This window comes from Microbacterium sp. (assembly GCF_047607225.1).
Classification (GTDB): domain Bacteria; phylum Actinomycetota; class Actinomycetes; order Actinomycetales; family Microbacteriaceae; genus Microbacterium.
The window spans coordinates 1-55,818 of record NZ_JASGDO010000024.1 but is presented as its reverse complement, the minus strand read 5'-3'; the positions used below and the strand labels follow the sequence as shown (position 1 = coordinate 55,818).

The 55,818-nt window shown below is 71.1% G+C and carries 57 protein-coding genes, 1 tRNA gene and 1 pseudogene (1 of these 59 only partly in view); 31 read left to right on the top strand and 28 right to left on the bottom strand.

The genetic code is table 11. From position 1 onward, the window contains the following. Positions 1–1,249, top strand: the 3' portion of a protein-coding gene (locus QM591_RS04165) for an amylosucrase (protein ID WP_415129907.1). Its footprint begins 677 nt before the window's first position; 1,249 of the gene's 1,926 nt are visible here — the last part of the coding sequence; its start codon lies off the left edge, out of view; the stop codon is at positions 1,247–1,249. A gap of 22 nt (positions 1,250–1,271) precedes the next feature. On the opposite strand, the gene QM591_RS04160 is transcribed toward QM591_RS04165, so the two are convergent. The 6 genes from QM591_RS04160 to QM591_RS04135 all read right to left on the bottom strand — a co-directional run bounded on the left by QM591_RS04160 (position 1,272) and on the right by QM591_RS04135 (position 4,635). After that, the gene (locus QM591_RS04160; protein WP_415129905.1) at positions 1,272–2,126 is read right to left on the bottom strand and encodes a sensor histidine kinase; all 855 of its coding nucleotides are present in this window, start codon (positions 2,124–2,126) and stop codon (positions 1,272–1,274) included. After that, positions 2,123–2,839 carry a response regulator transcription factor gene (locus tag QM591_RS04155; RefSeq protein WP_415129903.1) on the bottom strand — a complete coding sequence of 239 codons (717 nt, stop codon included), beginning with the start codon at positions 2,837–2,839 and terminating at the stop codon, positions 2,123–2,125. Before QM591_RS04155 ends, QM591_RS04160 begins: the two co-directional genes overlap by 4 nt. Beyond that, positions 2,836–3,114 carry a DUF4190 domain-containing protein gene (locus QM591_RS04150; RefSeq protein ID WP_415129901.1) on the bottom strand — a complete coding sequence of 93 codons (279 nt, stop codon included), beginning with the start codon at positions 3,112–3,114 and terminating at the stop codon, positions 2,836–2,838. The genes QM591_RS04155 and QM591_RS04150 overlap by 4 nt, the downstream gene beginning before the upstream one ends. 1 nt (position 3,115) lies before the next feature. Further along, on the bottom strand, positions 3,116–3,700 hold the full coding sequence (locus QM591_RS04145; protein ID WP_415129899.1) for a DUF3060 domain-containing protein: 585 nt from the start codon (positions 3,698–3,700) through the stop codon (positions 3,116–3,118). Between the two features lie 142 nt (positions 3,701–3,842). Then, positions 3,843–3,915 (bottom strand) — tRNA-Arg (locus tag QM591_RS04140). Between the two features lie 69 nt (positions 3,916–3,984). Then, positions 3,985–4,635, bottom strand: coding sequence for an asparagine synthase (locus QM591_RS04135; protein ID WP_415129897.1), 651 nt, complete (start codon positions 4,633–4,635; stop codon positions 3,985–3,987). Positions 4,636–4,769: 134 nt separating this feature from the next. Here QM591_RS04135 and QM591_RS04130 point away from each other — a divergent pair, with 134 nt between their 5' ends. From QM591_RS04130 to QM591_RS04115, 4 genes are all read left to right on the top strand, one after another. Further along, the gene (locus QM591_RS04130) at positions 4,770–5,606 is read left to right on the top strand and encodes an SDR family NAD(P)-dependent oxidoreductase (RefSeq protein ID WP_415129895.1); all 837 of its coding nucleotides are present in this window, start codon (positions 4,770–4,772) and stop codon (positions 5,604–5,606) included. Positions 5,607–5,683: 77 nt separating this feature from the next. After that, positions 5,684–6,289 carry a DUF4956 domain-containing protein gene (locus QM591_RS04125; protein ID WP_415129893.1) on the top strand — a complete coding sequence of 202 codons (606 nt, stop codon included), beginning with the start codon at positions 5,684–5,686 and terminating at the stop codon, positions 6,287–6,289. After that, the gene (locus tag QM591_RS04120) at positions 6,286–7,104 is read left to right on the top strand and encodes a polyphosphate polymerase domain-containing protein (RefSeq protein ID WP_415129891.1); all 819 of its coding nucleotides are present in this window, start codon (positions 6,286–6,288) and stop codon (positions 7,102–7,104) included. Before QM591_RS04125 ends, QM591_RS04120 begins: the two co-directional genes overlap by 4 nt. Positions 7,105–7,119: 15 nt before the next feature. Next, on the top strand, positions 7,120–8,952 hold the full coding sequence (locus QM591_RS04115) for a carbohydrate-binding domain-containing protein (protein WP_415129889.1): 1,833 nt from the start codon (positions 7,120–7,122) through the stop codon (positions 8,950–8,952). Between the two features lie 18 nt (positions 8,953–8,970). On the opposite strand, the gene QM591_RS04110 is transcribed toward QM591_RS04115, so the two are convergent. Then, positions 8,971–9,402: a YdeI/OmpD-associated family protein gene (locus tag QM591_RS04110; RefSeq protein ID WP_415129887.1), complete on the bottom strand. Its 432-nt coding sequence runs from the start codon at positions 9,400–9,402 to the stop codon at positions 8,971–8,973. A gap of 114 nt (positions 9,403–9,516) precedes the next feature. On the opposite strand from QM591_RS04110, the gene QM591_RS04105 reads away from it, so the two are divergent. The 3 genes from QM591_RS04105 (at position 9,517) to QM591_RS04095 (ending at position 10,849) form a co-directional block, all read left to right on the top strand. Beyond that, complete coding sequence (locus QM591_RS04105) at positions 9,517–9,717, top strand: hypothetical protein (protein WP_415129885.1); 201 nt, start codon at positions 9,517–9,519, stop codon at positions 9,715–9,717. 185 nt (positions 9,718–9,902) lie between these two features. Next, on the top strand, positions 9,903–10,313 hold the full coding sequence (locus tag QM591_RS04100) for a DUF4383 domain-containing protein (RefSeq protein WP_415129883.1): 411 nt from the start codon (positions 9,903–9,905) through the stop codon (positions 10,311–10,313). A 2-nt stretch (positions 10,314–10,315) separates the two neighbouring features. Beyond that, positions 10,316–10,849 carry a hypothetical protein gene (locus QM591_RS04095; protein WP_415129881.1) on the top strand — a complete coding sequence of 178 codons (534 nt, stop codon included), beginning with the start codon at positions 10,316–10,318 and terminating at the stop codon, positions 10,847–10,849. 33 nt (positions 10,850–10,882) lie between these two features. Here the strand turns inward: QM591_RS04095 and QM591_RS04090 are convergent, their stop codons facing one another. The 5 genes from QM591_RS04090 to QM591_RS04070 all read right to left on the bottom strand — a co-directional run bounded on the left by QM591_RS04090 (position 10,883) and on the right by QM591_RS04070 (position 16,894). Continuing rightward, entirely contained in the window at positions 10,883–11,833 is a 951-nt protein-coding gene (locus tag QM591_RS04090) for an aldose 1-epimerase family protein (RefSeq protein ID WP_415129879.1), read from the bottom strand. Positions 11,834–11,838: 5 nt separating this feature from the next. Beyond that, positions 11,839–13,341, bottom strand: a complete 1,503-nt coding sequence (gene araA / locus QM591_RS04085) for an L-arabinose isomerase (RefSeq protein WP_415129877.1) — start codon at positions 13,339–13,341, stop codon at positions 11,839–11,841. Between the two features lie 32 nt (positions 13,342–13,373). Continuing rightward, positions 13,374–14,969: a xylulokinase gene (locus tag QM591_RS04080; RefSeq protein ID WP_415129875.1), complete on the bottom strand. Its 1,596-nt coding sequence runs from the start codon at positions 14,967–14,969 to the stop codon at positions 13,374–13,376. Continuing rightward, a complete protein-coding gene (locus QM591_RS04075; RefSeq protein WP_415129873.1) occupies positions 14,966–15,709 on the bottom strand; it encodes an L-ribulose-5-phosphate 4-epimerase in 744 nt (247 codons plus the stop codon). The genes QM591_RS04080 and QM591_RS04075 overlap by 4 nt, the downstream gene beginning before the upstream one ends. A 168-nt stretch (positions 15,710–15,877) precedes the next feature. Continuing rightward, complete coding sequence (locus tag QM591_RS04070) at positions 15,878–16,894, bottom strand: LacI family DNA-binding transcriptional regulator (protein WP_415129871.1); 1,017 nt, start codon at positions 16,892–16,894, stop codon at positions 15,878–15,880. Between the two features lie 276 nt (positions 16,895–17,170). Here QM591_RS04070 and QM591_RS04065 point away from each other — a divergent pair, with 276 nt between their 5' ends. The 7 genes from QM591_RS04065 (at position 17,171) to QM591_RS04035 (ending at position 25,430) form a co-directional block, all read left to right on the top strand. Then, positions 17,171–18,157 (top strand): ABC transporter substrate-binding protein, encoded by a 987-nt coding sequence (locus tag QM591_RS04065; RefSeq protein WP_415129869.1) that lies wholly within the window; start codon positions 17,171–17,173, stop codon positions 18,155–18,157. A gap of 91 nt (positions 18,158–18,248) precedes the next feature. Next, entirely contained in the window at positions 18,249–19,847 is a 1,599-nt protein-coding gene (locus QM591_RS04060) for a sugar ABC transporter ATP-binding protein (protein WP_415129867.1), read from the top strand. Then, the gene (locus QM591_RS04055; RefSeq protein ID WP_067166758.1) at positions 19,844–20,875 is read left to right on the top strand and encodes an ABC transporter permease; all 1,032 of its coding nucleotides are present in this window, start codon (positions 19,844–19,846) and stop codon (positions 20,873–20,875) included. The genes QM591_RS04060 and QM591_RS04055 overlap by 4 nt, the downstream gene beginning before the upstream one ends. A 41-nt stretch (positions 20,876–20,916) precedes the next feature. Further along, a complete protein-coding gene (locus tag QM591_RS04050) occupies positions 20,917–21,903 on the top strand; it encodes an ABC transporter permease subunit (protein WP_415129921.1) in 987 nt (328 codons plus the stop codon). 53 nt (positions 21,904–21,956) lie between these two features. Beyond that, a complete protein-coding gene (locus QM591_RS04045; protein WP_415129864.1) occupies positions 21,957–23,534 on the top strand; it encodes a sugar ABC transporter ATP-binding protein in 1,578 nt (525 codons plus the stop codon). Then, on the top strand, positions 23,531–24,544 hold the full coding sequence (locus QM591_RS04040; protein WP_415129862.1) for a LacI family DNA-binding transcriptional regulator: 1,014 nt from the start codon (positions 23,531–23,533) through the stop codon (positions 24,542–24,544). Before QM591_RS04045 ends, QM591_RS04040 begins: the two co-directional genes overlap by 4 nt. Positions 24,545–24,584: 40 nt before the next feature. Beyond that, entirely contained in the window at positions 24,585–25,430 is an 846-nt protein-coding gene (locus QM591_RS04035; RefSeq protein ID WP_415129860.1) for an NAD-dependent epimerase/dehydratase family protein, read from the top strand. A gap of 59 nt (positions 25,431–25,489) precedes the next feature. Here the strand turns inward: QM591_RS04035 and QM591_RS04030 are convergent, their stop codons facing one another. Beyond that, on the bottom strand, positions 25,490–26,269 hold the full coding sequence (locus tag QM591_RS04030; RefSeq protein ID WP_415129858.1) for a substrate-binding domain-containing protein: 780 nt from the start codon (positions 26,267–26,269) through the stop codon (positions 25,490–25,492). A gap of 77 nt (positions 26,270–26,346) precedes the next feature. Here QM591_RS04030 and QM591_RS04025 point away from each other — a divergent pair. Then, positions 26,347–26,415, top strand: a pseudogene (locus QM591_RS04025) (hypothetical protein); the annotation flags it as partial. Positions 26,416–26,434: 19 nt separating this feature from the next. Here QM591_RS04025 and QM591_RS04020 read toward each other — a convergent pair. From QM591_RS04020 to QM591_RS03995, 6 genes are all read right to left on the bottom strand, one after another. Continuing rightward, on the bottom strand, positions 26,435–27,469 hold the full coding sequence (locus QM591_RS04020) for a zinc-binding dehydrogenase (RefSeq protein WP_415129856.1): 1,035 nt from the start codon (positions 27,467–27,469) through the stop codon (positions 26,435–26,437). A 78-nt stretch (positions 27,470–27,547) separates the two neighbouring features. Then, the gene (locus QM591_RS04015; RefSeq protein ID WP_415129854.1) at positions 27,548–28,390 is read right to left on the bottom strand and encodes a sulfurtransferase; all 843 of its coding nucleotides are present in this window, start codon (positions 28,388–28,390) and stop codon (positions 27,548–27,550) included. A 55-nt stretch (positions 28,391–28,445) separates the two neighbouring features. Further along, positions 28,446–31,280, bottom strand: coding sequence for an ABC transporter permease (locus QM591_RS04010; RefSeq protein WP_415129852.1), 2,835 nt, complete (start codon positions 31,278–31,280; stop codon positions 28,446–28,448). Next, the gene (locus QM591_RS04005) at positions 31,277–34,084 is read right to left on the bottom strand and encodes an FtsX-like permease family protein (RefSeq protein ID WP_415129850.1); all 2,808 of its coding nucleotides are present in this window, start codon (positions 34,082–34,084) and stop codon (positions 31,277–31,279) included. The genes QM591_RS04010 and QM591_RS04005 overlap by 4 nt, the downstream gene beginning before the upstream one ends. After that, positions 34,081–34,800: an ABC transporter ATP-binding protein gene (locus QM591_RS04000; RefSeq protein WP_415129848.1), complete on the bottom strand. Its 720-nt coding sequence runs from the start codon at positions 34,798–34,800 to the stop codon at positions 34,081–34,083. Before QM591_RS04000 ends, QM591_RS04005 begins: the two co-directional genes overlap by 4 nt. Next, the gene (locus tag QM591_RS03995; protein WP_415129846.1) at positions 34,797–35,408 is read right to left on the bottom strand and encodes a PadR family transcriptional regulator; all 612 of its coding nucleotides are present in this window, start codon (positions 35,406–35,408) and stop codon (positions 34,797–34,799) included. The genes QM591_RS04000 and QM591_RS03995 overlap by 4 nt, the downstream gene beginning before the upstream one ends. Positions 35,409–35,557: 149 nt before the next feature. Here QM591_RS03995 and QM591_RS03990 point away from each other — a divergent pair, with 149 nt between their 5' ends. Further along, positions 35,558–36,151, top strand: a complete 594-nt coding sequence (locus QM591_RS03990; RefSeq protein ID WP_415129844.1) for a DUF1992 domain-containing protein — start codon at positions 35,558–35,560, stop codon at positions 36,149–36,151. Positions 36,152–36,179: 28 nt separating this feature from the next. Here QM591_RS03990 and QM591_RS03985 read toward each other — a convergent pair whose 3' ends face one another. Together QM591_RS03985 and QM591_RS03980 are read right to left on the bottom strand one after the other, a co-directional pair. Then, the gene (locus tag QM591_RS03985; RefSeq protein ID WP_415129842.1) at positions 36,180–37,337 is read right to left on the bottom strand and encodes a cystathionine gamma-synthase; all 1,158 of its coding nucleotides are present in this window, start codon (positions 37,335–37,337) and stop codon (positions 36,180–36,182) included. Then, on the bottom strand, positions 37,334–38,392 hold the full coding sequence (locus tag QM591_RS03980) for a pyridoxal-phosphate dependent enzyme (protein ID WP_415129840.1): 1,059 nt from the start codon (positions 38,390–38,392) through the stop codon (positions 37,334–37,336). Before QM591_RS03980 ends, QM591_RS03985 begins: the two co-directional genes overlap by 4 nt. A gap of 209 nt (positions 38,393–38,601) precedes the next feature. Here QM591_RS03980 and QM591_RS03975 point away from each other — a divergent pair, with 209 nt between their 5' ends. Genes QM591_RS03975 through QM591_RS03965 form a run of 3 tightly spaced genes read left to right on the top strand, consistent with a single transcriptional unit; the run spans position 38,602 to position 40,403 of the window. Beyond that, positions 38,602–39,114, top strand: a complete 513-nt coding sequence (locus tag QM591_RS03975; protein WP_415129838.1) for a DUF4395 domain-containing protein — start codon at positions 38,602–38,604, stop codon at positions 39,112–39,114. Between the two features lie 7 nt (positions 39,115–39,121). Next, positions 39,122–39,628 carry an NADPH-dependent FMN reductase gene (locus QM591_RS03970; RefSeq protein WP_415129836.1) on the top strand — a complete coding sequence of 169 codons (507 nt, stop codon included), beginning with the start codon at positions 39,122–39,124 and terminating at the stop codon, positions 39,626–39,628. A 22-nt stretch (positions 39,629–39,650) separates the two neighbouring features. Beyond that, a complete protein-coding gene (locus tag QM591_RS03965; protein WP_415129834.1) occupies positions 39,651–40,403 on the top strand; it encodes a CMD domain protein in 753 nt (250 codons plus the stop codon). On the opposite strand, the gene QM591_RS03960 is transcribed toward QM591_RS03965, so the two are convergent. Then, a complete protein-coding gene (locus QM591_RS03960) occupies positions 40,331–41,185 on the bottom strand; it encodes a sulfurtransferase (RefSeq protein ID WP_415129832.1) in 855 nt (284 codons plus the stop codon). The genes QM591_RS03965 and QM591_RS03960 overlap by 73 nt on opposite strands. Positions 41,186–41,326: 141 nt before the next feature. Here QM591_RS03960 and QM591_RS03955 point away from each other — a divergent pair, with 141 nt between their 5' ends. Together QM591_RS03955 and QM591_RS03950 are read left to right on the top strand one after the other, a co-directional pair. Then, a complete protein-coding gene (locus QM591_RS03955; protein ID WP_415129830.1) occupies positions 41,327–41,896 on the top strand; it encodes a flavin reductase family protein in 570 nt (189 codons plus the stop codon). Between the two features lie 72 nt (positions 41,897–41,968). Continuing rightward, entirely contained in the window at positions 41,969–42,670 is a 702-nt protein-coding gene (locus QM591_RS03950) for a GTP pyrophosphokinase (RefSeq protein ID WP_415129828.1), read from the top strand. A 387-nt stretch (positions 42,671–43,057) separates the two neighbouring features. On the opposite strand, the gene QM591_RS03945 is transcribed toward QM591_RS03950, so the two are convergent. From QM591_RS03945 to QM591_RS03935, 3 genes are read right to left on the bottom strand one after another with little or no spacing between them, the layout of a single operon-like run. Further along, entirely contained in the window at positions 43,058–43,930 is an 873-nt protein-coding gene (locus QM591_RS03945) for an SDR family oxidoreductase (protein ID WP_415129826.1), read from the bottom strand. Beyond that, positions 43,927–44,886: a cation transporter gene (locus tag QM591_RS03940; RefSeq protein ID WP_415129919.1), complete on the bottom strand. Its 960-nt coding sequence runs from the start codon at positions 44,884–44,886 to the stop codon at positions 43,927–43,929. Before QM591_RS03940 ends, QM591_RS03945 begins: the two co-directional genes overlap by 4 nt. A gap of 17 nt (positions 44,887–44,903) precedes the next feature. Further along, entirely contained in the window at positions 44,904–45,374 is a 471-nt protein-coding gene (locus tag QM591_RS03935) for a hypothetical protein (RefSeq protein ID WP_415129824.1), read from the bottom strand. Between the two features lie 154 nt (positions 45,375–45,528). Here QM591_RS03935 and QM591_RS03930 point away from each other — a divergent pair, with 154 nt between their 5' ends. After that, positions 45,529–45,891: a hypothetical protein gene (locus tag QM591_RS03930; protein ID WP_415129822.1), complete on the top strand. Its 363-nt coding sequence runs from the start codon at positions 45,529–45,531 to the stop codon at positions 45,889–45,891. 33 nt (positions 45,892–45,924) lie between these two features. Here the strand turns inward: QM591_RS03930 and QM591_RS03925 are convergent, their stop codons facing one another. Both QM591_RS03925 and QM591_RS03920 read right to left on the bottom strand, forming a co-directional pair. After that, positions 45,925–46,245, bottom strand: coding sequence for an ATP-dependent DNA ligase (locus QM591_RS03925; RefSeq protein ID WP_415129820.1), 321 nt, complete (start codon positions 46,243–46,245; stop codon positions 45,925–45,927). A 157-nt stretch (positions 46,246–46,402) separates the two neighbouring features. After that, a complete protein-coding gene (locus QM591_RS03920; RefSeq protein WP_415129818.1) occupies positions 46,403–46,678 on the bottom strand; it encodes a hypothetical protein in 276 nt (91 codons plus the stop codon). A 226-nt stretch (positions 46,679–46,904) separates the two neighbouring features. Between QM591_RS03920 and QM591_RS03915 the strand changes: the two genes are divergently transcribed. The 8 genes from QM591_RS03915 (at position 46,905) to QM591_RS03880 (ending at position 54,996) form a co-directional block, all read left to right on the top strand. Further along, on the top strand, positions 46,905–47,063 hold the full coding sequence (locus tag QM591_RS03915) for a hypothetical protein (RefSeq protein WP_082829292.1): 159 nt from the start codon (positions 46,905–46,907) through the stop codon (positions 47,061–47,063). Between the two features lie 214 nt (positions 47,064–47,277). Then, entirely contained in the window at positions 47,278–48,459 is a 1,182-nt protein-coding gene (locus QM591_RS03910; protein WP_415129815.1) for an ABC transporter ATP-binding protein, read from the top strand. A 55-nt stretch (positions 48,460–48,514) separates the two neighbouring features. Beyond that, positions 48,515–49,705, top strand: coding sequence for an ABC transporter substrate-binding protein (locus QM591_RS03905; protein ID WP_415129813.1), 1,191 nt, complete (start codon positions 48,515–48,517; stop codon positions 49,703–49,705). Next, positions 49,698–50,615 (top strand): ABC transporter permease, encoded by a 918-nt coding sequence (locus QM591_RS03900; protein WP_415129811.1) that lies wholly within the window; start codon positions 49,698–49,700, stop codon positions 50,613–50,615. The genes QM591_RS03905 and QM591_RS03900 overlap by 8 nt, the downstream gene beginning before the upstream one ends. A 44-nt stretch (positions 50,616–50,659) precedes the next feature. Continuing rightward, the gene (locus QM591_RS03895; protein ID WP_415129917.1) at positions 50,660–51,520 is read left to right on the top strand and encodes an ABC transporter permease; all 861 of its coding nucleotides are present in this window, start codon (positions 50,660–50,662) and stop codon (positions 51,518–51,520) included. 8 nt (positions 51,521–51,528) lie between these two features. Next, on the top strand, positions 51,529–53,193 hold the full coding sequence (locus QM591_RS03890; protein WP_415129809.1) for an amidohydrolase: 1,665 nt from the start codon (positions 51,529–51,531) through the stop codon (positions 53,191–53,193). A 28-nt stretch (positions 53,194–53,221) separates the two neighbouring features. Beyond that, positions 53,222–54,658 (top strand): NAD(P)/FAD-dependent oxidoreductase, encoded by a 1,437-nt coding sequence (locus tag QM591_RS03885; RefSeq protein WP_415129807.1) that lies wholly within the window; start codon positions 53,222–53,224, stop codon positions 54,656–54,658. Then, positions 54,655–54,996, top strand: coding sequence for a cupin domain-containing protein (locus tag QM591_RS03880; RefSeq protein WP_415129805.1), 342 nt, complete (start codon positions 54,655–54,657; stop codon positions 54,994–54,996). The genes QM591_RS03885 and QM591_RS03880 overlap by 4 nt, the downstream gene beginning before the upstream one ends. A 169-nt stretch (positions 54,997–55,165) precedes the next feature. On the opposite strand, the gene QM591_RS03875 is transcribed toward QM591_RS03880, so the two are convergent. Beyond that, positions 55,166–55,818 (bottom strand): PucR family transcriptional regulator (locus tag QM591_RS03875; protein WP_415129803.1); only part of this gene is annotated, 653 nt, incomplete at its 5' end.

Sequence of the window (55,818 nt, the reverse complement as noted above, 5' to 3'; positions counted from 1 at the left end):
GCGGGAGATCTTCCCCGACGACCACCGCGGCTCGTTCGTGCAGCTCCCCTCCGTCGATGGAGCCCCGGGCCGCTGGATCTGGTCGACGTTCTACCACTTCCAGTGGGACCTCAATTACGCCAACCCGTGGGTGTTCCGCGCGATGGCCGGAGAGATGCTCTTCCTCGCCAATCTCGGTGTCGACGTGCTGCGGATGGACGCGGTCGCCTTCATCTGGAAGCGACTGGGCACCGCCTGCGAGTCGCTCCCCGAGGCGCACCTGCTCCTGCAGGCCTTCAACGCGGTGCTCGCCATGGGGGCGCCCGGCCTGATCTTCAAGTCCGAGGCGATCGTCCACCCCGACGAGGTGGTCAGCTATCTCTCGCCCGACGAGTGCCGCATCTCCTACAACCCGCTGCAGATGGCGCTCACGTGGGAGGCTCTGGCCACCCGTGACGCACGCCTGCTGCAGCAGGCGATCGACCGGCGCCACGGCCTCCCCGAAGGCACCGCGTGGGTCAACTACGTGCGCAGCCACGACGACATCGGCTGGACGTTCGCCGACGAGGACGCCGCCGAGCTCGGGATCGACGGCGCCTCCCACCGGCGCTTCCTCAACGACTTCTACGTGGGGCGCTTCGACGGGTCGTTCGCACGCGGCGTGCCGTTCCAGGAGAACCCGCAGACCGGTGACGCGAGAGTGTCGGGAACGACGGCATCGCTGGCGGGGATCGAGGCGGAGGATCCCGGCGGGGAGGATCGCGTCGTGCTCGCGCACGCCCTCGCGTTCGCGACCGGGGGCATCCCACTCCTCTACCTGGGCGACGAGGTCGCGCAACTGAACGACCCGACCTACGCCGACGACCCGGTCCGTCGCGGTGACAGCCGCTGGGTGCACCGGGGCCAGCGACCGCGCGACCGCTATGCGGCCAAGAACGACGACGCGACCGTGCCCGGGCGGGTCTTCCGTCGGATGACGAAGCTCATCTCCGTGCGGCAGTCCACGCCCGAGCTCGCCGGGAACGCCCTGCTCCCCTTCCACACGCCGCACCGGAGCGTCGTGGGATTCCAGCGTCCTGGGCCCGACGACACGACGCGCGTGCTGGTGCTGGCGAACGTGGGCGATACCGAGGTCGACATCGACGCCCTCACCCTGTCGGGCTTCGAGCGCGCCGCGCGCGACCTCGTGCACGACGCCGAGATCGACCTCGACGACGGGATCGCCCTTCCCGCGCACGGCTTCGTATGGCTCCGGGTCCGGCCCGTCTGAGGCGGTCCGCCGGAAGCGGCCGTCAGGCTCCCACGCGGATCGGCAGGCGCAGCCGCACGCTCGTGCCGCGCCCGTGCTGCGAACGCAGCGCGACATCACCGCCGTGCTTGTGCGCGACGATGCGGACGAGCGACAGGCCGAGGCCCGAGCCCTCGACCTTGCGCGCGTGTGCACCGCGCCAGAGCTCATCCCACACCTGAGCGAGCTCGTCGTCGGCGATCCCCCACCCGGTGTCGGCGACCTCGATCGTGACCGAGCCCGTCTCCTCCACGCCCCGCACCTCGATCCGCGCCCCCTCGTCGGAGTACTTGGCGGCGTTGACGAGCAGGTTGCGGATGGCGACGGCCAGCAGATCCGGATCCCCGGAGATCTCCGGGAGCGGCCACGGGGCGGTCGGGAGATCCACCGAGATCTCTCGTGCGACCCCGCGCGCCGACAGCTCGCGGCCGAGGGCATCGGCCTCCTCGCGGACGATCGCGGCGACGTCGACCTGCTCACGGTCCAGCTCGCGCGACTCGAGCGACGCGAGCGCGCGGAGCTCTCCGACCAGGAGCGCGAGCCGGTCGGCCTGCGCCGCCGCAACGGTGAGGTTCGGAGAGACCTCGTCGCCCTCCTCGGCGGCGAGGGCAGTGCGGATCGCGGTCACCGGGTTCTTCAGCTCGTGATCGAGACGGGAGAGGAACCGCCGATGCGCGTCGCGCTCGGCAGCCTCGGCCTCGCTCCGCCCCCGTGCGTGCGCGTCCTCGAGGCCTCGGCGCCACGCGCGGCGCCCGATCCACAGGGCGAAGACCACGAGGGCGACGAGGAGGACGGCCGCGACGGCGGCGGTGACCACGGGCACCCCGACGACGAACGTCCCTCCCAGCACGCCGCTCATCCGGCCCTCACCTCCCCCGCGAAACGGTAGCCGACGCCCGCGATCGTCTCGATCCAGCGGGGCCGTTGCGGGTCGTCGCCCAGCACGCGGCGCAGCTCGGCGACGCGGTGGTCGACGGCGCGCGTGGTCACAGCGAACTCGAACCCCCACAACGCCTGGAGCAGGTGCTCCCGCGTATGCACCTCGCCCGGGTGGGCCATGAGGTAGTCCAGGAGAGCGATCGCCTTCGGGGTCACCTCCCGCGGATCTCCGCCCACACGCACCCGCCGGCCGGCGCGATCCAGCTCGAGCCCGTCGGCGACGAGCGTCGGCGCGCTCACGAGGGGCCGGCCCCCGGTGGTACGCCGGAGCACGGCACGGATGCGCGAGACGAGCTCCGGCGGATCGAACGGCTTGCCGAGGTAGTCGTCCGCCCCGTCGTCGAGGGCCGCGACGCGCTCGAACGAGGCGTCGATCTTGGTGAGGAGGATGACCGGCGTCCACCGCTCCTCTCGGCGCAACCGACGGACGAGCTCACGACCGTCGAGCACCGGCATCATCACGTCGGACACCACGATGTCGATCGCCTCCCGTTCGAGCGTCTCGAGCGCCTGCGCCCCATCGGCGGCGACCGCGACGCGGAAGCCGCTGCGCTCCAGGTAGGGCGCAAGCGTCGAGGTGATGGCCTCCTCGTCGTCGACGAGGAGCACGCGCGGCGCGGGAGCGGGGGTCATTGCGTGACGCCCCACCAGACGGCGACACCGACGGTCAGGAAGAACACGACGCCGAGCGCGATCGTCGCATACCCGAGGACGAGACCGATGACGGCCAGCGCCGTTCCGTCCGCTCCCGTCTGGCGGATGCGTCCGAGCGCCACATGCCCGAGCACGACGGGGACGATTCCCAGGCCGCACAGGGCCGTGACGAGCGACGCGATCGCCAGGCCATCGGTGGGGCGGGGCTGCGGCGTGGGGGCGAAGCCGGGAGCAGAGGCGGGCAGCGTGTGCATGTCAGCGCTCCTCGGCCGGGAGGACCACGTTCATCGTTCCGGTGTCGGAGACGACGGGCGACCCGCTCTCCCAGAACACCTCGTTGCCGACCCCGGTGACCTCGACCGCCCCGGCCCCGGCGACGATGACGGTGGAGGCGTCGGCGCCCACCGTGAGCGTGCCGACCTGGCGAGCGAGGACGACGACGCCCGCGCCCTCGACCGTCACGATGTCGCAGTCGTCGGTGATCTCGAGCACCGTGGCGTCGGCGGTCACGTCGGCGCGTCCGTCGACGCAGCTGACGACGCCCGACACGCGCGACTGCCAGTGCGCACGCGTGGCGCGCTCCGCGGCGGCGGGGTCGGTCTCGGCACCGTCGCCGGCGTCGGTCTCGGCCGGATCCGTGCCGGCCGGATCCGTGCCGGACTGCGTGTCGACGGGGGCGGAGGCGGCTGGGGAGGGCTTCTCTCGGGCGGGCTCGAAGGAGACCGTGCACCCGGCGATGCCGAGCGAGACGGCGCCGAGGGCAGCGAGCGTCCAGATCGACCGGGCGAGGCCGGCGCGACGCGGCGACGAGGCGGGAGCGGTGGGCTGCGGAGTTCTCATGGCATCGACGGTAACGGGGCGGGCGGGGCCGGTGGTCGCGGCGGTGTCGCAGCCGTGTCGCAGATCTGCGACATCGCCGCAGCCGGAACGACGAGAGCCCCGCAGCATGCCGCGGGGCTCTCGTGACTGTCTCAACACAGTGCGCGCCCGAAGGGACTCGAACCCCTAACCTTCTGATCCGTAGTCAGATGCTCTATCCATTGAGCTACGGGCGCATGGTCTCCGCTCTCGCGAAGGCCAGCGTCCAGAATACCCCACACCGGGCGAGACGACGAATCGGCGAGCTACTCGAGCTCTGCGGGGTCGAACGACGGCGCCGGAGCCGCAGCATCCACGGGCGCCGGCTCCTCCCCCGCCTCGCGCAGCTCGCGCTGTTTCACCATGCTGCGGCGACGGGAGGTGAGCTTGGGGAGGTCGACGAGGCGCAAGGCCTGCATGCGTGCTGCCCGCATCCGCTCGTAGTCGGGATCGAGATCGGGACGAGCCGCCTCGATGCGTAGCGTGCGGTCGATGTTCTTGGCCACCTCTCCCCACGCGACGTCCCGCGCATCGAGGATGAGCTTGCGCAACTCCTCCTCGTCCTCGGCGCGTGCCCGTAACTCGTGGGCGACGTGAAGAGACTGCTTCTGGCGGCGACGGAGGTTGCGCACGTCTCGGCTGCGGTAGTCATGGGTGCCGTCGGAGTCGCTGTGTCGACCGCGCGCGTGCTTGCGCTCCCGCTCGGTGCGGGCGGCGTCCGCCTCCGCCTCGTCGGCCAGGGTGATGAGCGCCTCGCGCGCCTCGGGCAGGTAGCGCTCGACGTCGAAGTCCTCGCCGTCGGCGAGGATGTGCACGAGCATGCGGTTTTTCAGGCTCAGCCGCGTGGCCGCGGAGGCGATGTACAGTCCCTCGGCGACGACGTCGCGGGTGCGCACCCGCTTCCGCTTCTCAGCCACGATTCTCCCGCTATCGATCCTACGGAACCGGATCGAGGAGAATCGAGGCCGACGGCGGATCAAATCCGCCCGGACCCGGGTGAGGCGACAAACCGCCAGAGACGACGGAACGAAGAGAGGCGACGATGCCGAGAATGGACGTCCGCGGCGCGACGAGCGTCGTCACGGGTGCTGCGAGCGGAATGGGTGCCGAAGTCGCGCGCGAACTCGCCCGCCGCGGGGCCCGCGTCGCCCTCCTGGATCGGAACGAGGACGGGATCGCCGCGGTCGCGGCGACCCTCGCCGGCGCCGGGCACACGACGCATATCGTCGACGTCCGCGACGACGGAGCGGTCGACGACGCGGTGGGCGAGGTCATTCGGTACCACACACGGATCCAGACCCTCATCACGTGCGCCGGATCGTCCATGCTCGGCAGCCTCGATCAGCTCACGATGGAGGAGATGCGCTGGCTCATGGACGTGAACCTGTGGGGCACCGTGAACGTCACCCGTGCGCTCCTGCCCGCCCTCCGCCGCGAGCCCGCCGCGCACATCACGCATCTCGTCTCGATCTACGGTCTCGCCGCCCCCGCCGGCCGCATCCCCTACGCGATGAGCAAGTACGCGGTGCGCGGTTTCACCGAGGCGCTGCGGCACGAACTGGAAGGCAGCACCGTGACCGTGGGCGCCGTCTATCCGGCCGGGGTGAAGACCGGGATCATCCTGCACGGGCGCTACGCAGCGGCACTCGATCCCGCGATCGCTCAGCGAGCAGCGACCGCGCAGGCACGGATGTACCACACCGAGCCCGAGACGGCGGCGCGGCGGATCGTGGAGGCGACGCTCGCCCGCCGCGCACGCACGATGATCGGGCGGGAGGCGCGCCTGGTCGACGTCCTGACCCGGCTCGCACCCGTGCACTACTGGAGCGCGATGCGGCGCCCCCTCCGCGAGGCGATCGACACGACGACGCCGGTCGCGGATTCGTAAACGCGCCTGGTCAGCGTCATAGATGACACATAGCGACGACGGGCTTCATGGACTCCAGACACACGTCAGGAGCCCACATGAACCTCTTCACCGTCATCGCCATCGATCTCGCCGCCATCGCGATCCTCTCCTTCGGCGTCTACTACCCCCGACACCGGCGCCGCGATCTCGCCGTCGCCTTCGTCGGAGTGAACGTCGGAGTGCTCGCCGTCTCGATGGTGCTCGCCGACACGACGGTCGGCGCCGGCCTCGGCCTCGGTCTCTTCGGCGTCCTGTCGATCATCCGACTGCGCTCCCGCGAGATCGAGCAGAGCGAGATGGCCTACTACCTCGCGGCCCTGGCGCTCGGACTGGTCGCCGGACTGTCGACCAGCATCACCTGGACGACCGTCGGGCTGATGACGCTCGTCGTCGGCGTGCTCGCGATCGTCGACAGCCCCGCGTTGCTGCGTCGCTCTCGCGAACAGACCCTCGTGCTCGACCGCGCGTACCCCGATGAGGAGGAGGCTCGCCTGGCCGTGGAGTCCCTGCTGGGCGCGAGAGTGCATCGCCTCACCGTGCGCAATCTCGATCTCGTCTCCGACACCACGACGGTCGACGTGCGCTACACGGCCCGTCCCGCCGGCTCGCTCGCCTCGACGACCGCACCGCTCCCCGAGTCGACCGCGCAGGTGACCCGGTGAACGCCGCGTCGTCCCCGCACGTCGCGCCGCTGAGCAGACTCGACGACCTGCGCACCGTCGACCTCGACGCGCTCAACGCCGCCGCCGAGTTGCAGACTCGCGTCGACCGCAAGTACATCCTCCCCGCACGCGCCCTCCCGGCGGTGCTCACCGACCTCCCGGAGGAAAGCGAGGTGCTCGAGATCGGCGGGGAGCGCGCCCTGCGCTACGCCTCCCAGTACTTCGACACCCCCGACCTCGACAGCTACTTCGGCGCCGCACGCGGCCGTCGGCGGCGGTTCAAGGTGCGCGCGCGCACCTATCTCGACTCGGGCGGCTCCTTCCTCGAGGTGAAGACCCGCGGCGCGCGATCGGCGACCGTCAAGGATCGCGTGCCGGTGATCGGCGACGAGCTGGACTCGGACGCGGTCGCCTACGCGAGCGATCTGCTCTCCGGCGCGGGGATTCCCGGCGCCGACGAGCTCGCTCATCGCCTCGCCCCCGTCCTCCTCACCCGCTACCGTCGCGTGACGCTGCTGCTGCCCGCCTCCGCGACCGGCGACGCCTCGCGGGCCACGATCGACGTCGACCTCACCTGGATCGGCGCCGACAGGACACAGCTGCAGCTGCCGCGCTCGGTGATCGTGGAGACGAAGTCCGGCCAACGCGCCGGAGCGCTCGACCGCACCCTCTGGCGGCACGGGTACCGCCCCGCCTCCCTGTCGAAGTACGGCACGGGGATGGCGGCAGTGCATCCCTCCCTCCCCTCCCACAAATGGCGCCGCGTGCTCACGCGCCACTTCTCCGCCGCGACGGTCACCTCTCTCGTCGCGTGATCGAAAGGACCTCCGATGAACCCCTCTTCCCGCACTCCCCGCCGCCTCTGGCTGCTCGCCGCTCCGGCGCTCGCCCTCGGCCTCACCCTGGCTGGCTGCTCGGCCGTGGCGACGACCTCCTCACCGCCCTCCACGACGTCTTCCTCCACCACGTCCTCCTCGACCACCGAGACGACCTCAGCGGCGACCGGGACGACCGACGCGACGCAGACCGCCGCCGACGTCCTCGCCGCCGACCAGGAGACCCACGACAAGAGCGACGACGCGGAATGGGACGCCGGCGACGCGACCACCGTCGCCCTCTCGGGCACCTCCGCCACCGTCACGGGTGACGGCGCGGCCGTGGACGGGGCGACCGTGGTCATCTCCCAGCCGGGAACCTACGTCCTCTCGGGGTCGTACAGCGGCCAGGTGATCGTCGACAGCGATGCCGACGGCCAGGTGCGGCTCGTCCTGGACGGCGTCGACATCGACACGAAGGCCGGCGCCGCCATCGACGTGCGGGCCGCCGACGAGGCCGTGGTGATCCTCGCCGACGGGTCGGCGAACAGCCTGAGCGACGCGTCGAGCTATGCCGACGACGCCGATGCGAACGCCGCGTTGTACAGCTCCGCCGACCTCACCCTCACCGGGACCGGGTCCCTCGAGGTCACCGGCAACGGCAACGACGGCATCGCCTCCAGCGACGGCCTCGTCATCCAGTCCGGCACCCTCTCGGTGACCGCCGCCGACGACGGCATCCGCGGAAAGGACTACCTCGTCATCCGAGGCGGCGACCTCACGATCGAGGCCGGCGGCGACGGCCTGAAGTCCGACAACGACGAAGACGCGGCCCGGGGCTACGTGCTCGTGGCCGGCGGAACGGTCGACGTCGTCAGCGGCGACGACGGGATCGATGCCGCCACCGACGTCGTCACGACCGGCGGGACGCTCTCCATCGTCTCGGGCGGCGGCGCCGGCACCGGTGACCCCGACGGCGGCGCGAAAGGCATCTCGGCGGGGGTGATCGCCGTCTTCGAAGGCGGCACGATCGACATCGATGCCGCCGACGACGCAGTGAACGTGAACGCCTATGTGCACGCGGCAGGGGCGACGCTGACCCTCACCTCCGGTGACGACGGCGTGCACGCCGACCTGCAACTGGTCGTCTCGGCCGGAGAGCTCACCGTGGCACAGTCGGTGGAGGGTCTGGAAGGCGGCCAGATCACCGTCTCGGGCGGCGCGATCTCGGTCACCAGCAGCGACGACGGGCTGAACGTCTCAGAACCCGACGAGGGGAGCGCCGAGCTCACCATGGTCATCAGCGGCGGCACACTCCTCGTGGATGCCGAAGGCGACGGCCTCGACGTGAACCAGGGAACCCTCACCCAGACCGGCGGCACCGTCGTCGTGTCCGGCCCGACCCGCAACGACAACGGCGCACTGGACGTCGACGGAGGCGCGACGATCTCCGGAGGGGTGCTGCTGGCGGCGGGGTCGTCCGGCATGGCCTTGGCACCGTCGGCGGATTCCGACCAGGCCTCCGTCCAGTTCACGCTGCAGAGTGCGGTGAGCGCCGGAACGGTGCTCACGATCGTGGACTCGTCGGGTGACGAGGTGGCGACGTTCACGACGAGCAAGCAGACCCAGAGCGTCGTCTACTCCGGCCCGTCCCTCGTCAACGGGGACACGTACACCCTCACGTCGGGCGGCTCCGCCGGCACGACCGTGCTGGGCGGACTGGCGGAGGCCGGATCTGCCGGATCATCCTCGGTCGCCACGGCGGTGGCGGGAGAACAGACCTCCTCTGAAAGAGGCGGCCCGGGCGGAGGCGGAGGCCCGGGCGGAGGCGGCGATCAGCGCCCCTGACCCCGTCCGGCTGCGCAGTCAGCCGCCGAGCTTGCCGACGATCGCCTCGACGCGACGCGCGCGGGTCTCGGCGGCTTTCGCGCTCTCGACGTTCGTCACGTGCGCCTTGCGCGCGCTCGGAGACAAGGCGTCGAAGGTCGGCCGCACCCCCGCCGCATCGAGCGCGTCGGCAAGATCGGCGGGCACCTCGACGGTGCGCGCAGCGGTGTCGAGCTCCAGCTCGACCGTGATGGCGTCGCCACCGGAGATCCCACTCGCGGCACGCTTGTCCGAGCTGAACGGGATGAGGAAGCGCCCACCCATGACACCGATCGTGGACCGGTACTCGAAGCCGTTGACCGAGACGACGACCGCGGCCCGCTTCCCTCCGCCGAGGGCCTCCACGACGTCGGGCGGAACCTCGACGCCGGTGTTGTTCCCCTGGAGCCGCATGACAGATTCGAAACGCATGACCCGTGATTAGCACGCGCGATGACCACTGACAACCCCGGTGACCCGCCTCGGGCCAGCACGTAGGGTCGGTGACACCACCGATTCGTGGTGGCCTGCCAGAAGGGAGACGTCATGGGATTCATGGACGATGCCAAAGAGGTCGCCGAAACGACCGGACGCAAGATCAAGGACGCGTGGGAAGACACCACCGACAAGATCGGCGACAAGGTCGACGAGGCCAAGGCTGACGCGAACGTGAAGAAGGCCGAGGCCGAGAAGGAATCCGTCGAGCGGCGCAACGACATCAAGGAGCACCTGCGCGACGAGAAGTGAGGCGACGACCTCACGGAACGCGAAGGGCCTCGGAGAGTACTCCGGGGCCTTTCTGCTGTCCCGCGCCGAGACGGTGACGGCACCCGTTGACCGTCCGGTCACGGGCTCGCCCATCCGATCGGGAGTCGGTGCCGAACAACTCCCGAGACGTGGCGACCGCCGCGTCCGGACTGGAGGTCTCACTCATGCGCACGTCACCCAATCGCCTCGTCGCGACCGTCTTCGGAGCCGTCTACCTGCTGGTCGGCGCGCTGGGCTTCGCTGTCACCGGCGGCGTCGGTTTCCTCTCGACCAGCGGAGGACTGCTCCTCGGGATCTTCGAGGTCAACCCGCTCCACAACGTCGCCCACCTGCTCATCGGCGCAGCGCTGCTGATCGCCGGGCTCTCGTCGGCGCGGGCGGCCAAGGCCACCAACACCATCGTGGGAGCCGCGTACCTGCTCCTGGGCATCGCCGGCTTCTTCCTCGTCGGAACGGCCGCGAACATCCTGGCCCTCAACACCTTCGACCACTTCCTGCACCTCGCCAGCGCCCTCGTGCTCCTGGGAGTGGGGATCGGCGCCGAGCGCGCACCCGGCCGCACTCTGACCGCCTGATCATGCGCATGCAGGCGTGGCCGACCCTGGCGACGTGGGGCGCGGGACTGATCCAGCTGGCCACCGGCGCGGGCATGCTCACCGCCGGGTCCGGCGGAGCAGCCCGCCCCTACGGCGTGGTCCTGACGCTCACGGGGGCGGCGGCACTCGTCTGGGGGGTGGTGTGGCTCTCGCGGGCGCGCCACCCCCGGGTCGGCATCGGGATCGCGGTGGCGGGGCTACTCCTGACCACCGGCGCGCTCGCGGTGGACACCGCCCATGTCTCGGTGCTCGCCGTGGCGGTCGCAGCGGCGCTCTCCGCCGTCGCGGGGGCCTCGACCGCCGCCATCCTCCGTCGGCGCGAACGACAGGAGGCGCATCCGGCCCCTGCCGTACCGCGTGGCTCGTCCCCGGGCGCCGGGATCGGCGGCCTCCTCGCGGCGGCCGTCGTGGTCGCGGCCCTCGTCACGCCCGCACTCGCCTCGACCGAGGCGGGACGCCTGGCCCCCGACCACGGCGCGCACACGTTCGTGATCGATCACGGCCACGGTCACTGACCTCGGCCGCTGACCTCTCCTACCGACCTCCGCTCAGAGCGGCGAGATCCGCCAGGAGGCCGCGGCCGTCGCTCCCGGCTCGATCAGCAGGAGCCCGGCGTCGTACGCGTACGCGTCCGCGTTGAAGGCGTCGGGGGCGCACGTCATCGGCTCCACCGCCAGCCCCGCCCGGTGCCCCGGCGCCCCGGGCCCTCCGGGCTGGTCGGCGGTGTGCACCTGCACCCACGGGCAGCCCTGATCCCACGTGATCGCGACACCCGTGCCGTCGGCGGGATCGGTCACGCTCACCGTCGCGGCGCCCGACTCGTCCCGCCGCAGCGCGGTGAACGCGTGATCGATCTCGGCGACACCGATCGCGCGGGGGGTGCGGAAGTCGAAGCGCTCGGCGTCCGTGTCCACTCCCGCCAGCGCCACCGGTGAGAGCCGGTCGGCCGTGACCTCCAGCACCTCATCCGCGGGGAGGTGGAGGATCCACTCGTCGAGCGGATGCGACCCGGCCACGAGGTAGGGGTGGGGACCGGTGCCGAACGGGGCGCGACGGTCGCTCTCGTTGGTGGCCGCGACCCGCTGCGTGAGGCCGTCGGCCGCCAGGGTGTAGGTCGTCTCCAGGCGCACCCGCCAGGGGTAGCCGAGCTGCGGCTGGATCACGGCGGCGAGGGTCACGTGGTCGGGGCCGCGATCGATCGCCTCGAAATCGAGCCACGCGACCAGACCGTGCAGCGCGTGATGGCGCTCCGGCTCGGTCAGGGCCGTCTGATACGCCGTCTCCTCGACGGTGTAGGCGCCATCGACGATGCGGTTCGGCCACGGCGCCAGCGTCGCGCCCCGGTAGCCCGGGCGCACCTCGTCGGCGTCGAAGGGGACCACGAGATCGCGGCCGCCGCGGCGATAGAGCCGCAGGGAGGCCCCGATGCTCGCGATCACCGCCTCGTCGTCACCCGCTCGGAGCGTGTACTGCGTGCCGGAAAGCGGAGTGCGTGCCATGAGTGTCAGAGTCCCTGTGCGAGTCGGTAATAGGCCTGGTTCCAACGGATCTCCCGCTGGAAGTCACGGACCGTCGTCGCCTCGTCGATCACGAGGAGCTCGGTCCGGGCGATCTCCGCGAAGTCACGGAACACCTCGATCCCGACGGCGGTCGTCATGACAGTATGGTGCGCCGCGCCGGCGGTGAGCCAGCACGCCGCGCTCGTGGCGAAGTCCGGCGCCGGCTTCCAGACCGCACGGCCCACGGGAAGCTGCGGCAGATCGGGGGCCTCGACGTTCTCGACCACGTTGGCGACGAGACGGAAGCGGTCGCGCATGTCGCTCATCGCCACCACCAGCGCAGGCCCCGGGTCGGCGGTGAAGACGAGGCGAACGGGGTCGTCCTTGCCGCCGATGCCGAGCGGGTGCACCTCCAGCCGCGGTCGAGCGGTGGTCAGCGACGGGGCGACCTCGAGCATGTGGGCGCCGAGGATCTTCTCCTCCCCCGCGACCAGATCGTAGGTGTAGTCCTCCATGAGCGACGCGCCGCCCGGGAGGCCGGCCCCCATGACGTTGGCGACACGGACGAGGATCGCCGTCTTCCAGTCGCCCTCGGCCCCGAAGCCGTAGCCCTCGGCCATGAGCCGCTGCACCGCAAGCCCCGGGAGCTGCGTGAGCGCACCGAGGTCCTCGAACGAGGTCGTGAACGCGCCGAAGCCGCCCTCTTCGAGGAAGGAACGCAGCCCGAGCTCGATGGCTGCGCCGTCGCGGAGCGAGCCGTGACGCTCGGCACCCGGGCGCAGCTCGGGCGCCACGTCGTACTCGTCGAGGTACACCTGCACGAGGGCGTCGATGTCGGCGTCGGACGCGGCGGCCACCGCCTCGGCGAGCTCGTTGACACCCCACGTGTTCACCTGCACGCCGAAGCGCAGCTCCGCCTCGGTCTTGTCGCCCTCGGTGACCGCGACGTAGCGCATGTTGTCACCGAAGCGAGCGAGCTTGAGGGTGCGGACCGCCTGCCACCCGGCGGCGGCCCGCTGCCAGTCCTCCACCTGTCGAAGGACCGCCGGGTTCGAGACGTGGCCGACCACGGTCTTGCGGGCCACCCCCAGCCGCGTCTGGATGTACCCGAACTCGCGGTCGCCGTGCGCGGCTTGGTTGAGGTTCATGAAGTCGAAGTCGATGTCGGCCCACGGGAGCTCGACGTTCGCCTGCGTGTGGAGGTGGAGGAGGGGCTTGCGCAGTGCGTCGAGACCCGAGATCCACATTTTGGCGGGGCTGAAGGTGTGCATCCACGCGATGACGCCGATGACCGAGTCGTCGGCGTTGGCGTCGAGGGCCAAGCGGCGGATGGCGTCGGAGTCGGTGAGCACGGGCTTCCACTCGATGCGGACGGGAAGCCCGGCGAGGCCTTCCGCGACCGCCTGCGACTGCGCGGCGACCTGGCGGAGCGTCTCCTCCCCATAGAGGTGCTGGCTGCCGGTGACGAACCAGACGGTGTACGAGTCGAGCGAGGTGGTGAGGGCCATGAGGAACTCCTAGTCGAAGAAGGAAGAGAGGGTCAGAGGGCCTCGACGGCGGCACGCTCCGCGGCAAGGCCCGCGGCGTACCGGTCGAGGTAGGCGGCGTACCCGGCCACGTCGGCCGGGTCGGGGTCGGCGACGGTGAGGGCCGTCGCCGCGAAGACGCGCTCGGCGAGGTAGTCGCCGAGCGTCGCGCCCTCGCTGTCGATGAGGTAGGACGCGAGCACCGCGATCCCCCACGCTCCGCCTTCCGAGGCGCGTTCGTCGACGGCGACGGGAGCGTTGAGGGCGGCCGCGAGGAACCGCTGCGCGACCCCGGCGGTGCGGAACATCCCGCCGTGGGCGAACATCCGGTCGAGCCCGACGCCCTCGCCGTCCAGCACCCGCATGCCGAGACTGAGCGTCGCGAACACGCCGTAGAGCTGGGCGCGCATGAAGTTCGCGAGGGTGAGCCTGCTCTCCGGCGTGCGGACGACGAGGGGCCTGCCCTCATCGGTGCCGACGATCGGCTCGCCCGCGAGATGGTTGTACGCCAACAGGCCGCCGGCATCGGCCTCGCCGGTCAGCGCCTCGGCGAAGAGCGTGCCGTAGACGGCGTCGACGGGAAGCGGCGATCCTCCGGCCTCGGCGAATCGGCGGAAGAGGTCGACCCACCCCGCCAGCTCGCTCGCACCGTTGTTGCAGTGGACCATCGCCACCGCGTCGCCGGCGGGCGTGGTCACGAGGTCGAGCTCGTGATGCGCGTGCGCGGGGGGCCTCTCCAACACGACCATCGCGAAGATGCTCGTGCCCGCCGAGACGTTGCCGGTTCGTGGCGCGACCGACGCGGTCGCGACCATTCCCGTTCCCGCATCACCCTCGGGCGGGCAGAAGGGGACTCCCGGCCGGAGCGTTCCCGTGGGATCCAGGAGCGCGGCGCCGTCTTCGGTGAGACGTCCCGCGTCGGCTCCCGCGACCAGCACCTCCGGGAGGAGGTCGCGAAGCGGTCGCGGGGCAGCGCCCGTCCGCTCGTCGTAGAGCGCGACGAGTCGTTCGTCGTAGTCGCGCGTGGCACTGTCGATGGGGAACACACCCGACGCGTCACCGACGCCGAGCACCCGGCGTCCGGTGAGGCGCTCGTGCACGAAGCCGGCGAGGGTCGTGATCCCGCGGACCTCGGAGACATGAGGCTCGGCGTCGAGGGTCGCCTGCCGCAGGTGCGCGATCGACCAGCGGAGCGGGATGTTGACGCCCAGCAGCTCACTGAGCTCCGCCGCCGCGGCGCCCGTGTTGGTGTTGCGCCACGTGCGGAAGGGGACGAGAAGCCGCCCGTCCTCGTCGAGCGCCAGGTACCCGTGCATCATGGCGGACACGCCCAGGGCTCCCACCGTCTCCAGGGGAACGCCGTGCCTCGCGCGGACGTCGTCGGCGAGGGCGGCGAAAGCGGCGCGCAGTCCTTCCCAGACCTCCTCCTCCGCATACGTCCAGAGCCGGTCGACGAACGCGTTCTCCCACTCGTGGCTGCCGACGGCGAGGACGGTGGTGGGGTCATCGGCGTCGATGAGGCAGGCCTTGATCCGGGTCGAACCCAGTTCGATGCCGAGGGTCGTGCGTGCCCGGACGATCTGCTCGCGGGCGGCGTCGGCGGCGCTCATCGACGGTCGTCCGTGTTCTGCCCGTAGACGTTCTGGTAACGGTCGTACAGGGCGTCGATGGCCTCCTGCGGAAGGGGGATCAGCTCGCCCCCCTGACGCGCGATGTGCACCGTACGCGCCACGTCCTCGAGCATGACGGCCGCCTTCACGGCGTCCTTCGCCGAGGCCCCGATCGTGAACGGACCGTGGTTCTGCATGAGCACGCCGCGGCTGCGGTGACCCCGCAGCGTCTCGACGATGCCGCGTCCGATCGAGTCGTCACCGATGATCGCGAAAGGCCCGACGGGGATGGGCCCGCCGAACTCGTCCGCCATCGCGGTGATCACGCACGGGATCTCCTCGCCCCGGGCCGCCCAGGCGACGCCGTACGTGGAGTGGGTGTGCACGACGCCACCCACCTCGGACATGTGCCGGTAGACGTAGGCGTGTGCAGCCGTGTCGCTGGAGGGCGAACGGTCGCTTCCCGGGGTGCCGGGGATCACGTTGCCGTCGAGGTCGCAGAGGATCATGTTCTCCGGCGCCAGGTCGTCGTACGAGACGCCGGACGGCTTGATGACGAACAGGTCGTCCTGCGGGTTGTCTCCCACGCGCACCCGGCCGGAGACGTTTCCGCCGGTCCAGACGATCAGTGCGTACCGGACGAGCTCGGCGTGCAGTGCCGCGACGTCGGCGCGCACGCGCGCGATCTCCGCCTCCACCTCGGCCGGAAAGGGGCTGGTCTTCGGATCCTGCTGGCTCACGGGAACTCCATCGTGCTCACGCGATCGGTCATCGATCGCTCCGCCATGTTACCGGTAACATACCCGATCCCCGTCGCTCAGGTGGCACATTTCGTGGCCACGCGCGCCCTGAAGCAGCCACGTGCGCCACCCGAGCGACCCGGGAAGGGGGGAAGAGGGGAAGGGGGATCAGGAGACAGGGGCGGTGGAGGCGCGGGCGACGAGCTGGGGCGGAGCGGGGTCGGCGTCGACGGGAAGACCGAGGGCGGCCGAGACGGCGCGGTGGGCTTCGCCTGCCAGGTCGAGACGGACGGTCGTCAGCGCCGGGCGGTAGAAGGCCGCGTCGGGGTTGTCGTCGAAGCCGGCGACGCTGACCGCTTCGGGAACCGAGACGCCCCGCGCGGCGAGTCCCGCCATGAGCCCGAGCGCCATCTGGTCGTTGGCGACGACGATCGCCGTCGGCCCGCCGCCCGCGCCGACGGCCTCGGCGACGGAGGCCGCCGCCGCCGCTCCCGCTGCAGCGCTCCAATCACCCCACCAACGACCCGCGTCCGCGAGCCCGTGCCGGGCGAACGCGCGCCCCACCCCCGCGTCGCGCGCCGTGGCCTCCACCCAGTCGGCGGGGCCGGAGAGTCGCCCGATCCGGCGATGGCCGAGCGCCACGAGGTGGTCCACGGCCCGCTCGGCCCCCTGACTCTGCCGCTGCGCGCCCGGACCGGCGTGAAGGGCCACGACCGGCACTGCGCCTGCCGCGCTCCGCGTGAGCTCGAGCGTGCGCACGTGGGGTGCGAGCACGACCACGCCGTCCACCCCCTGGGTGAGGAGGTGCTCGAGCGCCGAGCGCACCGACGCCTCGTCGGCGGCGTCGGCGTAGGCCGTGGCGATCCACCGATCGCGCTCGCGAGCGGCCGCGGCCAGCGCGGCGATGCCGACGGAGGGACCGTAGAGCGTCGCATCGGAGGCGATGACCCCGAGTGTGCGGGTGGTCGCCGTGCCGAGCGAGCGGGCCGCGTTGTTGACCCGATAACCGAGCTCCGCCATGGCGGAACGCACGCGTTCGCGGGTCTCCGGACGGATGTGCGGATGATCGTTGATGACCCGGGAGACGGTCTGCGTGGACACCCCGGCACGCGCGGCGACATCGCGGACCCCCACACGCGCTCCGGCGCGACCGGTGATCCCCCGGTCCGCGAGCTCTCGATCCATCACCCCTCCGCAGTCAGGGTAGCGCTCGTCGCCGGCTCGACCGGCCCGCACCACCGTCGGAGAAGATCGAATGTGATCGCTCACCCTGGGACACCTCTTCTGTCCCGACGGAGGAGGTGAAGAGTCCGCTGAGACGCCAGCGTTACGGATTTGTTACCGCTAACATCTTGCGGGACGACCGAATGTGAAGGCTAACATTTCGACCACAGGCGCACCGAAGGTCTGTACTCACGACACCGACGTCGTACGTCGGTCCCGAACGAGGAGGTTTGCGGGATGAAGAAGAAGATGCTCGCCGGAGCCGCGCTGCTCAGCGCCATGGCCCTGGCATTCACCGGCTGTGCCGGCAACACGAGCCCGGGCGCCAGCGGCGAGCCGGGCGAGAACGGAGACGTCATCAAGGTAGGCTTCGCGCAGACCGGATCCGAGTCGGGCTGGCGCTCGGCGAACACCGAGTCGATGAAGGAGGCGTTCTCGAAGGAGAACGGCTTCGACCTCGTCTTCAACGCGGCGGACAACAAGCAGGAGGCCCAGATCGCCGCCGTCCGCAGCTTCATCAACCAGGGCGTCGACGCGATCGTCATCGCCCCCATCACGGTCGACGGCTGGGACGACGTGCTCAAGGAAGCCCAGGACGCGCAGATCCCGGTGATCCTGGAAGACCGCACGGTCTCGGCCAGCGAAGACCTCTACGCCTCGTGGGTCGGCCTCGACTTCGAGCAGGAAGGTCGCACCGCCGGCGAGTGGGTCAAGGAGAACTTCGACGGCAAGGGCGCGAACCTCGTGATCCTCGAGGGCACCACGGGGTCCTCGGCGGCCCTGGACCGCGCGACGGGCTTCGGCGAGGCGATCGAGGGCACCGACATCAACGTGCTCGACTCGCAGACCGGTGACTTCACGCGCGATGGCGGCAAGAAGGTCATGGAGGGGTACCTCCAGAAGTACGGCAAGGACATCGATGTGCTCTTCGCGCACAACGACGACATGGGCCTCGGCGCGCTCGACGCGATCAAGTCGGCCGGCCTGACCCCCGGCAAGGACATCCAGATCGTCACGATCGACGCCGTCAAGGACGGCATGACGGCCCTCGCGGGCGGCGAGTTCAACTTCATCGTGGAGTGCAACCCGCTCCTCGGAGAGAAGGCCGCCGAGCTCGTCAAGGACGTGCTGGCCGGAAAGACCGTCGAGAAGAAGACGATCGTCGAGGACCAGTCCTTCACGCAGGAGCAGGCGAAGGAAGTCCTGGACTCGCGTCCGTACTGACCCCGTCACCCCGAGGGGGTCGGCTCCGGCCGATCCCCTCGGGACCCCCGCCGCCGCTTCCCCGCCGCTTCGCCCACGTTAGGAAACACCCATGGTCGACACCCCGCCCGCCGTCGTCGAGATGCGCGGGATCACGGTCGAGTTCCCCGGCGTCAAAGCCCTCGACGGGGTGGACGTCACCCTCCGCGCGGGTGAGGTCCACACCCTCATGGGAGAGAACGGCGCCGGCAAGTCCACCCTCATCAAAGCGCTGACGGGCGTCTACCGAGTCAGCGCCGGCACCATCACGGTGCGCGGCGAGAAGCGCGTCTTCCGCTCCACGGCCGATGCCCAGGCCGCCGGGATCTCCACCGTGTACCAAGAGGTCAACCTCTGCACCAACCTGTCGGTCGGCGAGAACGTCATGCTGGGGCACGAGGTGCGCCGCGCCGGCGGCATCGACTGGCGCGCGACGCATCGCGAAGCCGCGCGCCACCTTCAGTCCCTGGGCGTGGAGATCGACACCCACTCCACCCTCGGCACGCACTCGATCGCGCTCCAGCAGCTCGTGGCGATCAGCCGCGCGATGGTGACCGACGCGAGCGTGCTCGTGCTCGACGAGCCCACCTCCAGCCTCGACCGGGGCGAGGTGGAGCAGTTGTTCGCGGTCGTCCGCGACCTCCGCGACCGCGGGGTGGCGATCCTGTTCGTCACCCACTTCCTCGACCAGGTCTATGAGATCTCCGATCGGCTGACCGTGCTCCGCAACGGACGCCTCGTGAGCGAGCACCTGGCCGCCGAGCTTCCCCGCGGCGAGCTGATCGCGAAGATGATCGGCCGCGAGCTCGACGAGCTCGATGCGATCTCCCGCGCCGCCGACCGCGAGATCGACAGGTCCGGCGCCCCGGTCCTCCGCGCCGTCGGCGTCGGCAAGAAGGGCGTCCTGGAGCCGGTGGACGTCGACGTCTATGACGGCGAGGTCGTCGGGATCGCGGGACTGCTGGGGTCGGGCCGCACCGAGCTCGTCCGCCTCCTCTACGGCGCCGACCGCGCCGACACCGGCGAGACCGAGGTGCGCGGCGCTCCGGCCCGCATCACGACGCCGCGCGCGGCGATCGACCGCCGCATCGCCTTCTCCTCCGAGGACCGCCGCGCGGAGGGCATCATCGGCGACCTCACCGTCGCCGAGAACATGGTGCTGGGCCTGCAGGCGCAGCGTGGCGCGCTCCGCAAGATCGGCAAGGCGGAGCAGGACGCGATCGTCGACGAGTACATCACCGCGCTCGGCATCCGTCCGGCGAACCCCCACGCACTGCTGCGGAACCTCTCCGGCGGCAACCAGCAGAAAGTGCTGCTGGCGCGGTGGCTCGCGACGGCCCCGCAGCTGCTGATCCTCGACGAGCCCACCCGCGGCATCGACGTCGGCGCGAAGGCGGACATCCAGCGAAAGGTCGCCGAGCTGTCGGCCCAGGGTCTGGCCGTCGTGTTCATCTCGTCGGAGCTGGAAGAGGTCGTCCGCATCTCCCAGCGCATCGCCGTGATGCGAGACCGTCGTAAGATCAGCGAACTCGACTCGGCCGGCATTCACGTCGACGACCTCGTGGCCGTGATCGCACAGGAGTCGCCCACCGCCAGCCCCCTCGCCCCCGAGACGGCGTCGTCTCGGGACGACACCCCCCGCTCCCTCGAGAACCCGGAGTCCGCGGCATGAAAGCCCTCGTCACGCATCGGCTGTTCTGGCCGATCGTCGCCCTCCTCGCCCTCATCGTCATCAACACGATCGCGCGGCCGAGCTTCATCTCCGTGACCGTCCAGAACGGACAGCTCTACGGTCCGCTCATCGACATCCTCCGCAACAGCGCGCCGCTCATGCTGGTGGCCCTCGGGATGACGATCGTGATCGCCACGCGCGGGATCGACCTCTCCGTCGGGGCCATCATGGCCGTCTCCGGCGCTGTGGCCCTCACCTTCATCTCCGGCTCGGACGATCCGAACGGACTGCCGACGGTGATCATCGCGGTCCTCCTCGGCGTCGGCGTCGCGCTCGTGCTGGGAGTGTGGAACGGGTTCCTCGTGGCGGTCGTGGGGATTCAGCCGATCATCGCGACCCTCGTCCTGATGCTCGCGGGACGCGGGGTGGCCCTGCTGATCACCGGCGGCTTCATCACCACGATCAACAGCGAGCCATACAAGTTCATGGCCCAGGGCTATGTCTTCGGACTCCCCTTCGCGTTCTACGTGTCGCTCTTCGCGATCGCGGTCGTGGCGCTCCTGGAACGGCGAACCGCGCTCGGCGTCCTCACCGAGGCGGTCGGGATCAACCCTGAGGCCAGCCGCCTCGCCGGCGTCCGCTCCCGCGGCATCATCTGGGGCGCCTACGCCGCCAGCGGCCTGCTGGCGGGCTTCGCCGGGATCCTCTACAGCTCCAACATCATGGCCGCCGACGCCAATGCCGCCGGTCTCTACATCGAGCTCGACGCGATCCTGGCCGTCGTCCTGGGCGGCACCTCGCTCATGGGCGGGAAGTTCTCCATCGCCGGCACGGTGGTCGGAGTCTTCACGATCCAGACCCTCAAGTCGACGATCACCTTCCTCGGGGTCCCGCCCGCGGTGAGCCCGCTGTTCCTCGCGATCGTCGTGGTCGTCGTCGTGCTGGTGCAGTCGCCCCGCACCCGCGGACACCTCGGCAAGCTCATCCCCTCCCTCTCCCGCTCCGACTCGAAGGCGGTGGCCTCGTGAGCACCCTGACCGCAGCTCCCGCGACAGAGACCACGGGGGCGATGGATGTCATCCGTCGCTTCCGCCGCCGGCACGCCTCATGGCTGCCCGTGTTCGCCGCCGTCGTGATCTTCATCGCGATGCTCGTCGGCGCCCAGGCCTACTTCGGCAACTTCCTCACGCCGCGGGTGCTCTCCGCACTCCTGCTCGACAACGCGTACCTGCTGATCCTGGCCGTCGGGATGACGTTCGTGATCCTCACCGGGGGCATCGACCTCTCCGTCGGCGCGGTCATGGCCTTCACCGGGATGATGGGGGCGAGTCTGCTGAGCCAAGGACTTCCCACCGCCCTCGTCGTTCCCCTCATGATCGTGCTGGGGGCGGGGATGGGGCTCGTCGTCGGCGTGCTCGTGCAGTTCTTCGACGTGCAGCCCTTCATCGCCTCGCTCGCGGCGATGTTCGCCGCCCGCGGCCTCGCGTTCATGGTCAGCCTGTCGTCCGTGAAGGTCGAGGACCCCGCGATCCTCTGGCTCCAGTCGACCCGCCTGCAAGCGGCGCCGGGCACCTTCTACATCACCCCGACCGGCATCATCGCCCTGCTCGTGGTGCTCACCGGCATCCTCGTGCTGCAGTACACGCGGTTCGGACGCACCGTCTACGCGATCGGCGGCAACGAGCAGTCCGCGCGCCTCATGGGCCTGCCGGTCGTGCGCACCAAGCTCCTCGTGTACGTCATCAGCGGCGTGTGCGCGGGCCTCGCGGGCGTCGTCTTCACCGCCTACACCGGTGCCGCCTACCCCCTCACCGGCGTCGGCACCGAGCTCGACACGATCGCCGCGGTGGTCATCGGCGGCACGCTCCTCTCCGGCGGCAGCGGCTTCGTCCTCGGCTCGATGATCGGGGTGTTCGTCTACGGCACGATCAAGACGGTCATCTCCTTCCTCGGCGCCGAACAGTCCTGGACGCGCATCATCATCGGCGCGATCCTGCTCGTGTTCGTGGTCATGCAGCGCGTGATCGTGACCCGCACCGCGACCAACCGACGGTGATCGCGCCCCGGCGCTCCCGTGCGGGAGGGTCGGGGCCGGGCATGATGGTCTCCATGGATCCGCGAGCGCACGAGGGCGACGGCGCCCCCGCCGCTCCGCCGCGCCCGGCGGCATCGGCCGACCCCGTCGTGGAGATCACGGGCGCCACGGTGCGGTTCGGCGCCGAGACAGTGCTGGACGGCGTCGACTTTCGCCTCCTCCCCGGCGAGGTCCACTCGCTCATGGGCGAGAACGGCGCGGGGAAGTCCACCCTCATCAAGGCCCTCACGGGGGCGCTCCCCCTCGACGAGGGGACCATCCGCGTCGCCGGGCAGGAGACGCGGTTCCCCTCGCCCGCCGCCGCCATCGCCGCGGGGATCGGCACGGTGTACCAGGAGATCGACCTGCTCCCCAACCTCACGGTGGCCGAGAACATCTGCCTCGGGCGCGAACCGCGCCGGTTCGGCGCGCTGGACTGGCGCACGATGAACCGCCGGGCTGCCGAGGCGCTGCAGGCGTTGGGCCTGGACGTCGATCCTCAGTCGGTGCTCGGAACGCACTCGCTCGCAGTGCAGCAGCTGGTCGCGATCGCGCGCGCCACCTCGACCGACGTCAGGATGCTCGTGCTCGACGAGCCCACCTCGAGCCTCGATCTCGACGAGGTCGCCGAGCTCTTCCGCGTCATGCGCGAACTGACCGAACGCGGCGTCGCGATCCTCTTCATCTCGCACTTCCTCGACCAGGTGTACGAGGTCAGCGACCGCATCACGGTCCTGCGCGGCGGGCGCCTCGTGGGAGAGTACGTGCCCACGGAGCTGCTGCGCGTGGGTCTTGTGGAGAAGATGCTCGGGCGCACCAGCGAAGAGCTCACGGTCATCGACCGCCCGGACTTCCCCGCGGGCGCCACGGTTCCCGTGCTGGATGCGACGGGGATCACCCGCGTGGCGGTGGGCCGCGGGATCGCCGAGGCCGACGTGCATGTCGCCGAAGGGGAAGTGCTGGGCCTTGCCGGACTCCTCGGCTCGGGTCGCACGGAGCTCGCGCGCGCGCTCACCGGAGTCGACCGCCTCGACACCGGCTCCCTCGCCGTCGGCGGACGTCCGGCCGAGCTGACCTCGCCACGACGGGCGATCGCCCTCGGGGTCGTCTACTCGTCGGAGAACCGGCGCACCGAGGGGATCATCGGGGGCCTCAGCGTGCAGGAGAACATCACCCTGGCGCTGCAGGCAGAGCGCGGCATCGTGCATCGCCTCGGCAACGCGCGGCGCCGCGAGCTCGCCCAGAGCTGGATCGAGGCGCTCGACATCCGCCCCGCCGACCCCGATCGCCTCGCCGGCACCCTCTCCGGTGGAAACCAGCAGAAGGTGCTGCTGGCGCGCCTGCTCGCCCTCTCCCCCCGCGTGCTGGTCCTCGACGAGCCCACGCGCGGGATCGACGTGGGCGCCAAAGTGGAAATCCAGCGGCTGGTCGGGGAGCTCGCCGACAACGGCCTCTCGGTCGTGTTCATCTCCGCCGAGCTCGACGAGGTGCTGCGGGTCTCCCACCGGATCGCCGTGCTCCGCGGCGGGCGCATCGTCGACACGATCCCCGCCGAGCAGCTGACCCCCGACGCCCTCCTCGCCCTCGTGGTGCAGCCGGAGGAGGCCTCGTGAGCGAGGAGCGCGGGACCAAGTCCGCGAACATCTTCGACGTCGCGCGGCTGGCCGGCGTCTCGCACCAGACGGTCTCCCGCGTGCTGAACGACCTCCCCAACGTGCGCCCGGCCACCCGCGCCCGCGTGGAGCAGGCGATCGCCCAGCTCCGCTACAGTCCGTCGCCCGCCGCGCGCGCTCTCGTCACGCGCCGCACCCGCACGATCGGTCTCGTCACGCCCAACACCGCCGACTTCGGGCCGGCGTCGATCGCGATGCACTTCAATGTCGCGGCCCGCGCCGAGCGCTACTCCGTCGATGCCGTCACCTCGCCCGGTCCGGATCCGGTGGCCGTCCGCACCGCGATCGAGGGGCTGCTGCGCCAGCGGGTGGACGCCATCGTCCTGATCGTCAACGACATCGGCGTGCTCGAGGTCGTGCGGGGGCTGGAGCTGAGTCTTCCCGTGGTCGCGGCGGCGGCGACACCGCGACGACACCCCCACCTCGTCTCGATCGACCAGTACCGCGGAGCGCGCGCGGCCGTCCGCCACCTCGCGGAGCTCGGCCACACCCGCATCCACCACCTCGCGGGTCCGGCGAGCAACCCCGACGCCCTCGAGCGCATCCGAGGGTGGCGCGACGAACTGGCCGCGCGCGGTCTTCCCGCCGTCGATCCCCGGCACGGAGACTGGTCGGCGGCGAGCGGGCACGAGATCGGCACGACGCTGGAGGTGACCTCCGGATCGGCGGTGTTCGCCGCGAACGACCACATGGCGATCGGACTCGTCTCGGCCCTTCGCAGCCGGGGACTGCAGGTGCCCGACGACGTGAGTGTCGTCGGTTTCGACGACGTCCCGGAGGCCCCCTACCTGTTGCCTCCCCTGACGACCGTCCGACAGGACTTCCGGGCGCTCGGCGAGCTGATCATGCAGAAAGTGCTGGTCGCCGTCGAGGAGCCCGACCAGCTCACCGAGGACACTCCCCTGGCCACCCACCTCATCGTGCGCGACTCGACACGTCCTCCCTCCTGACGAGGTGTCACTCCCCCGCCGGAGGTGACAGGCTGGGGGCATGCGCATCGCCGTCACCGGGTCGTCCGGAAAGCTGGGAACCGTCGTCGTCCGAGAGCTCACCGAGGCAGGTCACGAGGTGATCGGCCTCGACACCGTCGGCCCCCGCGGAGCCGGATTCGTCCAGGTCGACCTCACCGACTACGGGCAGGTGATCGACGCCCTCACGGCGGTCGGCGATCGCCACGACGGCTTCGACGCCCTCGTGCACCTCGCCGCGATCCCCGCTCCCGGCATCCGGCCCGACGTGGAGACCTTCCGCAACAACATCCTCAGCACCTTCCACGTCTTCTGGGCCGCGATCCGCCTCGGGATGACGCGGATCGTCTACGCCTCCAGCGAGACGGTGCAGGGGCTTCCCTTCGATGTGCCGCCGCCCTACATCCCGGTCGACGAGGACTATCCGGCCCGGCCCGAGTCGGTCTACTCCCTCGTCAAGCATCTGGAAGAGACGATGGCGATCGAGCTCGTGCGCTGGCATCCCGAGGTCTCGATCACCGCGCTGCGGTTCTCCAACGTCATGATCCCCGCCGACTACGCGGAGTTCCCCTCGTTCGACGCCGACCCTCGGCAGCGCAAGTGGAACCTGTGGAGCTACATCGACGCCCGCGACGGCGCGCAGGCCGTGCAGCGGGCGCTGGAGAGCGCGCCGGCCGGATTCGACCACTTCCTCATCGCGGCCGCCGACACCGTCATGTCCCGGCCCAATGCCGAGCTCGTGACCGAGGTGTTCCCGGGCGTCGAGGTGCGGGGCGACCTCGGCGTGCACGACTCACTCTTCTCCACCGCGAAGGCGCAGCGACTCCTCGGCTACCGGCCGACGCGCTCGTGGCGCGACGAGGTCTGACCCTCCCCCGTCCCTCCTGACCTGCCCGCTCCATGGAGACGGGCCTCGAGGGCGCGAGGTCAGCGACGGGCGATCGTGGAACCGCGGATCACGAGGCGCACCGGCACGTGGCTGACACCGTTCCCCGTGTCGATCCCGTCGATCGCGTCGAAGACGCGCTGGGCGGCGAGGCGTCCGAGTTGCTGCAGATTGGCGTCGACGCTCGTGAGCTCGGGACGGGAGCCGGTGGACAGCACCTCCCAGTTGTCGTAGCCCACGACCGCGAGATCGTCGGGCACGCGGCGACCGAGATCCCGAGCGGTGTCCAGCACACCGCGGGCGAGCTGATCGGATCCGCAGAAGATGCCGTCGATCTCGGGATGACGGTCCAGCAGCAGGGCGGCGGCATCGCGCCCCCAGTGCTCCGACCACTCCGAGAACATGGGATCGCCCACGAGCTCCAGTCCGGCATCGGCGAGGGCGGCCCGCGCCCCCGCGAGCCGGTCTTGCGCGGCGGCGTAGGCCGGGTCGCCCGAGATGTGCGCGATACGGGTGCGGCCGCAGGCGAGGAGGTGCTCGATCGCCATGCGGCCTCCCGCCTCGTTGTCCGGGGTCAGCGAGAGGTCTCGGGGATCGTCGGACGGAGCGTAGGCGTACACGACCGGCACCGGCAGCTCCTGCCCGAGCGACGGGCGAGGGTCGGTCTGCCGCCCGACGACGATGATGCCGTCGACCCGGCGGCTCAGCAGCGCCTTGAGGTGGTGCTGCTCGCGGATCGCGTCGCCACGGGCGTCGCAGAGGAAGACGTTGACCTGGCCGGCCCCGAAGGCGTCTTCGGCCCCCATGAGGATCGGGAGCATGAACCGGCCTTCGAGGTCGCTCGTGGCCGTACGGGGGCAGTGCCCCGCGGACGAGCGGCCCCGCGGCCCCGGCCGCGCTCATCCCGTACCACGAGTGGGCAGAACGCGGACCGTCGACGATGCGGGTGTGGCTGCCGGTCTCGTGATCGGATCGAGGGCGGCTCGTCAGGGCCGCAGGAGCACCTTCAGCGATTCGCGCGCGTCCATGAGCCGGTAGCCCTCGGCGGCCTCGGACAGCGGGAGCTCGGTGTCGAAGACGGCACCCGGGTCCACCGAGCCGTCGAGCACGCCCGGGAGGAGCCGATCGATCCAGGCACGGACGGGCGCGACGCCGCCGGTGACGGTCACGTTGCGGACGAACTGGTCCCGACCGATCGGCCCCGTGCGGTACTGCGGAACCCCGACGCGGCTCACGCGGCCCCCGTCGCGGACGACGCCCATCGCCTGCTCGAACGCGGGGAGGTGCCCCACCGCGTCGATCACGACGTGGGTGCCGTCGCCGCCGGTGAGCGAGCGCACGGCGTCCACGCCCTCCTCGCCCCGCGCCGCGACGACGTCGGTCGCCCCGTACCGCCGGCCGAGATCGGTGCGCGCCTCGTGCCGGCCCATGAGGATGATGCGCTCGGCGCCCAGCTGTCGCGCCGAGAGCACCGCGAGCAGCCCCACGGCGCCGTCGCCGATGACGGTGACGGTGGTCTCCGCAGAGACCCCGCCGGTGACGGCCGCATGCCAGCCGGTGCCGTAGACGTCGCTGAGGGTGAGCAGGCCCGGCATCCGCTCGTCGTCTTCGGCGACGTCGACGCGCACGAGGGTGCCGTCGGCCAGCGGCGCACGCCGGTACTCGGCCTGCGCGCCGCCGGTGTGCTGCGGACCGCCGAGCCCTCCGATCCGGCACGAGGTCTGCAGTCCCGCGCGACAGAAGTCGCACACGCCGCACGACCACACGAAGGGCACGATCACGACGTCGCCCGGAGCGACGGTGGCGACCTCCGACCCCACCTCTTCGACGACGGCGACCATCTCGTGCCCCATCGACTGCCCCGCCTCGGTCGGCCGCAGGGAGTGGTACGGATGCAGGTCGCTGCCGCAGACGCACGCGACGACCGTCCGCAGCAGGGCGTCGGTCGGCTCCTCGATCGCAGGATCGGGGACCTCGATCACCCGGACGTCTCCGGGCCCGTACATGTAGGCGGCTCTCATCCCTCCAGTCTGCCCCCGCGGCGCTCCCGCCCGTCGCACTCGCCCGTGCGGAGCCCCGCTCAGGTCGGAGGGAGGGGGTCAGGACGTGGCGAGGGGGCGGTCGGGATGGTTCGACCACTGACTCCACGAACCGACGTACAGCGCGGGGGTGAATCCGGCGACGGTGAGAGCGAGGGCAGCGTGGGATGCCGAGACGCCCGATCCGCAGTAGACCCCGATCGGCTGGGACGGGTCGGCGCCGTTCGCCTCGACGATGGCCGCGAACCTCTCGCGCAGCTCCGCCGCACCCCGCAGCCGACCGTCGGGACCGATGCTGTCGGCGGTCGGCGCGTTGAGGGCTCCCGGGATGTGGCCGGCCCGCGGATCCATCGGCTCGACCTCGCCACGGTACCGCTCGGGCGCGCGCACGTCGAGCAGCAGGCCGCGATCGGGCTGGGCGGCGGCGGCGTCCATCGACAACTGCGGCAGCTGGCCCGGACGGAGCGTCACCGTGCCCCGCGCCGGCACCTGGCCCGGGCCGGACTCGAGACCCAGCCCCGCCGCGCGCCACGCCGCCAGTCCCCCGTCGAGCACGCGCGCGTCGATGCCTGCATCCCGGAGCATCCACCAGGCTCGCGCCGCGCCGTAGGACATCCAGTCGTCGTAGACCACCACCGTGTCGCCGTCATCGATGCCCCAGCCCCGCACCGTGTCCGCGAAGACGCCGGCATCCGGCAGTGGGTGGCGCCCGTCGGTGGGCAACCCGTGGGCGGCGAGGTCGTCGTCGAGACTCACGTACAGCGCCGACGGGATGTGCCCGTCCTCGTAGGCCGCGCGGCCGTCGGGGGCGTCCAGGCGCCAGCGCACGTCGAGGGCGACGGGACGGCGGTCGCCGCCGAGCTCGCGAGCCAGTTCTTCCGGAGTGACGAGGAGGTCGGTCATGCCTCGACGCTACGCCCTCCATGGCGACGACGACCGCGCCCTCGTCGCGCCGGCCTCAGGCGATGGCGGTCCGCCGTGTGAGGTCGGGACGGCGGGGCGGCACGAGCCACGACACCGCGGCGATCACCACGGGAAGCCCGACGCCCAGGAACACGAGCCATCCCCAGGGCATGTCGGAGAAGAGCGGCGGGTTCGACATGGTCGCCGACGCCATGCTCACGCCCCAGACGGGGAGTACTCCGGCGGAGACACCCGTCACCATCCCGATGCCCGCGACGATCACCGCCTGCCAGCCCGCGATGCCGCGGCGAAGCACGGACGATCCCCCGACCGCGGCCAGGGTGGCGTCGTCCGGACGACGCTCGACGCGGGCGAGCCCGAGCGCGACCGCCGAGGCGGCCACCACCAGCACGGCGGTGACCCCGACCACCAGGACGAGCCACAGCGCCGCGTCGGGCGGCCCGTCCTCGTACCGGGCCGAGACGTTGAGGGCGCGGGAGTCGAGGGCTGCCGCGTCGCGCCAGACGGCGTCGCGCGCCGTGTTCGCGGGCGGTTCCGCGTAAGCGGCCACCACCTGCCAGGGGCCGCCGTCGACGACCACTCCGGCGCGTTCGGCGGCGGCGGGGGAGATCAGCACGCTTCGTTCGCGATGCCGTCCGTCGTCGAGCACGATCGCAGGAACCCGCGTGGTAGCGGCGGGCCGGAGATCGTCGCGCTCCCATGCGCCGTCGGCGTCGGCGACGGTGAGCTTGTTCAGGACGAGGACGTCGTCGGATGTCGCATACGACCGGTCCAGGAGCACCGCTCCCCCCGCCCGGTAGGCCTCGCGCTGCGCGGACGTGAGGGGCCGGCCCACGACGGTGTCGATCTCGTCGGCGGCGACGACGGCGAGCGCCCAGCCTCCCTGCACGAACGACTGGGCCTTCGTGAGGCACTCGCCCTGCACGACGTCGTCGCACGAGACATAACGCTGGACCTGCGGCAGCACCGTCGTCGCGTCGCTGTTGGTGACGAGTTTCCCGCTCGCGTCGTACACGCGCGGGTCGAGTGGCAGCCAGAGCGTGCCGATCGAGGTGGGATCCGTCGCGGAGGCCACTTCTCGGGCTCGGGCCTCGGTCGCTCTGATGTCGGCGGCACTGAGCGGCTCGACGCCCGGCTCTGCACCGATCCACCCGTAGACCGACAGCGTTCCCACCGGCGCCCCGTACCACCAGCCTCGCTCCTGCTGCGCACCGACCACGGCGAGCGAGCCGAGCGAGACCGACGCCAGGAACGCGCAGGCCGCGATCGCCGCGAAGGCGGGCACGATCCGACCCGGATGCGCGGCGGCGTCGCGCCCGGCAAGCCGCGGCGCCAGGCCGATCCGGGACAGCACGCGCGCCAGTTGCGCGATGATCCAGTGCCCCGCGAGCATCACGCCGACCTGCAGGAAGAGCGGCCCGAGGATGATGCCCCAGATGCAGAGGATCCGCCGGGCATCGTTCTGATCGACATACTTCTCGGCGTTGATCGCCGCGAGCCACAGCCCCGCGATCGCGGTGATCGCGACACCGGTGACGAGGAGCAGGGTGCCCCACAGCGGCCGGTCGGCGCGCACGCGCACAGGTTTGCGTGAGCCCCGGAGCGCGGCGATCACCTCCCCGCGCGTGGCGGCGCGGGCGGGCACGACTGCGGCGATCGTCCCCACGATCGTCGCGAACGCGACCACAGCCGCCAGGAGCGGCCACGGCACGTGCACGCCCCAGAAGCTCGCCGCGGCGCCGTCGTCGAACAGGTGCAGCGCGAGCACGCCCAGGCCGATCCCGGCACCGGCTCCGATCGTCCCGCCCGCCAGCCCCAGGACGGTGCCCTGCAGCAGCACGATGCGGAAGACGTCGCCGCGCGTCGCTCCGACGCTCGCCGCGACGGCGAGGGCGTGCTCCTGCCTCCTGGCGCTCACCGAGAACGCCGCTCCCGCCAGGAGCACGATGAGATAGCCCGCGAACGCCGCGACGGCCGACAACACGGCCAGGATCGACCACGGGAGGGCCTCGGCGCCACCCGGCGCGGCCCGCGCTCCGGGGTCGGCGACCAGGCTCCGGTCGAACACGATGACGCCCGCCCGATTGAGGGTCTCGACGTCGGCCGACGTCATGATCCGGGCCGGCAGGTACCACCGCGTGAGCATCGCATCGCTCTGCAGGGCGCGGTTCTCCGCGGTGCCCGGCAGGAAGACGACCTCCCGGGCGTCGGGGTCTTCGGCGCGACTGAGCACGCCGACGATCGTGTAGCGCGCGGCCGGCTCCCGAAGCGTCAGGGTGTCCCCCACCGACGCACCCAGTCGTTCGAGGGCACCCGGTGACACGACGACCTCGGTCGGCGCCGTCGCCGCACGGCCCTCGTGCAGGTCGAATCGTCCGCGGAGCGCCTCGGCCCCGGCGTCGCCGATGACCGCCGCCACCGGCGCAATGCCTCCGGCCGTCTCGGCGGTGACGTCTCCCTCGCCGATCTCGATCACCTCGGCCGGCCCGGAGTCACCGTCTGTGAGGAGGCGGACCGGATCGTCGACCGGGGGCCGCGGCTCGTGGACGGGCTGCCCGTCGTCCGATCGGTCGATCTGCCACCACTCGGGCTGATCGAGGTACTGCTGGAGCGACGGATCGGGACCGTTCACGATCGCCAGCCATGCCTGCGCGCGCCCGAGCTGGGCTTCGATGCGCTCCGCGGTGGTCGGCTGGCGTCCGTCGACGTAGACGAGGGCCGCGGTCACCACCGCCATCGGCAGGACGATGAGCGTCAGGACGAGGAGGCTGGAGCTCCAGCCGTGGAGCGTCTGCCGCCCCGCCAACCGCAGGCTCGCGATCAGGCGCGCGACCGGGGAACGCGAGCCCTCGTCGCCGGGGGCATTCACGCGATGGCCGTCCGCCGCGTGAGGTCGGGACGGCGAGGCGGCACGAGCCAGTTGACCGCCGCGACCACGAGCGAGAGTCCCGCCACGAGGACCAGGAGCAGCACCCACGGGACGTCCGCGATCAGCAGCTCGCGCCCCACCTGGGCCTGCGACTGCAGGATGAAGCCGATCGGCGGGAGCACTCCCGCGGCCGCTCCGGCCACCATGCCGAACCCGACGATCACCAGACCCTGCCAGAACGCGATCCGGCGGCGGAGCGCCGTAGTGCCCCCGACGGCGGACAGAGTCGCGTCATCCGGCCTCCGCTCGAAACGGGCGAGCCCCAGCGCGACGGCGCTGGCTCCGACGACGAGCACGGCCATCACGATCAGGAGGGGGACGATCCACACGGCCGCTTCGACGGGGCCGGGCTCGATCCACACCGACGCGGCGGCGATGTCGGTGCGCAGGGTCTCGCCGAGCGCCATGAGACGGTCGCGCTGGTCGGTCGTGGGCGGGGCGGAGAAGGCGCCGTACACGACGGCGGCCTGGCTCTGGATCCCGAGCTTCTCGGCGGTCTGCGGCGAGAGGGCGACCGCGACCGGCTGGTGCGGCGCATCGACCGTCAGCGCGTCGACCGTCTTCGACCATTGCGCCGGGTCTGGCTCCTGCCCCGGCCACGGCCGGAAGACGTTGCTCGGCGCCGTCCCGTCCTGCCACTGCCGCTCGGTCCACGCTGCAACCTCGATCGTGCCGTCGGTGAGGAGGTCGGGCACCGCGACCACGGCCGCGCCCCCCTCGTAGGCGGCGCGCTGGCTCGCGGTGAGCGTCAGCCCCATCACGGTGGGGAGGTCGTCGGCGTCCAGGACCGTGAGGTTGTTCCTCGGGTCCTGCAGTTCGCTCTGCCACGAGAATCCCTGCGGGCTCTCGGGATCGAGGAGATGCCGCTCCGGTGTGAGTGCGACGGCGCGCAGCTGGTCGCCGGGGATCTCCGCTTCGGGATTCGAGTCGGACGTGCTCTGACGCCAGGCCACCGCCGACTCCGATGCGCCCACTTCGGCGAACATCTCCGCCGTCGCGCGGGCGGCCTCGTTCGCCTGGGCGACGGTGAGGGGCTCGGGGCCTGTCGAGTAGAGCGTGCCGATCGCGGTGCCCACGGGGGCGCTGTAGCTGTACGTGCGCGCGGACTGCGCCGTGGTGACGGCCACCATGCTCACGGCGAAGACCCCGACGAACACCGTCGCCCCGATCGAGGCGAACGCCGGGACGGTGCGGGCGCCGTTGGCCACGGCGTCGCGCGTGGCGATCCGCGCCGCAAGCCCCAGTCGCGACAGCGTGCGCGAGGTCAGCCACAGGAGCCATCGTCCCGACAGCACGAAACCGAGCTGCGCGAGGATCGGGCCGCCGATGATGCCGGCGATGGGAAGCCACCGCAGCGCCGAGTCGTAGGCGACGCCGTCGTTGAAGGTCATCGCCGCCGCCGAGAGGCCCGAGACGATCGTGATGCCGATCCCGACCACGATCATGAGCGAGCCCCACAGCGGGCGGGCCGCGGTCAGCTTCTGCGGACGGCGCGCCCCGCGCAGGGCCCGGAGCGCGTCGGAGCGAGCCACCTCCCGCGCCGGAGCGAGCGCCGAGACCGTCCCCACGATCACGGCGAACACCAGCACGCATCCCAGCAGCCACCACGGCACGTGGAAGCCCCAGAACATCGTCGCCGAGCCGTTGCCGATCACCCCCATGAGCGAGGCCGCCCCGCCGATGCCGAGGGCCACACCGATCAGCCCGCCCACGGCTCCCAGCACCGTGCCCTGGAGGCGCACGACCCGCCCGAGGTCGCGCGCATCGGCACCGACGCTCGCGGCGATCGCCAGCGCGCGCTGCTGGCGACGCGCGCTCACCGCGAACGCCGCTCCCGCGAGCATGACGACCATGTAGCCGGCCGCCGCCGCAGCGGCCGCCATCATTCCCGTGATCGAGAACCACAACTGCAGATCGCGCTGCGCCGGGTCCATCGTGCCCCACCCCTCCACCTGGAAGGGGGGCGGGTCGAGCACGACCTCGCGGGAGAACGCGACGATCCCCGCCTCATTGAGCTTCTGCACGTCGGCCCACGACAGGGCGAGGTCGGGCAAGTACCACTTGGTGTTCCCGGCGAAGAGCTCCGGGTCGCTCAACACGACGGCGGACTGCGCATCCGCCGCGACGGCGATGTCGATGACGCCGGAGACGGTGTACTCCGCCTCGTCGAGCGAGATCTGGCCCCCTACGCGGGTGCCGGCCCGCTCGAGCGTCGCGGCGGTCACCAGGACCTCTCGGTCGTTCTCAGGCGCCCGACCGGAGACCAGGGTGAACCGCCCCTCGAGAGCCGGGTCGGTCACGGCACCGGCCCACGCGTCGACCATCGTGGCGCCCGCCACGGTCGCCATCCTCACCTGGCCCGAGGAGACCTCGATCGTGCGGGTGCCTGCGGGAAGCGCCGCGAGCGGATCGGTCGGGATCTCGCCGGGGGGCTGCGGCACCGAGCCCTCGGCCTGCCCTCCGTATCCGCTCCACTCCGGCTCGGTCGGCGACTGCCAGAAGTCGGCGTCCGGCACTCCCGCAGGCTTCACCCATGCCTGCGCGGCCCCCAGTTCCACCTTCGCTCGCTCGGCCGGGGTCGCCATCGTGCTGGAGACGAGGACCGCCGCCCCCGAGAGCCCCGCGATGGGAAGCACCACGAGCGAGACGATCAGCAGACTCGACACCCACGTGCGACGGACCTGCCGCGAGGCCAGACGGGCCGCGACGCGCCAGCGCGCGCCGCGGGAGGTGGCACCGCTCATCGCGGGGTGCCGGCGAGGAGGGCGTCGGCGTCGGAGCGCTGCGACTCGTCGATGATCCGCCCGTCTCGGAGGAACACGATCCGGTCGGCCCACGCCGCGTGGCGGGCCTCGTGGGTGACGAGGATCCCCGCCGCCCCCTGATCCACACGCGAGCGGAGCATCTTCATGACCGCCTCGCCGGTGACCGAGTCGAGCGCGCCGGTGGGCTCGTCGGCGAGGATCAGCCGGCGCCCGCCCACGACCGCCCGGGCGATCGCGACCCGCTGCTGCTGACCGCCGGAGAGATCGTCGGGGTAGGAGTCGAACTTGGCGTCGAGTCCCACCGAGGAGAGCGCATCCCGACCCGCACGGCGCGCCACCCGGGCTCGGAAGCCGTCGAGCTCCAAGGGCAACGTGACGTTCTCGAGCGCCGTGAGGGTCGGGATGAGATTGAAGTCCTGGAACACGAAGCCCAGGGAGCGGCGGCGCAGCTGCGCGAGCTGGCGCGGCGTGGCGGTGGAGAGGTACGTGCCTTCCACGACCACCTCGCCCGTCGTCGGCCGCTGGAGGCCTCCGGCGATGGAGAGCAGGGTCGACTTGCCCGATCCGGAGGCTCCCATGATGGCGACGAGCTCGCCCTTCTCGACCGAGAGGTCGACGCCCGAGAGCGCGGAGACGCTCGTGGCACCCTCGCCGTACTGCTGGGTCACGCCGATGAGCTGCAGCACGGCGCTCATGCCGAGACCTCCTGCGTCGTGTCGGCCTTGGCCGGTCGCCCCCGCTTGGGGCGGTCGGTGGACAGCTCGAGCGCCATCGCGTGGCGCGGGTGCGCGTGCAGGCGCTGCTCGGTGTGGTCGAGCCAGCGCACCTCGGCCTCGGCCGCGAAGATCATCGAGTCGACGACGAGCGACCACGCCAGCTCTTCGGGCCCGTCGGGGTTGGCCCCCGCGTACTTGGCGCGGTTGAGCTCCTGGAGCTGGCGGAGCGAGGCGCGCCGCTGGGTCTGGATCACCTCGGCCACATCGACGCCCGGGAGCGTCGCGGCCACGGCGAGCTTGATCGCCAGCTCGTCGCGCGTCCCCTGCGTCCGTTCCACGGGCGAGGCGAGCCACTGGGTCACCTCGGCGGAACCGGCGTCGGTGATCTCCCAGTACACGTGGCCCTGCTCGTCGACATCACCCTTGCGGACGAGGCCGTCGCGCTCGAGGCGGTCGAGGGTGTTGTAGATCTGCCCGACGTTGAGGGGCCAGGTCGACCCCGTCCGCCGGTCGAACTCCGCGCGCAGCTGGTAGCCGTAGCACGGCCCCTGGTCGAGGATCGCCAAGAGGCTCTGTCTCACCGACATGGGTTCTCCTGCCCGCTCGTCGGCAGACCCGCCCCGGGTGGATGGATCTGCATACCGAGTATGTGTTTACCGAGTATATACATGCCTGGTATCGCCACGGCAACGCGCGTGGCGACCGTGACGCCCCCGCGCCCTCGTAGGCTGGGGAGATGGCCGAGGACCCGCGGCTCGATGCCGCCCGTTACCGGGCGATGCAGGCTGCGCGCGAACACGGGTTCGACGGCGAGCCGGAGGATTCGTCGCCCACGGCGACGGCCGACACGGCGCGCACCGCCGCCACCCCGGGGCCGAGCGAACGCGCGATGTACGTGGAGTCGGCGATCCAGCAGGCGATCCGCCGCGGTGACTTCGACGACCTGCCGGGGTACGGCAAGCCGCTCGAAGGCCTCGGCGATCACCATGACCCCGATTGGTGGATCCGCCGGAAGATCCAGACCGAGAAGCTCACCGGGCTCGGTCCCCCCGCTCTCCAGCTGCGCGTCGAACACGCCGAGTTCGAGGACCGCGTCGACGCACTGCGACGGGAGCGGGAGGTGCGCGAGTACGTCGCCGACTTCAATCGCCGCATCATCGAGGCGCGGCGGCAGCTCTTGGGCGGTCCGCCCGTCGTGACCCCGATGCGGGACGAGGACGCCGAGGTCGCCGCGTGGCACCATCGGCGTCAGGCGCGAGCAGCGGCAGCGGCATCTGCCGCCGAGACGGAGCCGCCCCGCCCGCGACGCCGCTGGTGGCGGCGCGGCTGATCAGGCGGGGCGGCTCCCGTCCGCCCGCTCAGCGCGCGAGGGCCGCCTCGACGTCGGCGAGCAGGTCGTCGACGTCCTCGATCCCCACCGACAGGCGCACGACCTCCACGGGGACGGCGGCCTCGGTGCCCCGCACCGAGGCGTGCGTCATCGCGTCGGGGTAGTTCACGAGAGACTCGACGCCGCCCAGCGACTCGGCGAGCTGGAACAGCCTCGTCGACTCGGCGAACCGCCGCGCCGCCTCCCCCGATTCCAGAGCCACCGAGACGATGCCGCCGAATCCCCGCATCTGCCGGGCCGCGATCTCGTGGCCGGGGTGGGACGAAAGTCCCGGATAGTAGACGCGCGCGACCCGCTCCTGTCCCTCGAGGAAAGCCGCCACGGCGGCGGCGTTCTCGCTGTGACGCTGCATCCGCAGCGCGAGCGTCTTGATCCCGCGGGTCGTGAGCCAGGCATCGAGCGGTCCCGAGACGGCTCCAGCCGCGTACTGCAGGAAGCCGATGCGCTCCGCGAGTGCATCGTCGTCGAGCACCAGGGCACCGCCGACCACGTCGGAGTGCCCGCCGAGGTACTTCGTGGTCGAGTGCACGACGACGTCGGCACCGAGGGCGAGGGGCTGCTGCAGCGCCGGCGTCGCGAACGTGTTGTCGACGACGACGAGCGCGCCGGCATCGTGTCCGACAGCGGCCAGATCGGCGATGTCGGTGACCCGCAGGAGCGGATTGGACGGCGTCTCCACCCACAGGATCCGCGGTGCGCGTTCGGCGACGGCCGCGCGGACGGCCTCGGCGTCGCTCATGTCGACGACCCGCAGCCGCACGCCCCACGGGCCGAGGATGCGGGAGATGAGGCGGTGCGTGCCGCCGTACACGTCGTTTCCGAGCAGCACCTCGTCGCCCGGCTGCAGCACGGCGCGCAGCAGAGCGTCTTCCGCCGCCAGTCCCGACGCGAACGAGAACGCGTGGGCGCCGCCCTCGATCGCGGCCAACTGGACCTGGAGCGCCGTGCGTGTCGGGTTGCCGCTGCGGCCGTACTCGTATCCCTGCCGGAGTCCGCCGATGCCGTCTTGCGCGTAGGTCGTGGAGAAGTGGACGGGCGGGATCACGGCGCCCGTGGCGGCGTCGGCGTCCTGCCCGGCGTGGACGGCGAGGCTGGCGAAGCCGCGGGCGGCATCGGAGGCGGTCATGCGGGACTCCCGGAGGTCGAGGAAACAGAGGTCGAGGAAACAGAGGTCGAGGAAACAGAGGCGAACGGAGGAGCAGGGGTCGTGGCGGCCGCGTCGACGACGGCATCGTGTCCGCGCTCCCTCAGCCATTGGTCGTCGAAGATCTTGGTGAGGTATCCGCGTCCGTGGTCGGGGAGGACCACCACCACGACCGCCTCGGCGGGAAGATCCCGCGCGACGCGGAGCGCCGCGGCGACCGCCATGCCCGAGGAACCGCCGACGAGGAGCCCCTCCTCCCGCGCCAGTCGGCGGGTCATCGCGAACGACTCGGCATCGCCGACCCGTTCGTAGCGATCGACGACGGCGGGGTCGAAGGTGGCGGGCCAGAAGTCCTCCCCCACGCCCTCGACCGCATAGCCGTGTAGCGGACCCCCGGAGTAGATCGAGCCCTCCGGGTCGGCACCCACGACGACGACTCTCCCGTCCGACTGCTCCTTGAGGTACCGGCCGGTGCCGGAGATGGTGCCTCCCGTGCCGATTCCGGCGACGAGATGGCTCACGAGACCATCGGTGTCGTCCCAGATCTCGGGGCCTGTGGTCTCGTAATGACCGCGCGGCCCGTGCAGGTTTCCGAACTGGTTGGGCTTGAACGCCCCGGGGATCTCCCGCGCGAGCCGGTCGGACACGCTGTAGTAGGAGTCCGGGTGCTCGGGGGGCACGCTCGTGGGCGTCATGACCACCTCGGCGCCGTAGGCGCGGAGGACGGCCACCTTCTCGCCGGCGAACTTGTCGGGAACGACGAACACCATGCGGTAACCGCGTTGCAGGGCCACGAGGGCGAGACCGACGCCCGTGTTGCCGCTGGTGGGCTCGACGATCGTGCCGCCGGGGCGGAGGAGCCCGTCGCGTTCGGCGGCGTCGATGATACGGGCGGCGATGCGGTCCTTCGCGGAGCCGCCCGGGTTGAAGTACTCCACCTTGGCGAGCACGGTGGCCGCGATGCCGTCGGTCACGCGACCGAGGCGGACGAGAGGGGTGTGGCCGACGAGATCGGCGATGTGCGATGCGTAACGCATGGAGAGAGTCCTGAGGGTGTGGCCGTGCGCGCAGAGGCACGGCGGTTGTCGGGGTCGTCGAAGGCGCGCGCGAGCGCTCAGCGACAACAGCGACAAGTCAGGGACACGCCAACACAGTAACCCGTGGTGGGCGGTACGGCAAACGCGGCTCCGTGTCGCCGTATGACGAGAGCGGCGCGACGCGCGGGGTCTTCGCCTACCGTGACGACATGTCTTCCGATTCGCCCGCCCGGCCCGCGCCGATCGACCCACGCGGCCCGAGGTTCGCCGCGACGCTCACGAGTGTGCTCCTGTTGGCGGGCACGTTCTTCGCGCTGCAGAGCGCCGCATCCTCCGTCGGGGCGACCGCGGCCGTACGCGCGGCCGACCCCGGGTTCATCGTGCTCGCGATCGCGGCCGCACTGTTCGTCTGGGGGGTCGCCTCTCCCTCGACGGCACCCTGGGGAGTGCTGTTCCGCACGCTCGTGCGCCCGCGCCTTGCCCCGCCCACGGATCTCGAAGATCCGCGTCCCCCGCGCTTCGCGCAACTGGTCGGGCTCGTGGTCGTCTCGACGGGGCTCGTGCTCCACCTCGCAGGAGTGCCCTGGGCGCTGCCGATCGCGGGTGGACTGGCCTTCGCGGCGGCGTTCCTCAACGCGGCGTTCGGGGTGTGCCTGGGCTGCCTCCTCTACCTCGGGCTCGCCCGGGTCGGCGTGCTCCGCCCCCGCGGCGGACTCGCGTGAGGGCGTCGTGACCTCCGTCATCGCCCTCGTCGGCAACCCGCAGCGCGACTCCCGCACCCGGGCCGTCGCCGATACCGTAGCGGCCGAGCTGTCGGCGCGGTCGGGGGCCGCGATCGCCGAGACGATCGAGCTCGCCGACATCGCCGACGAGCTGTTCCGTCACCCGAGCGACGCGGTCGACGCCGCCCGGGAACGCGTGCTGTCCGCGGACGTCGTGATCGTCGCGAGCCCGACGTACAAGGCCACCTACACGGGGCTGCTGAAGGCCTTCCTCGACCGGTTCGACACCGGCGCGCTCCACCGACTCACCGCGGTGCCGATTCTGACTCTCGGGAGCCCCGCCCACTCCCTCGCCGTGGAGACGGCCCTGCGTCCTCTGCTGGTGGAGCTGGGGGCATCGGTGCCGACCCGCGGCATCGCGTTCCCCGCGTCGGAGGTCGATCGGCGAGCCGAGATCGTCACCGCGTGGGCGGAGGCCGAGTGGCCGCGTCTGCGCCACGCCCTCGATGACTGAGCCCATCGCGAAGGAGGAGGTCATGCCCGACGGGTCCGAGACCGCGACGGACATCATCGACAGAGAGTCGGGAGTCGAACCCGGGTCGAGCACCGACGCCCTCCGACGACACCGTCCGCACGCACGCGAACAGTCCCAGGCGGACTTCACCGCCTTGTTCGGTGGCCCCGGCACCGCCGGGTTCCCTCTCGACGACCGGCTCGCGGTCGCCGATTTCGTCGTGCGCATCGGCTCGGTCCCCGTGTCGGCGTACGGCGAGCGACTGCGCGAGACCGACAGGGGACTCGCTGCGACCGTCGGCGCCCTGGCGGCGCGCGCGACGGGCGCCGGCCCCTTCGGCCACTACCCACCGAGCGCCTTGTCGGCCGAAGACACCGACGGTGCGCGATGGGCGCCCACCCGGGCAGACGCGGCAGCACTCGGTCCCGCCCTCGCACACGCGCACCTCCTGGTGCTCCGGCCGCGCGAAGCGTCGCCGTCTGCACTCGCCGCCCTCCGCGCAGCCGGATGGAGCGTCGACGACATCGTCACCCTGTCGCAGCTCGTGGCGTTCCTCACCTATCAAGTGCGCGTGATCCATGCCCTCCGCGTGCTCGGCGACCCCACCTCCGTAGAGCCCCAGAGCGGCCATGCGGTCTCGGCAGACGTCCGTCCGCGCGCGGATGCCGGCAGCCCCCGGGCCGCCCGGCGGCGTCTTCCGGATCAGACCGTCGAGATCTCTTCGGCCGGGGTCGCCCCACGGGCCACCGGACGGCCGGGGGTGCGACTCCACTGACTCCAGCCGCCGACGAACAGCAGCGTGTGCACGCCCGCGCTCTCAAAGGCCAGAGCGGAGTGCGATGAGGCGATCCCGTTGCCGCAGTACAGCACGATCCGATCGCCGGGGGCGATGCCGCGCGATTCGAGCACGCGGCGGATGTGCGCGGGCGGGCGCAGACGGCCCTCGGGGTCGATGTGCGTCACCGCCGGGATGTTGATCGCTCCCGGGATGTGACCGGACACGGGATCGTGCGTCGGGGCCTGCCCTCGGTACTGCGCGGGTGTGCGGACGTCGACGAGGATGCCCTCACGGGGAGCGAGGGCCGCCTCGTCCATGCCGGCGACAGGCGACGCGCTCGTCCCCCACTCGACGTCTCCCGGGGCCACCGCGCGATCACCGCGCTCGAGCATCCCTCCGTGATCCAGCCAGGCGCGGAACCCTCCGTCCAGGACCTCGATCGCCACGCCGTGACCCCGCAGCATCCACCACGCGCGCGCGGCAGCGACGCCGTCGTTGTCGTCGTAGACCACGACGCGGTCTCCGCGGGAAAGCCCCCACCGCCGCGCGGCTGCGCTCAGTCGCGTCGGGTCCGGCAGCGGATACCGCCCGAGCTCGGGACGGCCCGGATCCGCCAGCTCCCGTTCCAGGTCGACGAAGACGGCGCCGGGCACGTGGCCCGCCAGGTAGGCCGGCCGCCCCTCCGGCTCATTCAGTCGCCATCGCACGTCCAGCACGCGAGGGGGCGCGCCCGACGCCAGATCCGCGGCAAGGCGCTCGGGGGTGATCAGGAGCGACATGAGCCCATCGTCGGACGCCTCATCGACCCGACCCGAGAACACCGAAACACGAGGAAACGGTGGGCGTCACAATCGGTCACAGAATGTCACGGGGGCACACGAACGGCCCTCGCGCGCGCCGACGCGACTAGCGTCGAAGGCATGACCGGTCAGTCCCCCGCCGCCGCGCCGTTCGACGCGGCCGATCACCGCTTCTCGTCGTCGCTGTCCGCCGACGAGTTCAAGGCGCTGTTCCGCGGCCACCCGGGGGGCGTCGCCGTCATCACCGCCGACGCGGGCGACGGCCCGGTGGCGCTCACCGCCACCTCGGTCTCGTCGGTGAGCGCCGACCCGCCGCTGCTCATCTTCTCGATCTCCGCGCTGTCCTCGTCGGCCGACGTCCTCTCGCGGGCTGAGACGGTCGTCGTGCACCTCCTCGACGCCACCGACCTCGACCTCGCCAAGCTCGGAGCGACGAGCGGCATCGACCGCTTCGCCGACACCGAGTCCTGGAGCCGCCTCGTCACGGGCGAACCCGTTTTCCGCGACGTGCGGGCCTGGGTGCGATGCGCCGTCATCGGGCGCATGGACGCGGGATCCTCCACCGTCATCGCCGCGCACGCCCTGCAGTCCCAGCTCAACCGCGACGTCGAGCCGGGCGAGGCCGGCGACGCGCTCGTCTACCACAACCGCACCTGGCACCGCCTCGGGGAGCACTCCCGCATCCGCTGACGGGGCGGGCCAGGCGGGCGCACCGGCCGCCTCTCACAGGATCCCCTGAAGCACGCTCGGTACGGTCGGACCATGGACGCCCTGCCGCAGCATCTCTCCGTGAGGACCACCGACGGAACGGCGACCTTCTCCCCGCGGGAGCTGCGCGAGATGCGCGACGACTTCCAGAAGTTCCTGCTGCTCTACCAGTTCGGACTGCGCGAAGTGGAGACCAAGCTCGAGATCCTCCGCGACGAGTTCCAGCTCACTCACGACTACAACCCCATCGAGCACCTGTCCAGCCGCGTGAAGTCCGCCGACAGCCTGATCGACAAGGTCGTACGCAAGGGCATCGACGCGGACTTCGACTCGATCCGCGCGCACATCACCGACATCGCGGGGGTGCGGGTGACGACGAGCTTCGCGGGAGACGCGTATCGGCTCTTCGACCTGCTCACCCAGCAGGACGACATCACGGTGCGCGAGGTGAAGGACTACATCGCCCGCCCCAAGCCGAACGGCTACAAGAGCCTCCACGTGATCGTCGAGGTGCCGGTCTTCCTCTCCAGCGGCCGAGTGGACGTGGCGGTCGAGGTGCAGTTCCGCACGATCGCGATGGACTTCTGGGCGAGCCTCGAGCACAAGATCTACTACAAGTACGAGGGTGCGGTGCCCGACGGCCTCCTCGCCGAGCTGAAGGACGCCGCCGACACGGCCGCCGAGCTCGACGCGCGGATGCAGCGCCTCCACGGCGAACTGCACGGGCCCCGCCCATCCCGGGTCTTCGCGATCTGACGCCCCGCCTGCCCCCGCCGCGCCAGCCGGGACGGGCCGGGCCGGGGCGGGCACGGCGGCAGACCGGGCCAAAAGCAGGGTCGATCGGCCGCCACCGCCGCTCACCGGCCCCGGCCACCGCTTCCGCCTGCTTTCGGCCCATCGCACCGCACCGGGACGAATCGGGCCGGAACCGGCGGGCGCGGAGCGGAGCCGGAGGCGGGGCGGGCACGGCGGCAGGCCGGGCCAAAAGCAGGGTGGATCGGCCGCCACCGCCGCTCACCGGCCCCGGCCACCGGTTCCGCCTGCTTTCGGCCCGTCTTGTGGGGACGAATCGGGCCGTCGCCCGGTCAGTCGGCCGAAATCCGACCGTCGCCGCTGCGGCCACCGCCGGCCGCGGCCGCCGGGCTACAGGCCCTTGCCGCCCGTGACCGGCAGAACGGCGCCCGACACGAACGACGCCTCCTCGGAGGCGAGGTACACGTACGCGCCGGCGAGCTCGGCGGGCTGGCCCGCCCGCCCGAGCGGCGTGTCCTGTCCGAAGGTGGCCAGCCGATCCGCGTCCCAACCGGTGGCCGGGATGAGCGGTGTCCAGATGGGACCCGGAGCCACGGCGTTCACGCGGATGCCGTCGGGTCCGAGCTCCTCGGCGGCGGCCTTGACGAAGGCGACCTGCGCCGCCTTCGTCATCGCGTAGTCGATGAGCCCGGCAGAGGGGTTGAAGGCCTGGATCGACGAGGTCACGATGATCGACGAACCCGGCTTCAGGAGCGGAACGGCCGCGCGGGCGGAGTACAGCATGCCGTACAGGTTGGTCTCGAACACGCGCTGGAACTCCGCGGTCTCGAGCGTGTCGATGCCGTCGCGGTCCTTCTGATAGGCCGCATTGAGCACCACGATGTCGAGGCCGCCGAACCGCTCGGCCGTCTCCACCACGATGTCGGTCGCGAACACCTCGTCGCGGACGTCGCCGGCGAGGCTCAGCGCGCGTCGACCCTCCTTCTCGATGAGGGCGACCGTCGCATCGGCGTCCTCCTGCTCCTGCGGGAGGTGCGCGATCGCGACATCGGCCCCCTCCCGCGCGAAGGCAATCGCCACGGCCCGCCCGATGCCGGAGTCACCGCCCGTGATGAGCGCGCGGCGGCCCTCGAGCCTGCCGCTGCCCCGGTACGACCCTTCGCCGTGATCGGGCGTCGGAGCGGTCTCGGACGTGATTCCGGGCTGGGTCTGCTCCTGATCCGGGAATCCCTCGTCGTGGTGCTTCTCGCGCGGATCGGTCATGATCTGCTCCTCTCTGATTCGTCCGGCAGCTGGACCACCGGAATGACGACCACGTCCTGGACCTTCCAGTCCAGAGCCGCGATCCGTGCACGTGCGGCCTCGATCTTCGCGAGCCGCACGCCCCCGCGCCGAGGGACCACGAAGGCCTCGACGTGGAAGACCTGCCCCATGTCCCGCATCCGCACCGATGCCTCGCGCACCCACGGCAGCCGCTCGAGCGAGGCGACGATGTCGCCGAGGAGCGGATGAGGCTCCGCGTCATCGTGCGTCCGGGCGCGCTGATCGATCAGGTCGAGGACCGCGGCGCGGGTGTTGCGCACACCGTCCCACACGATGCCGGCCGAGATGAACAGGGCCGCCACACCGTCGAGCCACCACCAGCCGATGCCCACTCCGCCCACGCCGACGATCGACGCCACGGTGGTCGTCCAGTCGGCCTTGGCCATGTCGGCATCGGCATAGAGCACCTTGTTGTGGAGCTGCGGGGCGATCTTCGCCTTGGCATGGCCGTAGAAGAAGGGGCCGATCATCGTCAGCGCCATCACGCCCATCATCAGCCAGCCGAGCCACACGGTGGCGCCGAACAGGTTGATCGTTCCGATCGCGGGGTGCTCGGCGGCGACGAGGCCGACCACCGACTCCACGGCGAGGCTGCCGCCGATCGCGAGGAGGGCGACTCCTGCCACCAGGTGCCCGACGCCCATCGTGCGATGCAGGCCGTAGGGGAATCGTCGCGTGGGCCGGCGCCTGATGAAGAGAAGGGCGACGAGGAAGGAGATCTGCGGGACGAGGGACAGCATGTCCTCGATCCACGCGGTCTTCATGGCCTGCGATCCGCCGACGACCAGCGCGATGAGCACGATCGTCACCAGCGTGTAGCCGATCGTGAACCACTCCCAGCGCACGGCGTCGCGGACGGCGCGACGTTGCGCGTCCGGCAGATCGGTGCGTCCCATCGAGGTCACCTGCGCGATCACGGCCCCACCCTCTCGTCGAGAAAGGCCTCGAGGGCCGACTGGAGCCCGTTCTCACCCAGCGGCAGGAGAACGACGATCCGGCGCCCATTCGCCCCGGGAATGCCGTCGTACCCGCGGGTGACGGAGGCCCGGTCGAGCCACGGGGTCTCCTCGGTCATCCCGCCGATCGCGAGGTCGAGGTCGCCGGTCTCGAGCCGGTCGACGAGCTCTTCCTCACTGCCCGCCGTCCACTGCACGCGGGCGTCCCGCTCCTCGGCGAAGCCCGCGACGAGATCGGCGAGCGGACCCGCCGCGCGATCAGCCTCCATCTCCACCAGGCCCGGAGCGTCGCTGACCCCCACCCGCAGGGTTCCCCCTGTGATCCGGTCCAGGCTCCCCTCCGGATCGAAGGGGATCGACGACAGAGCCGAGCACCCCGACAGGAGCACGATCAGCGCGAGAACGCCCACCCCCCGCAGAGCCTTCATGCCGCCTCCACCGGTCGTGAGCGTGAGAACCGACCGGTCGCAGCCGCGGCGCGGTCGGGATCGAACACGGGGCACGTTAGGCCGAGCCGGTCCGCGTCACGAGGGGCTTGACATCCGCTCACGCCGCCGTCAGGAATACGCGTAGAGTGCGGGCATGGGCACCATCTACTACGGCGGTTCCGCCACGCCGATCCACATCGACGACCGCGCCCTGGCGCACCTCAAGGTGGTCGTCGCCACCAAGCTCCGCCGCGGTGAGAGCTTCACCCTCAGCTGGAAGCACCCCGAAGACGAAGCGCGAGGACGCAGCACGATCTGGCTGCACCCCTCGATCCCACTCCGGTTCGTCTTCGACGACCCCGACACGCCCGATCTGAGCCGGGAATGGCTCGAGGAGCTCGCCCAGACGGCCAACTCGTCGGGCGGCATCATGCTCGTTGCCGAGCAGATCGACAGCGGCGAGCACGAGGTGCCCGACACCTCACCGCAGGTGGTCGAGCTCGCCGACGCCGACTGAGGCCCCGCTGTCGGGAGCGGACGATCCCGCCGCTCAGTCCGAGCCGTCGCCGCTGCCTTCGGTGGGCTCGGGGACGATGTACAGCCCGTTGGTGGAGTTCGCGGTGTAGGTCAGCGCCTCCAGCCACGCGCGATTGAGGCTCGGCTGGCGGCTGCCGAAGTAGCGGTAGACCAGGGAGGCCGACGGGTGCAGCCACACCGACGTGCGGCCGTCACCGACGCTCGGGTCCTCACGCCAGGTGAAGTGGAACGACTCGCCACGACGCAGCTTCTGGCCGATGACGACCTGCAGGTGCGCGAGCACGCGATCGTCGAAGTCGATGGTGATCGAGCCTTGATAGATGAACTTGCCCACGGGTTCTCCGGATTCGGCCGCGTCTTCGATGCGTCATCGGGACACCTCGGGGGGCGCGGGGACGTCAGCGCACTGCTCGGCCCAGTGCACGTTCCTCTGACGCTAATACACCCGCGCGCCTTTTCCGGACCCGGTCCAGCGCGGGACGGAGTGATTCTCAGCGCAACGCGTCGGCGCGCCGCGCGATCTCGGCGCACGCCACGTCCGACTCCGGAAGCGCGATGGTCAGGTCCATCTGCGCATCGACCACCACGAGCGACCCGGCGGTTCCCAGCAAGAGAGAGCACATCGACGGTTCGCCGTCGTGGATGCCGGGAAAGTCGACGACGTCGAACTCACCGGCCGTGTGCAAGACGCGGGCGTAGTCGATGACGGCGTCGGCGACGGCGTCGGTCGTCAGCAGCCGCTGACCATCGATCAGGATGTCTTTCACGTTCATGCACCTCGCGGGGTGGGGCGGACGAACCGCCCCGGGAGAATGCGGAGCGGCATCTTCGTGAGTCAGTGAACCCCGAAGAGCGCTGCCGCCTCCAGGGGGTTGACACCCCTCCACCCGGTGGATAGAAATCGCATGTGCGACACGAAAACGCGCAGAGGACAGAAAACGCACGCGTGTCAACCCCGTTGAGACTCCACGTCGAGCGCGCGATGGTGGTCGCATGACCACACTCGCCGTCATCCTGCTCCTCGTCGGAATCGCTCTTCTGCTCCTCGGCGTCTTCGTGAAGGCCGCCGAGTTCCTCCTGTGGATCGGCCTCGTCATCATCGTCATCGCGATCATCGCGTGGCTGATGAGGGTCATCCGACGAAACGCCTGACCCACCCCGGCCGGGTCCGCCTCCTGGGTCACCTCGATCGCCCGGTCGGAGTCGACGGTGTTACCGCCCCGTTACGCCGCCCCAGACGATCTGTCAGGCGCGTGGACGCGGCGGGAGGAATCGTCCGGTGGGGCCGCGCGATCATTGCGCGGCACGGCCCGGACGTATTGAATGTCCGCACACGCGCCAGGGAGGTGCGAGGAGCGGAGTACGCGTGACGTCGGCACCCGAATCCATCGTCGACCGGACCACCACCTCGTCCGGATCCGGGCCCGCGCCCGGCACCGGATCGGTCGTGCTCTCGCACGTCACGAAGCACTACGGAGAGCAGCTCGCCGTCGACGACCTCTCCCTCACGATCGAGGCCGGCGAGTTCCTGTCGCTTCTCGGGCCCTCCGGCTGCGGCAAGACGACGACGCTGCGCATGATCGCGGGCTTCGAACACCCCGACGCCGGCGACATCCGCATCTCCGGCGCCAGCGTGCTCGGCGCGCCGCCGTTCAAGCGCGACGTGAACACCGTCTTCCAGGCCTACGCCCTCTTCCCGCACATGACCGTCGCCGAGAACGTGGCCTACGGCCTGCAGCAGCGCCGCACTTCCAAGGGGGAGATCCGCGAACGCGCGGCAGCAGCGCTCGACATGGTGCAGATGCGCCGTTTCGCCGACCGCAAGCCCACGCAGCTCTCCGGAGGCCAGCAGCAGCGCGTCGCCCTCGCCCGCGCCCTCGTCAACCGTCCCTCCGTGCTGCTCCTGGACGAGCCGCTGGGAGCCCTCGACCGGCAGCTGCGCGAGGAGATGCAGCTCGAGCTCAAGCTCCTCCAGTCGCGGCTCGGGATCACCTTCGTCTTCGTGACCCACGATCAGGGCGAAGCGCTCTCGATGAGCGACCGCATCGCCATCATGCGCGAGGGACGCATCGAGCAGCTCGCCGACGCCGACACGGTCTACGCACGCCCGGCCTCGGCGTACGTCGCGGCCTTCGTCGGGCAGCAGAACTTCTTCCGCGGGACGGGTGTCGGGACCGATGCCGTGTCTGCCACGCACGTCATCGCCCGCTCCGAGGTGTCCACTCTGCCGGGAACCTCGTCGGGGGCGGCCGAAGCTGCCGTGCGTCCCGAGAACGTGCGGATCGCCGCCGACACCGGCGCGGCGCTGGCCGAGACCAACGCCGTCCGCGGAGAGCTCATCGGGGTCTCGCACCTCGGCGAGACGATGCAGTATCTCGTTCGGCTCGGCGACGACCAGAGCCTCATCGCGCGGCGGCCGACGCCGGAGGCGCCGAGCCTCCGGGTGGGCGACGCGGTCGTGTGCACGTGGTCGCCGGCCCACGTGCTCCTCTTCCCCGCCGACGACGCCGCCCGCGCGGCGGGGTACGTCGCACCCCCGACCGAGTAAGCGACACCGACACGCTCCATCCGCCGCACGACCTTCACCCGACCAGGAGGCCCCGATGAACGACTCCCGCTCCGCGCTGCGCATTCTCGCCCACGAGAAGGCCGTGCCGATCATCGCGAACGAGCTCTCGCGCCGCCGATTCCTCTCCCTCGCCGCGCTCGCGGGCGGCACCGCCGTGCTCGCCGCGTGCGCGCCGGGCGGCGGAGGCAACACGAGCCCCTCCTCGCAGGCCTCGGGCGGAGCCCTGGAGGGGTCGCTCTCGGTCTACACGTGGGGCGACTATGACTCCCCCGACGTCGTGAAGAACTTCACGAGCGACCTCGGGCCGAAGGTGACCCTGGACTCCTACAGCTCCAACGAGGAGCTGATCGCCAAGCTCATCGCCGCCAAGGGCACCTCGGGGTTCGACATCGTCGTGCCGACCGGCGTGTTCATCCCGCAGATGATCGAGAACGGGCTGCTGACGAAGTTCACCAAGTCGCTCCTGCCGAACCTCGAGAACATGGACCCGGCCTACCTCGGCCGGGCATGGGACCCCGAGAACGACTACTCCGTCTGCAAGGCCTGGGGAACGACCGGGTTCGTCTACGACAAGACGGTCATCACACGCGAGCTGAAGACCTGGAACGACTTCTTCGACGCCGCGCAGAACGAGGCCAGCGGCAAGACGAGCATGTCGGACGACCCCGCCGGCATCATCGGCGCGTACTTCTGGGCGAACGACGCCGACTGGAACACGCAGGACACGGCGCAGCTGGATGCCTGCCGCTCCTTCCTCGTCGAGAAGATCGCTCCGCACATCGCCGCCTTCGACTCCTACCCCGGCACCAACGCGATCCCGCAGGGCACGCAGGTGCTCATGCAGGCGTGGAACGGTGACGCGCGCCTGGGGCTGCTCGCCTCCTCCGAGCCGGAGCGGTGGCAGTGGGTGCTGCCCGGACCGCAGACCGAGCTCTGGATGGACAACTGGGCGATCGCCGCAGGCGCACCGCACCCCGAGGCCGCCCACGCGTTCATCAACTTCTCGATGACGCCGGAGAACCTCATGCTCAACCTCGACTACATCGGCTACAACGTCGGAGGCAAGGACATGGAGTCCGCCGCCGAAGAGGCGGGTCTGGAGCTTCCGGAGCTGATCTTCTTCGACGAGGCGCAGCTGGCCACGATGCACGAGCAGACCCTCAACGAGTCGCAGACGGTGCGCGTGGAGATCTGGAACGAGATGAAGGCCGCCGCGGGTGCCTGATTCGCCCGCGTCGCCCCGGCGCTCCCTCGGGGGGTTGTTGGCGGTCCCGGCGTGGATCTGGCTGCTGGTGTTCTTCGTCGCGCCGGTGGGGCTCGTGGTCTGGTACAGCTTCGGCTACAAGCCGGGCATCTTCGGAACCCACGCCAACGACGTGCTCTCGCTCGACCGTTACGCCGAGGCGCTGTCGCCGACGTTCTTCACCACGTTCCAGAACACCCTCTGGGTCGGCGTCCTCGGAACGGCGCTGTGCTTCCTGATCGGGGCTCCGGTGGCCTACTGGATGGCGTTCAAGGTGCGTCCTCAGCGCCGGGGACTGCTGATCGCGCTCGTCCTCATCCCGTTCTGGACGAACTTCCTCATCCGGACGATCGGCTGGCAGGTGATCCTCGCCCCGGAGGGGTGGCTGTCGCAGGGACTCCAGTCGATCGGAATGCTCGACGGCCCGCTCGACCTCCTCTACACCCGCACCGCCGTGCTGATCGGTGTGGTCTACAACTACCTGCCGCTGATGATCCTGCCGCTGTTCGTGGCCTTCGATCGCGTGGGGCCCGCGGTGCGCGAGGCCTCGAAGGACCTCGGCGCGGGGAAGGTCACCACCTTCTTCCGGGTGACCCTGCCGCTGTCGCGCCCCGGCGTCGTGGCGGGCGTGCTGCTGGTGTTCATCCCGCTCATGGGCGACTACATCACGGCGACCGTCCTCGGCGGGGCGAAGGGCAACATGGTCGGTCAGCTCGTGGCGAGCCAGTTCCAGACCGCGCAGAACTGGGCCCTGGGCTCGGCGATGGCGGTCGTGCTGATGCTCGTGATCGCCCTGACGATCGCGGTGGCGGCGTTGCTGCTGTGGGCGCTGAGCCTTCCCTTCCGCGCCCGGAACCGCCTCGCACTCGGACAGCAGGAGGTGGCCTCGTGACGGCGACGAAGACCGAGACGATCCTCCGCCAGCGCGACGGCAGCATGCTCGGAAGCGGGCGCCGCGCGCCGCGGTCGTGGAGCGACGTCGCGTTGAACGTGTGGGGCGTGCTCGTGCTCCTGTTCCTGTTCTCGCCGATCATCGTCATCGTCATCTACTCGTTCAACACCGGGAGGCTGCTCGTCTCGTTCGACGGGTTCGGGTTCGACGCGTTCCGGACGATCCTCGACAAGCCCGCCGTGCAGAACGCCGTGCGGGTCTCCCTCATCACGGCTCTCATCTCCGCCGTCATCGCCACGGCGCTCGGCACGCTTGCTGGGATCGCCATGGCGCGCCACCCCGGCCGGTGGGTGTGGTGGTTCCTCGGACTCCTCCTCCTCGTGTCGGTGACGCCTGAGATCGTGGACGCCGTGGCTCTCCTCCCCTGGTTCGTGACGCTCGGTCAGGACTGGGGACTGGGGATGTTCAACGACGGCATCGTGCGCCTGTCGATCGGCAGTTCGCTGTTCGCGACCGCCGTCGTCTCCTATCTCGTCCGGGCGCGCCTGGTCGGTCAGGAGGCGAACCTCGAAGAGGCCTCCAGTGACCTGTACGCGAGCCCGTTCACGACCTTCCGCCGCGTCACCCTCGCCCTCGCGATGCCGGCGGTGCTCGCCGGGTTCCTGCTCGCGTTCACGCTGAGCCTCGACAACACGATCGTCGCCGCCTTCGTGCAGGTCTCGGGGACCACTCCCTGGCCGGTCTACGTGCTGTCGGCGGTGCGTTCGGGCCTGCGTCCCGAAGTGGCGGCCGTGTCCACGATCATGCTGCTGCTGACGCTCGTCGCCCTCGCCGTCGTGGCGGTCGTGCTCAAGCGCGCCGGCGACTCGGCCACCGACATCGCCCGCACGATGGGTGGGGCGTGAGGAGAGAGATGACCTACGCAGAGCTGGTGTTCCACGGCGGACCGGTCTTCACGGCCGACACGGTGCGTTCCCGCGCGAGCGCCGTCGCCGTGTCCGGGGGGCGCATCGTCGCCGTCGGCGGCGAGGGGGTCCGGGAACTGATCGGGCCGCAGACGGAGGTCGTCGACCTTTCCGGACGGCTGCTGGTGCCCGGCTTCCAGGACGCCCACGTCCACCCCGTGTCGGGCGGCCTGGAACTGCTCCGCTGCGACCTGGCCGACGGCACGACCGAGGCGGAGTACCTCGACCTCGTCGCCGCCTACGCCCGGACCCACCCCCCGACGGAGGAGGACGGTTCGGAGTGGGTGCTGGGCGGCGGCTGGGCGATGTCCGCCTTCCCCGGCGGCACCCCGACGGCGGCCGCGCTCGACCGCGTGCTCCCCGATCGCCCGGCTTTCCTGCCCAACCGCGACGGGCACGGCGCGTGGGTGAACTCCGCTGCGCTCCGGCGCGCGGGGATCGACCGTGACACCCCCGATCCCGCCGACGGGCGAATCGAGCGCGACCACGACGGCACCCCGACCGGCACCCTCCACGAGGGCGCGATGTCGCTGGTCAACCGCCTCATCCCCGATCCCACGCCCGAGTTCCTCCGCGAGGCGCTGCTGGCGGGCCAGCGCTACCTGCACTCCTACGGCATCACCGCGTGGCAGGACGCGATCATCGGCGACTACAGCGACCTCGTCGATCAGGGCGAGACCTATCGGCGAGCCGCGATCGACGGCAGCCTGACCGGCCGCGTCGTCGGGGCGCTGTGGTGGGACCGGGGCGCCGGACTCGAGCAGATCCCCTCGCTCGTGGAGCGCCGCGAGCGCTTCAGCCACGGCCGCTTCCAGGCCACCAGCGTCAAGGTGATGCAAGACGGCGTCGCCGAGAACTTCACGGCCGCGATGCTCGAGCCGTACCACGACGGTCATGGTCATCCCACCGACAACTCCGGCATCTCCTTCGTGGATCCCGAGGTGCTGCGCGACGCCGTGCCGCGGCTCGATGCACTCGGCTTCCAAGTGCACTTCCACGCGATCGGCGACCGCGCGGTGCGCGAATGCCTCGACGCGGTCGCCGAAGCGATCGCCCGCAACGGACGCGGCGACAACCGGCACCACATCGCTCACATCCAGGTGGTGCACCCCGACGACGTCCCGCGCTTCCGAGAGCTCGGCGTCGCCGCGAACATGCAGTCGCTGTGGGCGACGCTCGAGCCGCAGATGGTCGAGCTCACCCTTCCGTTCCTCGGAGCACCGCGCGACGCGTGGCAGTATCCGTTCGGCGACCTCCTGCGCGCGGGGGCGGTGCTGGCCGCCGGAAGCGACTGGTCGGTGTCCTCGCCCAACCCGCTCGCGGCCATCCACACCGCCGTCAATCGTCAGGCGGCGCCTGGATACGAGGAGGGCGACTACGAGCCCTTCCTCCCCGACCAGGCGATCGACCTCGGGACGTCGCTCGCGGCCTACACCGCGGGATCGGCGTGGGTGAATCACCTCGACCGCGACACGGGCACGATCGAGGTGGGCAAGTACGCCGACCTCGCCGTCCTGGACCGCGATCCGTTCGCCGGCCCCGCCGACGAGATCGGCACCGCCCGCGTGCTCGAGACCTTCGTCGAGGGCGACCGCGTGTACGTGGCCGACTGACACGCACCATCTCGAGAGGAAACACCCCGTGGGAACCACCGTCTTCGAACGGCAGGCACCGGCGCCGGCCGTGGTCGACCGCAGTCTGAGCGACACGCGCTCGGGGGTGTTCTGGACGGAGGATCTGCCGGATGCGCTGCGCCCCGATCGGCCCGTGCTGCGCGGGGCCGTCGAGGCCGACCTGGTGGTGGTCGGGGGCGGCTACACCGGACTGTGGACGGCGCTCCTGGCGACCCTTCGCGACCCCGGTCGCCGGGTGGTCGTGATCGAGGCCAACCGCGTGGGGTGGGCGGCGTCGGGACGAAACGGCGGGTTCTGCGAGGCGAGCCTCACTCACGGTCACGAGAACGGCGCGCGGCGCTGGCCCGACGAGATCGAGACCCTGGAGCGTCTGGGACGAGAGAACCTCGACGAGATCGAACGGACGGTCAGCGAGCTCGGTCTCGACGTGCAGTTCGAGCGCACCGGCCAGCTCGCCCCCGCCGTCGAGCCGCATCAGCTCGCCTGGCTCGACGACTGGCGAGCCGAGTCCGCCTCCGACCCCGACGTCGTCTTCCTCGACCAGGAGGCCGTGCGCGGCTCCGTCGCCTCGCCGACGTACCTCGGGGCGATCTGGGAGAAGGGCACGTGCGCGCTCGTGCACCCCGCGCGCCTGGCCGCCGAGCTCGCGCGCGCGGCCGAGGAACGCGGTGCGCGGATCTTCGAGCGCTCGCGGGTATCGGGACTGGACACCACCGCGACGGGCGTCACCGTGCACACGGCGGAGGGAAGCGTCACGGCTGCACACGCGGTGCTCGCCACGAACGTCTTCCCCTCGCTCCTGCGCCGCAATCGCCTCATGACGGTTCCGGTGTACGACTACGTCCTCATGACCGAACCGCTCTCGGCGCAGCAGTGGGAAGAGGTCGGCTGGCGGGATCGCCAGGGCATCGGCGACATGGCCAATCAGTTCCACTACTATCGGCCGACGCAGGACGGGCGAATCCTCTTCGGCGGCTACGACGCGATCTACCACTACGGGCGCCGGGTCGATCCACGCTACGAGCACCGGCCCGACGTGTGGGCGAAGCTCGCGAGCCACTTCTTCACGACCTTCCCCCAGTTGGAAGGACTGCGGTTCTCGCACCAGTGGGCAGGAGCGATCGACAGTTCGACGCAGTTCACCGCCTTCTACGGCACCGCCCGGGCGGGGCGCGTGGCGTATGCCGCCGGCTTCACGGGCCTCGGGGTGGGTTCGACGCGGTTCGCCGGCAATGTCATGCTGGATCTGCTGGACGGCTCCGAGACGGAGCGGACGGCGCTGCAGATGGTCCGCGCGCGACCGCTCCCCTTCCCGCCCGAGCCGGCGGCGGCGATCGGGATCAACGCGACCCGCTGGTCGATGGACCGGGCGGATCACAACGAGGGCAAGCGCAACCTCCTGCTGAAGACACTGGACGCGCTGGGATTGGGGTTCGACTCGTGACGGAGCTGGATGCGGGTGTCTTGGTCACCGCGGCCGACGTGGACCTGACACTGACGCCGGTTCCGGCCGCGCAGGTCGTGGCAGGCAGACCCGCGACCGGATCGGTCGACCTCGACGAGGACATGGGGATCGGCGTCTGGGAGATGACGCCGGGGGCGATGAGCGACACCGAGATCGAGGAGGTGTTCGTCGTGGTCGCCGGCGACGCCACGGTGGAGTTCGTCGACCCCGCCCTTCCCGCGATCCAGCTCACCCCCGGTGCGATCGTGCGACTCGAGTCCGGGATGCGCACCGTCTGGACCGTCCGCGAGACGCTCCGCAAGGTCTACCTCGCCTGACCCGGACCCCCACCCGGACCCCCTGGTTCATCGGTCCCGGTCCCTCGTTGAGAGCACATGTTCTCAGCGAGGGCACATGTCGCGGACGTCCGTAACGGAGGCGCTCGATGAGAGCATGTGCTCTCGGCGGAAAGCACGGGATCCCCGGAAGACCGGAGTCGAAGCGGGGTCAGGGGGCGACGGAGCGGCGGACGAGGAGGGCGAGGTGCAGCGCCGTCTGGATCTCGCCGTCGTCGAGGTCGACGGCAAGGAGCTCCTGGATGAGCGCGATCCGCTGGTAGAACACCGAGCGCGACAGATGCGACGCCGTCGCCGCCGCGGTGCGGTTGCCGGGGTGGGCAAGCATCGCCCCGAGGACGTCGAGGAGGTCGCCGCCGCGGGCCAGGTCGTGCTCGATCAGCGGGGCGAGCATCCGCTCACCGTGATCGAGCACGCGGTGATCGTCGCGGAGGGCGGTCACCAGCCGCGCCAGCGGACGCTCCTCCGCTCGCCGGATGTGGGGACCGCGGCCGGAACGCCCCTGCGGGGCCCTCGCCAGATCGATCGCCTCTTGGAGCGACGTGAGGGCCCGCTCGATCCCGGCCTCGACGGCCGCGCCCTCCGTCCCGGCACCTTCTCCGCCACGGACGTGCGCCGGTGTCCCCACCGACAGGACGAGGCGCGCGGCGGCCGGGCTCAGCGCCTCCGCAAAGCGCCGGGCCGCATCGGAGTCGAACGGCGTCCGGGCGGGAATCGACACGAGCAGCGTCGCGCCCGGCCCCGTCGCCACCCCGGCGGGCAAGGTGCCCACGAGGGCCCGGCCGCCGAAGACCCCCGCGGCCG

Bases quoted from the DNA above. Each gene is read 5' to 3' on its own strand.
- QM591_RS03995 (WP_415129846.1), bottom strand. From the start codon at position 35,408: ATGTCGGTGAGACAGAGCCTCTTGGCGATCCTCGACCAGGGGCCGTGC.
- QM591_RS03940 (WP_415129919.1), bottom strand. From the start codon at position 44,886: ATGGGACGCACCGATCTGCCGGACGCGCAACGTCGCGCCGTCCGCGAC.
- QM591_RS04080 (WP_415129875.1), bottom strand. From the start codon at position 14,969: ATGAGCGCCGCCGACGCCGCCCGCGAGCAGATCGTCCGGGCACGCACG.
- QM591_RS03990 (WP_415129844.1), top strand. From the start codon at position 35,558: ATGGCCGAGGACCCGCGGCTCGATGCCGCCCGTTACCGGGCGATGCAG.
- QM591_RS03945 (WP_415129826.1), bottom strand. From the start codon at position 43,930: ATGACCGATCCGCGCGAGAAGCACCACGACGAGGGATTCCCGGATCAG.
- QM591_RS04125 (WP_415129893.1), top strand. From the start codon at position 5,684: ATGAACCTCTTCACCGTCATCGCCATCGATCTCGCCGCCATCGCGATC.
- QM591_RS04150 (WP_415129901.1), bottom strand. From the start codon at position 3,114: ATGCACACGCTGCCCGCCTCTGCTCCCGGCTTCGCCCCCACGCCGCAG.
- QM591_RS04095 (WP_415129881.1), top strand. From the start codon at position 10,316: ATGCGCATGCAGGCGTGGCCGACCCTGGCGACGTGGGGCGCGGGACTG.
- QM591_RS03895 (WP_415129917.1), top strand. From the start codon at position 50,660: ATGCTCGGAAGCGGGCGCCGCGCGCCGCGGTCGTGGAGCGACGTCGCG.
- QM591_RS03960 (WP_415129832.1), bottom strand. From the start codon at position 41,185: ATGTCGCTCCTGATCACCCCCGAGCGCCTTGCCGCGGATCTGGCGTCG.
- QM591_RS03985 (WP_415129842.1), bottom strand. From the start codon at position 37,337: ATGACCGCCTCCGATGCCGCCCGCGGCTTCGCCAGCCTCGCCGTCCAC.
- QM591_RS04130 (WP_415129895.1), top strand. From the start codon at position 4,770: ATGGACGTCCGCGGCGCGACGAGCGTCGTCACGGGTGCTGCGAGCGGA.
- QM591_RS03965 (WP_415129834.1), top strand. From the start codon at position 39,651: ATGCCCGACGGGTCCGAGACCGCGACGGACATCATCGACAGAGAGTCG.
- QM591_RS04045 (WP_415129864.1), top strand. From the start codon at position 21,957: ATGGATCCGCGAGCGCACGAGGGCGACGGCGCCCCCGCCGCTCCGCCG.
- QM591_RS04005 (WP_415129850.1), bottom strand. From the start codon at position 34,084: ATGAGCGGTGCCACCTCCCGCGGCGCGCGCTGGCGCGTCGCGGCCCGT.
- QM591_RS03890 (WP_415129809.1), top strand. From the start codon at position 51,529: ATGACCTACGCAGAGCTGGTGTTCCACGGCGGACCGGTCTTCACGGCC.
- araA (WP_415129877.1), bottom strand. From the start codon at position 13,341: ATGGCCCTCACCACCTCGCTCGACTCGTACACCGTCTGGTTCGTCACC.
- QM591_RS04115 (WP_415129889.1), top strand. From the start codon at position 7,120: ATGAACCCCTCTTCCCGCACTCCCCGCCGCCTCTGGCTGCTCGCCGCT.
- QM591_RS04035 (WP_415129860.1), top strand. From the start codon at position 24,585: ATGCGCATCGCCGTCACCGGGTCGTCCGGAAAGCTGGGAACCGTCGTC.
- QM591_RS03980 (WP_415129840.1), bottom strand. From the start codon at position 38,392: ATGCGTTACGCATCGCACATCGCCGATCTCGTCGGCCACACCCCTCTC.
- QM591_RS04050 (WP_415129921.1), top strand. From the start codon at position 20,917: ATGGATGTCATCCGTCGCTTCCGCCGCCGGCACGCCTCATGGCTGCCC.
- QM591_RS04055 (WP_067166758.1), top strand. From the start codon at position 19,844: ATGAAAGCCCTCGTCACGCATCGGCTGTTCTGGCCGATCGTCGCCCTC.
- QM591_RS04065 (WP_415129869.1), top strand. From the start codon at position 17,171: ATGAAGAAGAAGATGCTCGCCGGAGCCGCGCTGCTCAGCGCCATGGCC.
- QM591_RS04070 (WP_415129871.1), bottom strand. From the start codon at position 16,894: ATGGATCGAGAGCTCGCGGACCGGGGGATCACCGGTCGCGCCGGAGCG.
- QM591_RS03930 (WP_415129822.1), top strand. From the start codon at position 45,529: ATGGGCACCATCTACTACGGCGGTTCCGCCACGCCGATCCACATCGAC.
- QM591_RS03915 (WP_082829292.1), top strand. From the start codon at position 46,905: ATGACCACACTCGCCGTCATCCTGCTCCTCGTCGGAATCGCTCTTCTG.
- QM591_RS04155 (WP_415129903.1), bottom strand. From the start codon at position 2,839: ATGACCCCCGCTCCCGCGCCGCGCGTGCTCCTCGTCGACGACGAGGAG.
- QM591_RS03950 (WP_415129828.1), top strand. From the start codon at position 41,969: ATGGACGCCCTGCCGCAGCATCTCTCCGTGAGGACCACCGACGGAACG.
- QM591_RS04060 (WP_415129867.1), top strand. From the start codon at position 18,249: ATGGTCGACACCCCGCCCGCCGTCGTCGAGATGCGCGGGATCACGGTC.
- QM591_RS03905 (WP_415129813.1), top strand. From the start codon at position 48,515: ATGAACGACTCCCGCTCCGCGCTGCGCATTCTCGCCCACGAGAAGGCC.
- QM591_RS04090 (WP_415129879.1), bottom strand. From the start codon at position 11,833: ATGGCACGCACTCCGCTTTCCGGCACGCAGTACACGCTCCGAGCGGGT.
- QM591_RS04145 (WP_415129899.1), bottom strand. From the start codon at position 3,700: ATGAGAACTCCGCAGCCCACCGCTCCCGCCTCGTCGCCGCGTCGCGCC.
- QM591_RS04030 (WP_415129858.1), bottom strand. From the start codon at position 26,269: ATGCTCCCGATCCTCATGGGGGCCGAAGACGCCTTCGGGGCCGGCCAG.
- QM591_RS03955 (WP_415129830.1), top strand. From the start codon at position 41,327: ATGACCGGTCAGTCCCCCGCCGCCGCGCCGTTCGACGCGGCCGATCAC.
- QM591_RS03975 (WP_415129838.1), top strand. From the start codon at position 38,602: ATGTCTTCCGATTCGCCCGCCCGGCCCGCGCCGATCGACCCACGCGGC.
- QM591_RS04015 (WP_415129854.1), bottom strand. From the start codon at position 28,390: ATGACCGACCTCCTCGTCACTCCGGAAGAACTGGCTCGCGAGCTCGGC.
- QM591_RS04000 (WP_415129848.1), bottom strand. From the start codon at position 34,800: ATGAGCGCCGTGCTGCAGCTCATCGGCGTGACCCAGCAGTACGGCGAG.
- QM591_RS04160 (WP_415129905.1), bottom strand. From the start codon at position 2,126: ATGAGCGGCGTGCTGGGAGGGACGTTCGTCGTCGGGGTGCCCGTGGTC.
- QM591_RS04020 (WP_415129856.1), bottom strand. From the start codon at position 27,469: ATGAGAGCCGCCTACATGTACGGGCCCGGAGACGTCCGGGTGATCGAG.
- QM591_RS04105 (WP_415129885.1), top strand. From the start codon at position 9,517: ATGGGATTCATGGACGATGCCAAAGAGGTCGCCGAAACGACCGGACGC.
- QM591_RS03935 (WP_415129824.1), bottom strand. From the start codon at position 45,374: ATGAAGGCTCTGCGGGGGGTGGGCGTTCTCGCGCTGATCGTGCTCCTG.
- QM591_RS04100 (WP_415129883.1), top strand. From the start codon at position 9,903: ATGCGCACGTCACCCAATCGCCTCGTCGCGACCGTCTTCGGAGCCGTC.
- QM591_RS04110 (WP_415129887.1), bottom strand. From the start codon at position 9,402: ATGCGTTTCGAATCTGTCATGCGGCTCCAGGGGAACAACACCGGCGTC.